This window comes from Virgibacillus oceani (genome assembly GCF_014638995.1).
GTDB lineage: Bacteria > Bacillota > Bacilli > Bacillales > Amphibacillaceae > Virgibacillus_E > Virgibacillus_E oceani.
Genome location: NZ_BMFR01000015.1, coordinates 1 through 57671, shown reverse-complemented (window position 1 = coordinate 57671; position 57671 = coordinate 1). Strand labels below are relative to the sequence as shown.

General features: G+C 39.6%; 51 protein-coding genes, 4 pseudogenes and 1 riboswitch (1 of these 56 running past the window's edge). Of the genes and pseudogenes, 10 read left to right on the top strand and 45 right to left on the bottom strand.

Translation table 11 applies throughout. The features are described 5' to 3' along the window. The 13 genes from IEV74_RS15370 to IEV74_RS15310 form a co-directional block, all read right to left on the bottom strand. Positions 1-127, bottom strand: partial view of a TRAP transporter small permease gene (locus IEV74_RS15370; RefSeq protein ID WP_188456259.1) — the start only. 365 nt of this gene lie to the left of the window's left edge; 127 of the gene's 492 nt are visible here — the first part of the coding sequence; it begins with the start codon at positions 125-127; its stop codon lies beyond the left edge, outside the window. A 67-nt stretch (positions 128-194) separates the two neighbouring features. After that, positions 195-1193, bottom strand: coding sequence for a TRAP transporter substrate-binding protein (locus IEV74_RS15365; RefSeq protein ID WP_188456258.1), 999 nt, complete (start codon positions 1191-1193; stop codon positions 195-197). Positions 1194-1296: 103 nt separating this feature from the next. Continuing rightward, positions 1297-2307: an ureidoglycolate dehydrogenase gene (gene allD / locus IEV74_RS15360; protein WP_188456257.1), complete on the bottom strand. Its 1011-nt coding sequence runs from the start codon at positions 2305-2307 to the stop codon at positions 1297-1299. Between the two features lie 14 nt (positions 2308-2321). Further along, positions 2322-2873 carry a 6-phospho-3-hexuloisomerase gene (hxlB, locus tag IEV74_RS15355; RefSeq protein WP_188456256.1) on the bottom strand — a complete coding sequence of 184 codons (552 nt, stop codon included), beginning with the start codon at positions 2871-2873 and terminating at the stop codon, positions 2322-2324. 4 nt (positions 2874-2877) lie between these two features. Next, positions 2878-3489 (bottom strand): 3-hexulose-6-phosphate synthase, encoded by a 612-nt coding sequence (gene hxlA, locus IEV74_RS15350; RefSeq protein WP_188456255.1) that lies wholly within the window; start codon positions 3487-3489, stop codon positions 2878-2880. A 9-nt stretch (positions 3490-3498) separates the two neighbouring features. Beyond that, positions 3499-4449, bottom strand: coding sequence for a sugar kinase (locus tag IEV74_RS15345; RefSeq protein ID WP_188456254.1), 951 nt, complete (start codon positions 4447-4449; stop codon positions 3499-3501). Then, positions 4442-5473, bottom strand: coding sequence for a LacI family DNA-binding transcriptional regulator (locus tag IEV74_RS15340; RefSeq protein WP_188456253.1), 1032 nt, complete (start codon positions 5471-5473; stop codon positions 4442-4444). The genes IEV74_RS15345 and IEV74_RS15340 overlap by 8 nt, the downstream gene beginning before the upstream one ends. Positions 5474-5620: 147 nt before the next feature. Beyond that, positions 5621-7381 (bottom strand): adenine deaminase, encoded by a 1761-nt coding sequence (ade, locus tag IEV74_RS15335; RefSeq protein WP_188456252.1) that lies wholly within the window; start codon positions 7379-7381, stop codon positions 5621-5623. A 27-nt stretch (positions 7382-7408) separates the two neighbouring features. Beyond that, on the bottom strand, positions 7409-8725 hold the full coding sequence (locus IEV74_RS15330) for an NCS2 family permease (RefSeq protein ID WP_188456251.1): 1317 nt from the start codon (positions 8723-8725) through the stop codon (positions 7409-7411). Between the two features lie 204 nt (positions 8726-8929). Beyond that, a riboswitch (purine riboswitch) is annotated at positions 8930-9033 on the bottom strand. A gap of 170 nt (positions 9034-9203) precedes the next feature. Beyond that, positions 9204-9851 carry an HAD family hydrolase gene (locus tag IEV74_RS15325; protein WP_188456275.1) on the bottom strand — a complete coding sequence of 216 codons (648 nt, stop codon included), beginning with the start codon at positions 9849-9851 and terminating at the stop codon, positions 9204-9206. Positions 9852-10031: 180 nt separating this feature from the next. Then, the gene (locus IEV74_RS15320; protein ID WP_229683214.1) at positions 10032-10847 is read right to left on the bottom strand and encodes an alpha/beta fold hydrolase; all 816 of its coding nucleotides are present in this window, start codon (positions 10845-10847) and stop codon (positions 10032-10034) included. A gap of 181 nt (positions 10848-11028) precedes the next feature. Further along, positions 11029-11490: a hypothetical protein gene (locus tag IEV74_RS15315; protein WP_188456250.1), complete on the bottom strand. Its 462-nt coding sequence runs from the start codon at positions 11488-11490 to the stop codon at positions 11029-11031. 249 nt (positions 11491-11739) lie between these two features. Beyond that, positions 11740-12303, bottom strand: coding sequence for a GNAT family N-acetyltransferase (locus IEV74_RS15310; RefSeq protein WP_188456249.1), 564 nt, complete (start codon positions 12301-12303; stop codon positions 11740-11742). A 235-nt stretch (positions 12304-12538) separates the two neighbouring features. Here IEV74_RS15310 and IEV74_RS15305 point away from each other — a divergent pair, with 235 nt between their 5' ends. Continuing rightward, entirely contained in the window at positions 12539-13159 is a 621-nt protein-coding gene (locus tag IEV74_RS15305; protein ID WP_188456248.1) for a CGNR zinc finger domain-containing protein, read from the top strand. A 331-nt stretch (positions 13160-13490) separates the two neighbouring features. Here the strand turns inward: IEV74_RS15305 and rraA are convergent, their stop codons facing one another. From rraA to IEV74_RS15270, 7 genes and pseudogenes are all read right to left on the bottom strand, one after another. Beyond that, positions 13491-13979, bottom strand: coding sequence for a ribonuclease E activity regulator RraA (gene rraA / locus IEV74_RS15300; RefSeq protein WP_188456247.1), 489 nt, complete (start codon positions 13977-13979; stop codon positions 13491-13493). A gap of 273 nt (positions 13980-14252) precedes the next feature. Then, positions 14253-14906: a carboxymuconolactone decarboxylase family protein gene (locus IEV74_RS15295; RefSeq protein WP_188456246.1), complete on the bottom strand. Its 654-nt coding sequence runs from the start codon at positions 14904-14906 to the stop codon at positions 14253-14255. A 94-nt stretch (positions 14907-15000) separates the two neighbouring features. Then, on the bottom strand, positions 15001-15774 hold the full coding sequence (locus IEV74_RS15290) for an RQC-minor-1 family DNA-binding protein (RefSeq protein WP_188456245.1): 774 nt from the start codon (positions 15772-15774) through the stop codon (positions 15001-15003). A 1-nt stretch (position 15775) separates the two neighbouring features. Continuing rightward, entirely contained in the window at positions 15776-16060 is a 285-nt protein-coding gene (locus IEV74_RS15285) for a hypothetical protein (protein ID WP_188456244.1), read from the bottom strand. 70 nt (positions 16061-16130) lie between these two features. Next, entirely contained in the window at positions 16131-16808 is a 678-nt protein-coding gene (locus IEV74_RS15280) for a serine/threonine protein kinase (protein ID WP_188456243.1), read from the bottom strand. A gap of 265 nt (positions 16809-17073) precedes the next feature. Beyond that, positions 17074-17829: pseudogene (locus IEV74_RS15275) on the bottom strand (SDR family NAD(P)-dependent oxidoreductase). 166 nt (positions 17830-17995) lie between these two features. Beyond that, positions 17996-19240: an MFS transporter gene (locus tag IEV74_RS15270; RefSeq protein ID WP_188456242.1), complete on the bottom strand. Its 1245-nt coding sequence runs from the start codon at positions 19238-19240 to the stop codon at positions 17996-17998. A 181-nt stretch (positions 19241-19421) separates the two neighbouring features. On the opposite strand from IEV74_RS15270, the gene IEV74_RS15265 reads away from it, so the two are divergent. Genes IEV74_RS15265 through IEV74_RS15235 form a run of 7 tightly spaced genes read left to right on the top strand, consistent with a single transcriptional unit; the run spans position 19422 to position 26022 of the window. Then, on the top strand, positions 19422-20060 hold the full coding sequence (locus IEV74_RS15265) for a GntR family transcriptional regulator (RefSeq protein ID WP_188456241.1): 639 nt from the start codon (positions 19422-19424) through the stop codon (positions 20058-20060). Then, the gene (locus IEV74_RS15260) at positions 20057-21253 is read left to right on the top strand and encodes a CaiB/BaiF CoA transferase family protein (RefSeq protein WP_188456240.1); all 1197 of its coding nucleotides are present in this window, start codon (positions 20057-20059) and stop codon (positions 21251-21253) included. The genes IEV74_RS15265 and IEV74_RS15260 overlap by 4 nt, the downstream gene beginning before the upstream one ends. A gap of 36 nt (positions 21254-21289) precedes the next feature. Next, complete coding sequence (locus IEV74_RS15255; protein WP_229683213.1) at positions 21290-22204, top strand: hydroxymethylglutaryl-CoA lyase; 915 nt, start codon at positions 21290-21292, stop codon at positions 22202-22204. Between the two features lie 14 nt (positions 22205-22218). Beyond that, complete coding sequence (gene leuC, locus IEV74_RS15250; RefSeq protein WP_188456238.1) at positions 22219-23655, top strand: 3-isopropylmalate dehydratase large subunit; 1437 nt, start codon at positions 22219-22221, stop codon at positions 23653-23655. Further along, positions 23639-24250: a 3-isopropylmalate dehydratase small subunit gene (gene leuD, locus IEV74_RS15245; RefSeq protein ID WP_188456237.1), complete on the top strand. Its 612-nt coding sequence runs from the start codon at positions 23639-23641 to the stop codon at positions 24248-24250. The genes leuC and leuD overlap by 17 nt, the downstream gene beginning before the upstream one ends. 32 nt (positions 24251-24282) lie before the next feature. Further along, on the top strand, positions 24283-24528 hold the full coding sequence (locus tag IEV74_RS15240) for a hypothetical protein (RefSeq protein ID WP_188456236.1): 246 nt from the start codon (positions 24283-24285) through the stop codon (positions 24526-24528). After that, the gene (locus tag IEV74_RS15235) at positions 24529-26022 is read left to right on the top strand and encodes a sodium:solute symporter family protein (protein ID WP_188456235.1); all 1494 of its coding nucleotides are present in this window, start codon (positions 24529-24531) and stop codon (positions 26020-26022) included. It begins immediately after the preceding gene. 74 nt (positions 26023-26096) lie between these two features. Here IEV74_RS15235 and IEV74_RS15230 read toward each other — a convergent pair whose 3' ends face one another. The 17 genes and pseudogenes from IEV74_RS15230 to IEV74_RS15150 all read right to left on the bottom strand — a co-directional run bounded on the left by IEV74_RS15230 (position 26097) and on the right by IEV74_RS15150 (position 47311). Continuing rightward, a complete protein-coding gene (locus tag IEV74_RS15230) occupies positions 26097-26888 on the bottom strand; it encodes an SDR family oxidoreductase (RefSeq protein WP_188456234.1) in 792 nt (263 codons plus the stop codon). 14 nt (positions 26889-26902) lie between these two features. Beyond that, positions 26903-27118, bottom strand: a pseudogene (locus IEV74_RS15225) (fumarylacetoacetate hydrolase family protein); the annotation flags it as partial. 1 nt (position 27119) lies between these two features. Continuing rightward, entirely contained in the window at positions 27120-28307 is a 1188-nt protein-coding gene (locus tag IEV74_RS15220) for a mandelate racemase/muconate lactonizing enzyme family protein (protein ID WP_188456233.1), read from the bottom strand. Between the two features lie 13 nt (positions 28308-28320). Continuing rightward, entirely contained in the window at positions 28321-29463 is a 1143-nt protein-coding gene (locus IEV74_RS15215; RefSeq protein ID WP_188456232.1) for a glycerate kinase, read from the bottom strand. A 134-nt stretch (positions 29464-29597) separates the two neighbouring features. Continuing rightward, the gene (locus IEV74_RS15210; protein WP_188456231.1) at positions 29598-30938 is read right to left on the bottom strand and encodes a 2-hydroxycarboxylate transporter family protein; all 1341 of its coding nucleotides are present in this window, start codon (positions 30936-30938) and stop codon (positions 29598-29600) included. Positions 30939-31058: 120 nt separating this feature from the next. Beyond that, on the bottom strand, positions 31059-32117 hold the full coding sequence (locus IEV74_RS15205; RefSeq protein WP_188456230.1) for a tartrate dehydrogenase: 1059 nt from the start codon (positions 32115-32117) through the stop codon (positions 31059-31061). Positions 32118-32322: 205 nt separating this feature from the next. After that, positions 32323-33015 carry a GntR family transcriptional regulator gene (locus IEV74_RS15200; RefSeq protein ID WP_188456229.1) on the bottom strand — a complete coding sequence of 231 codons (693 nt, stop codon included), beginning with the start codon at positions 33013-33015 and terminating at the stop codon, positions 32323-32325. A gap of 82 nt (positions 33016-33097) precedes the next feature. Then, positions 33098-33643, bottom strand: a complete 546-nt coding sequence (locus tag IEV74_RS15195) for a GNAT family N-acetyltransferase (protein WP_188456228.1) — start codon at positions 33641-33643, stop codon at positions 33098-33100. A gap of 44 nt (positions 33644-33687) precedes the next feature. After that, positions 33688-34680, bottom strand: a pseudogene (locus IEV74_RS15190) (serine hydrolase domain-containing protein). A gap of 260 nt (positions 34681-34940) precedes the next feature. Then, positions 34941-35693, bottom strand: coding sequence for a basic secretory protein-like protein (locus IEV74_RS15185; protein WP_188456227.1), 753 nt, complete (start codon positions 35691-35693; stop codon positions 34941-34943). A 56-nt stretch (positions 35694-35749) separates the two neighbouring features. After that, the gene (locus IEV74_RS15180; protein ID WP_188456226.1) at positions 35750-38890 is read right to left on the bottom strand and encodes an alpha-mannosidase; all 3141 of its coding nucleotides are present in this window, start codon (positions 38888-38890) and stop codon (positions 35750-35752) included. 80 nt (positions 38891-38970) lie between these two features. After that, positions 38971-39807, bottom strand: coding sequence for a carbohydrate ABC transporter permease (locus IEV74_RS15175; protein WP_188456225.1), 837 nt, complete (start codon positions 39805-39807; stop codon positions 38971-38973). A gap of 21 nt (positions 39808-39828) precedes the next feature. Further along, entirely contained in the window at positions 39829-40800 is a 972-nt protein-coding gene (locus IEV74_RS15170; protein WP_229683212.1) for a carbohydrate ABC transporter permease, read from the bottom strand. Between the two features lie 267 nt (positions 40801-41067). Beyond that, positions 41068-42366 carry an ABC transporter substrate-binding protein gene (locus IEV74_RS15165; RefSeq protein ID WP_229683211.1) on the bottom strand — a complete coding sequence of 433 codons (1299 nt, stop codon included), beginning with the start codon at positions 42364-42366 and terminating at the stop codon, positions 41068-41070. 483 nt (positions 42367-42849) lie between these two features. Continuing rightward, the gene (locus IEV74_RS15160) at positions 42850-44241 is read right to left on the bottom strand and encodes an amidohydrolase family protein (protein WP_188456223.1); all 1392 of its coding nucleotides are present in this window, start codon (positions 44239-44241) and stop codon (positions 42850-42852) included. Positions 44242-44274: 33 nt separating this feature from the next. Further along, entirely contained in the window at positions 44275-45732 is a 1458-nt protein-coding gene (locus IEV74_RS15155) for an FAD-binding oxidoreductase (protein ID WP_188456222.1), read from the bottom strand. A gap of 418 nt (positions 45733-46150) precedes the next feature. Next, positions 46151-47311: a GntR family transcriptional regulator gene (locus IEV74_RS15150; protein WP_188456221.1), complete on the bottom strand. Its 1161-nt coding sequence runs from the start codon at positions 47309-47311 to the stop codon at positions 46151-46153. Positions 47312-47652: 341 nt separating this feature from the next. On the opposite strand from IEV74_RS15150, the gene IEV74_RS15145 reads away from it, so the two are divergent. After that, a complete protein-coding gene (locus tag IEV74_RS15145) occupies positions 47653-48537 on the top strand; it encodes a fructose bisphosphate aldolase (RefSeq protein WP_188456220.1) in 885 nt (294 codons plus the stop codon). Between the two features lie 486 nt (positions 48538-49023). Beyond that, on the top strand, positions 49024-49851 hold the full coding sequence (locus IEV74_RS15140) for a C40 family peptidase (protein WP_188456219.1): 828 nt from the start codon (positions 49024-49026) through the stop codon (positions 49849-49851). 299 nt (positions 49852-50150) lie between these two features. Here the strand turns inward: IEV74_RS15140 and pdxA are convergent, their stop codons facing one another. The 8 genes and pseudogenes from pdxA to IEV74_RS15100 all read right to left on the bottom strand — a co-directional run. Continuing rightward, on the bottom strand, positions 50151-51146 hold the full coding sequence (gene pdxA / locus IEV74_RS15135; RefSeq protein ID WP_188456218.1) for a 4-hydroxythreonine-4-phosphate dehydrogenase PdxA: 996 nt from the start codon (positions 51144-51146) through the stop codon (positions 50151-50153). Continuing rightward, positions 51139-52434 (bottom strand): four-carbon acid sugar kinase family protein, encoded by a 1296-nt coding sequence (locus IEV74_RS15130; RefSeq protein WP_188456217.1) that lies wholly within the window; start codon positions 52432-52434, stop codon positions 51139-51141. Before IEV74_RS15130 ends, pdxA begins: the two co-directional genes overlap by 8 nt. 25 nt (positions 52435-52459) lie before the next feature. Continuing rightward, on the bottom strand, positions 52460-53443 hold the full coding sequence (locus IEV74_RS15125) for a 2-keto-3-deoxygluconate permease (protein ID WP_188456216.1): 984 nt from the start codon (positions 53441-53443) through the stop codon (positions 52460-52462). A gap of 275 nt (positions 53444-53718) precedes the next feature. Then, a complete protein-coding gene (locus IEV74_RS15120; RefSeq protein WP_188456215.1) occupies positions 53719-55449 on the bottom strand; it encodes a PrpR N-terminal domain-containing protein in 1731 nt (576 codons plus the stop codon). Between the two features lie 133 nt (positions 55450-55582). Beyond that, positions 55583-55780, bottom strand: a complete 198-nt coding sequence (locus IEV74_RS15115; protein WP_188456214.1) for a hypothetical protein — start codon at positions 55778-55780, stop codon at positions 55583-55585. Positions 55781-55805: 25 nt separating this feature from the next. After that, positions 55806-56429, bottom strand: coding sequence for a GyrI-like domain-containing protein (locus IEV74_RS15110; RefSeq protein ID WP_229683210.1), 624 nt, complete (start codon positions 56427-56429; stop codon positions 55806-55808). Positions 56430-56698: 269 nt separating this feature from the next. Next, positions 56699-57214 carry a GrpB family protein gene (locus IEV74_RS15105; RefSeq protein ID WP_188456212.1) on the bottom strand — a complete coding sequence of 172 codons (516 nt, stop codon included), beginning with the start codon at positions 57212-57214 and terminating at the stop codon, positions 56699-56701. 18 nt (positions 57215-57232) lie between these two features. Continuing rightward, positions 57233-57607 (bottom strand): annotated as a pseudogene (locus IEV74_RS15100) (GNAT family N-acetyltransferase); the annotation flags it as partial. Positions 57608-57671: the final 64 nt, after the last annotated feature.

The window sequence follows — 57671 nt, the reverse complement described above, 5'->3', positions numbered from 1 at the left end:
CAGTCCATACATAAGATAACGGTGTGTATCGTCCAATGATTTGAATAAGTACCACTATAATTAGCGCAGAAAACGTTAGAACCGTTAATATTTCTAGTATCCTAGTTAAAATTTTTATTGCTTTCATGATGTTTTCACCTCTTTTAAAAAAGATAAGGGAGCAACATCTTCATCAGAAGGTGCCCCCGTCATTACTATTCTGCTGCGTTTAGAATCTTTTTATATAATTCTAACTGTTCTTCTGAAAGACTATTTTCAACAGCTGGTTTCATCGCTTCTGCAAAGGCATCTTGATCAACTTCAACAAATTCCATGCCTTCATCTTTTAATTTTTGTTCATATCCTTCCGTTTCTTTTTCGTAAAGATCCATACCAAATTTTTGGGCTTCTTTGGCTGCTTCTTTAACTGCAGCTTGCATGTCCTTATCCAGGGAGTTTAATTGTTCATTACCTACTACAACATAAATCCAGCTGCGTACATGCTCCGTTTTATTTACATAATCTTGTACTTCAAATAAGCTCCCACTATGAATTAAATCAACCGGGTTCTCTTGACCGTCAATAACACTTTGTTGTAAGCCAGTAAACACTTCACTAAATGCCATTACCTGTGGACTTGCCCCGGCTTTTTCCCATGCGTCCATAAACAATGGCACATTAGGAACACGCATTTTAAATCCGTCTAAATCAGCAGGTGATTTGATAGGTTTATTGGATGTTAAATTACGTGGTGCACGTAAATGATAATAAAGAGGGGTTACCCCAACCTTCTCTTTGATTGCGCTTTCAATTTCCTTACCAATTTCACCTTCGATTACTGTTTTAACATGTTCTTCGTTTTTAAATGCATATGGTATCGCCATAAGTGCCGCTTCAGGTGCCCAGTTTTGCATTGTTTCACCAGAAATAGTCATGTCCACAGTTCCTGCCTCAATACTATTCAATACTTCCGTTTCACTACCCAATTGTTCATTAGGATAAATTTCAATTTCCAATTTACCATCTGTTTTTTCATTAACTAATTCAGCAAATTTCTCAGCGGTTTTGTGCCATTGATGGTCTTCATTTGATAAATGCCCCATTTTCCAAGTAATTGTGTCCCCGTCACTTCCACTCGCTGATTCATCATTCCCACACGCTGCAAGTACAAAAATAAGTGATAACCCTATAAGTAAACCAACTATCTTTTTCATAAAAGTTCTCCTCCTAATTGTAAAATTTAAACATGACCTTCACCTGATAAAATATACAATTACTAATGATACCCCCTTCTTCTTAGTAAATTAAATAAGGTACTTAAGAGATTAAATACTCGTATATGCTTTTTGGTACAGGTATTCCGCTATTTAAACGATCTTCTTCCTTGACCTGCTCCGGCTCGCCAGGCACCATTACTGAGCTAAACCCTGATGCAGGCTCTAATTCATGCAGTTCATCAATCATTTGATCAACATTATTTAGAAATTGCTCTTTTTCAATAAACAATCCTGGATCTACAGTTAAAATCATATGTCCTAGACGTCGATAATTTTTATAATCACCATACATGGTAGCAATATTTGTCCCAAATGCGGATCCAGTCAAGATACCTGAAAGAACATCCACCGTTAAAGCTAGTCCATACCCTTTTGGACCACCAATCGGCAAAAGGTTTTTAACTAAATTAGGATCTGTAACTGGATTACCATTAGCATCTACACCCCAATTATCCGGTATTGATTTTCCTGTTTCCCTTGCATGGAGAACTTTTCCTAGTGCTACATTACTCGTTGCCATATCCAATACAATTGGCTTGTGCGTTTTTGCTGGAAAACCATAAGCTATCGGATTTGTACCAAAGTATGGCTCTGATCCGCCGAATGGTACTACAGCACTGTCCGTGTGTGTCATGACCATGCTCACCACTTCTTCTTTAGCAGCCTGTTCAGCAAAATAGGACAATGCACCGCAATGACTGCTATTAACAATTCCTACCATACCAATTCCGTTTTCCTTTGCTAATCCAATTGCTTTATCCATTGCTTTTTTCGTAATGACATGGCCCATCCCATTATCACCGTCAAATAGTGCTGCAGTTTTTCCTCTATCCTCCACCTTGAACTTTGGATTTGGATTCATACCACCTTCATTCATGCGCTTAACATAATGCTCCGTTCTTAAAACACCGTGCGAATGTACACCTCTCAAATCCGCATGTACCAATACATCCGCTACTACCGCTGCGTGTTCCTCACTTACATTCGCTTCTGTTAACTTGTTGATAACAAGTGATTTTAGCTCGTCTTTTCGTACAATTACATCTGACATTAATATCTTCCTTTCTAGTCAAGATTTGCGTGCTGATCTTTCATATATTCGTTAATGTTATCTCGACCATGTGTTAATGAAATAACAATTGCATCCAGTAAAATATGGACGCTTTGATCAAATTGATTCCCCATCGGTTGCATAGTTGCTGGCTCTTCGGGTAGTCTGCTTTTTGTCGCAGCAGATACTCTGATAACTTCATCAGCTATTTCTCCAATGGCTGAGTTCTCATTCGTTGTAACTAGTAATACCTCTGCACCTGCTTTTGACGCTTGTTCTGCTGTTAGTAAAATTGATGTTGTATTTCCAGAGCCACTTATCGCTACAAGAACATCATCCTCTTGAATACTGGGAGTAATTGTCTCACCTTTCACAAAAACATGATAACCAGCATGCATTAATCGCATTGCAAACGCTTTCCCCATTAAGCCAGAGCGTCCTTCTCCAGCAATGAATATCCTGTTTGCTCTTCTAATGGTATCCATGAAAGATTTTATTTGAGAATCTTCTAGTTGTTCAGCTACTTCTTTTAATTCTTCGAGTATTTTCAAATGAACTTTCTTCATAGATTCAAATTACCTCCCGAATTTTCTTAGCAGCTTCTGCTGGAATTGACGAACCTGTAATATAGCTTCCAACAATATAGACATCCGGATGAACCTTCGAAAATTGTTTAACCCGCTCTGGATTAATCCCTCCAGCAACAAATATATTAAATTCCTTTAATGTATCCCGAAAATCGTCTAAATAATCTAATGAGGCAGCCGCTTGCATATCTTTACCAACATGCATAGATACCGATGTAACGCCTAAATTCCTAAGCTCTACTATCCGATCCTTTGAAGTAATACCCAATAAATCTACTACAACTTGTTTTTTAAGCTCTTCTGCGATTTTTAGTGAATCTCGAATGGTTTTGTTCGCCGAGAAAGACATTACTGTCATGGCATCAGCACCTGCTTCAAATGCCTGAAGCGCCTCATGTTTCCCAGCATCACATGTCTTCATATCTGCCAAAATCCTTTTTTCGGGATATCGTTCTTTCATCTCTTGAACGATGGACATGCCATACTGTTTAATCACACCTGTGCCAATTTCTATATAATCAATATAATGATAGACTTCAGATACAACATGGAAACATTCTTGTCTATTCAACCGATCAAGAGCGACTTGAATCATGTTAGAATCCTACCTTTCAACAACCTTTTTATCCTCTAATCTATTTATCGCATCTTTTAAGTAAGGTAATCCTTCGTTATCCCCAAACACTTCTACAACCATCGAACCTATAATATTGGCAAATTTTAATATACTCTCCGGATCCCAATTATTTAAAATTCCATATAGTGCACCTGCATCAAATCCGTCACCTGCACCAACAGTATCAACAGCATTAATGTTCTTTTCTGCGGGCTGTTGAAACAAGTTACCATCTTTCCACAATATTGCACCGTTTTCACCTTGTTTAATAAAAATATGGGAAACTGAATATTCCTTTATTTTTTCGATTAGTTTGTTTATATCGTTTGTTCCAAATAAGAGTTTTGCTTCTTCTATCCCAGCCAATAAATAATCAACATCTTCCATCCAGCGTAACAATGTTGCCCGGGCTTTATCTTCATTCCAAAGTTTCAAACGTATATTTGGATCCATTGCAATTTTTAAATTATTCTTTTTTGCTAACTGGATGGCCCTTTCTATCGTTTCAATGTTCTGATTATTAACCGCTGGATAGACTCCAGTAATATGTAATAGTTTTGCTTGTTCGAAAAAAGCTTCATTTAATGTATCCGCATTCAACGTTAACGTAGGTGATTGGTGACGATAATAAAATGTATTTGATGAACCATCACCATTTATCTGCTTAAAATTTATGGATGTTGGATAGCCTTGCATCAGTTTAACTTCACTTACATCGATACCTTCTCCACGCGCAAAATTATAAATATACCTGCCAAATTCATCGTCACCCAATCTGCTGATCCATCCTGTTTTCAAGCCTAAACGTGCACAGCCAATGGCTACATTAAATTCCGCTCCGCCTACTTTGCGCCTAAAAGAATTAACAAAACGCAATGGTCCATTTGTGTCGGGATCAAACGTTATCATGGCATCACCAATTGTTATAACATCATTCATTACCTGCACCCTCTTTCTTAGTTGATTTACGAACGATGAGTCGCGGTTCGTATCGATGCACTGCTGGGTCTTGTTTCGCATTTTTGTCTCTAATTTTGTTTAACAGAATAGTTGCCACTTCTTTTCCCATTTCAAATGTAGGCTGGGCAATAGTGGTTAACGGCGGCGAATGGATTGGACCAAATGAAACTTCATCAATTGTTATTAATCCAATTTCCTTACCAATTCTAATTTGGTGTTCAAATGAATACTTTAATATTTCCATTAACGTTAAGTCATTTCCCGAAACAATAGCGTCAGGTTTTTCATCTAATGAGAAGAGTTCATTTAGACCTTGTGGTATTTTAGAAAGCTCCATTCCCTTAATGTAATCAGTACGAACAGAAATATTATTTTCCTCTAAAGCTTTTATATATCCGTTTATACGTTCAACTCTAGGAGTAACATTATCAATTAAGGAAGTCGTAACAATGGCTATTTTTTCATAGCCATTTTCCAGTAAGTGATTAACCGCGAGCTCAGATGCCTTTCCATTATTCAAAAGAACCGTATCCGTATTCAGTCCATCTACTAAACGGTCTAAAAAGACAATTGGGAAATCCTGGTTTAACAATTTTTCATATGTATCGGAATTACCACTAATTGGGACGACTATTAACCCGTCTACTTGCTTCGCTAAAAGTGTTTCTATATATTTTTTCTCTTTTTCCGGGTTATCATCGGCGTTACAAATAATGGTCGAAAAGCCATTTTCATTACATACATTTTCAATAGATCTGATTACCTGGGTTGAAAATGCGTGTAATATATTTGCCACGATAACTCCAATTGTTGATGTGCTCTTTTTCTTTAAGCTTCTTGCAACTACATTGGGTTGATATTCTAAATCCGATATAGCTTTCTTAATTCTTGAACGAGTTTCTTCACCCATATACTCAAAACGATTATTCAAATATTGAGATATGGTACTTTTAGATACTCCAGCTTGATTTGCAACATCTGCAATCGTAATCTTCTTTGACATATAATCACCTTACTAAAACGGTTTACTAAATCGATTTAGTGAAAGTATACAATAAAAGAAAGCGTTTTACAATAGCTTATTTTATTTTTTAAAAAATAATATCGGGACACGGGGTCAGACCCCGTGTCCCGCTTCTCATCTCTTCAATTAAACATACAATGGGATCAGTTCCTGCGACTTTACATCCACTAATCCAAGATCACTTATGCGAATTTCCGGGATAACAGTTAGTGTCAAGGATGAGAGCGCCATAGATGGAGAACGTCTCCCAACCTTTACGCCCATCGACTTAGCCACCTTATTAAACTCCTCCACTTTTGGGGCAAGTTCCTCAATAGGCTCCGCTGCCATCAATCCAGCGATAGGTAAATCCACCTGTGCCATAACCTTCCCATCTTCCACTAAGCAGAGTCCGCCACCAGATTTCTGCAGCTGTTGTGCGGCTAGCAGCATATCATTTGCATTTTTTCCTGCGACTACCAAATTATGACTGTCATGAGCTACTGTTGTTGCATATGCGCCACTGCGTATCCCGGAATTTTTCAATACTCCTATAAATGGTTCTCGTTGTTGACCATGGCGTCCTGTCACCGAAACAAATACATAATCAGCAGGTAAATCACGTATCGTACCATCCGTAACCTGTACTTCTAAGACACCTTTTTGAGTTGTTCCGATCTCTGTCATTTCCATCGTATTTAGCCCTATCATTCCAGTTTCCACTGGTGGCTTTATCTTAAAATCATCCACTTGAAGTTTAGGTAGACGAACCGTATTTTTCCTAAGTGGTGTAGTACCGCTCGTAATATCCACGATAACATCCCCATCCCGCACCATTTGTTCGCCCTGTACAAATACATCGTTAGCCTGCATTGTTTCCAATGAATCTACTAATGAAAAATCCGCTACATACCCAGCAGCAATGGCACCGCGGTCATGAAGACCATAACGAATCGCGCCATTTAGTGTAGCATAGCGAATGGCAAGCGGTGCTGGTATTCCTTCCTCGATACAGCGACGAACCACGCGATTCATTTGTCCATTTTTCAGCATGTCATTCGGTTCCACATCATCTGTACACATCGCGATGTTAGAGGAATGGGGCAGGATCTCCCATGCCTTTGCTGCTATATCCGCAAACTGGCTTACACTCGACTCACGAATATAAATCAACATTCCTGCACGCAGCTTTTCCACAATTTCTTCTACTGTTCGGCTTTCATGATCAGAATTAACCCCGGCAGCTAAATAGGCTTGTAAATCACGACCACCAACACGCGGCAAATGACCTTCATTACGTACTCCAAAATCAAGACCCTTTTGTACAATACCGGCCATACGAGGATTTTGCTTAATGACACCTACATAATCCATTAATTCAGCAACCCCTACCACATCGGGATTATTCAGCAATGCCGCGATATCTTCTGGGCCAAACTCTGCCCCAGCCGTTTCCACACCAGGTACAGCAGGGACACACGACGGAATAGTTGTAAGTATTTGAACCGGAAGCCCTTTGCTAGCATTTATCATATAGGTTACCCCTTCAGCACCCATCACATTGCCAATTTCATGCGGATCAATCACCGCTGCGGTTGTCCCATGCCGAAGTACGGCCCTAGCAAACATATCTGGCGTAATCATCGTACTCTCAATATGTACATGGCAGTCGATAAAACCAGGCACTGCATACTTGCCTGTTGCATCAATCACATTATCACCTTCCATATAGAAGGCTGGCTCATCGTGTTCGTAGCGTGCAATCGCACTAAAACGATTTTCCTTAATGCCAATATCAGCCATATAAATTTCTGCAGTAAAAACATTGACTAGATTAACTTTCCGAATGATCGTATCCATCCGTTCATCTCCGCGTGCCGCTGCTACAATATGTTGACGTGAAAACATAGATAAAATCTCCCTTCGCATATATTATTATTCAGCTAAAGTAATAAAATAAATAATAAGTGGGATTAGCAAAATGTACAAACCGGGATGTATTTCCTTTTGCCGGCCAGACAAGCTTTTTACCAGTACATATATAATAATCCCAGCTGCAATTCCATTCCCAAAATTGAATGTAAAAATAGTAATAACGATTGTCATAAATGCTGGCAATGACTCTGTTACATCTTCAAAATTAATGTTTCGAACAGAGGAAAGCATTGTCAATCCGACTAAAATTAATGCTGGCGCAGTCGCTTCTGTTGGGATGATCATGATTAACGGTGTAACAAACAAGGTGAGCAAGAATAAAACCCCTGTTGAAACTGCCGTCAATCCTGTACGTCCACCTGCCTCTACACCAGTTGCCGATTCAACATAGGTCGTCATAACCGGTACAGAAAACAATGACCCCAGAACCGTTCCACCTGCATCCACAACAAACGGTTTATCAATCTGAGGCAGATCGCCATTTTTGTCTAGCATGTTCCCTTTGCCTGCTACTCCAAGCATCGTTCCAAGACTTGAAAAGAAGTCGGGGACAAAAAATGCCAGCAGAAACGGGAAATATGATATCTTCAATGCTTCCATAATGTCCAATTGAAATAGGACTGGCGCAACACTTTCCGGAAACGAAAATACAGAACTAGGCAATTGTGTTACCCCCATCGGAATTCCAATTAAAGTAACTGCAACGATCCCAATTAATAGATGACCCCGGACATTTCTTGCTAACAGAACACTCATTATAAAAAAACCGATAAGTGCCAAAATCGCATTAGGAGATCCGATGTCACCAAGCTGCAGGGAATTTGCACTTTCGCTTGCCGTTACTAATCCAGCATTACGAAAGCCGATAAGTGCGATAAATAATCCAACTCCCGCCCCAATCGATAATTTAATTGCCGGTGGAACAAGCCGAACAATCAGTTGTCTTAACCCAAAAATTGTAAATAAGACAAATAAAACACCAGAAACGAAAACCATTCCCATACCAACCTGCCATGGGATTCCTTCCGCCAACACAAGTGTTACGGAAAGAAAAGCAACTGAACCGAGACCAGGAGCAAGCGCAAAAGGTCTGTTACTGTATATTCCCATTATGATCGTTATAAGTCCTGTCATGAGAATAACAGCCACTGTAACTGGCCCTTTAGGTATACCAGCGCCTTCCAGCATCCCTGGTACAACAATTAATACATAAAGCATTGTCATGAAAACCGTTAGCCCTGCAGTAAATTCTGTTCTTGCAGTCGTTTTATTTGCGGATAGTTGAAATAGTTTCTCTGTTAATTTAGTTCTGTTCATCTAATGACTCTCCCCTCGCTGTACTAGATTGTAATCAGGATTTTTCCCTTTAAAAATCTACCAATTGCCGGTATACCCGAACTTTAGCCAAAATAATAAAAGCCCAGAAAATGTAGAATGATTTCTACCATCTGGACTTAATAAAGGTTAAAGAAAAGTTGATTCAGCGATATACATACAAATAAACTACTAGACGAAGCCGAACACGCTTATACTTTAACCCGTAGTCCGGTTCTTTCCGTGGGAACCTGGTAGAGACCCTCAGACCATATTACTGAGGATATACGAGTATACTATTTAAGTTTATTACTCTGATAATATAGCAAATACAATCAAGAGAATCAAGCAAAAGTGAACATTGATGACGAATTTATTCATAATGTTCGTTTATTGCAAGCGTTATTCTTTTGACATGTAAAATGGAAATTCAGCCATTTACAAATTGTAAAGTGATTCCTTCATTTTTTGAACCTATAAACTATATCGATTTTACAATTTCACCTAATCTCATTTCTTTCATTGATTGAAGCTTCAAATGATAATCTTTAAACGGAAGTGATTCTGTAACAGGATTCGGAATAATTATTGTTTTTACATTTGCTTTTTGAGCGGCGATCAATCCATTTAATGAATCTTCAAATACAATAGCTTCGGAAGGTTGGATATTAAGAACCTCAATCGCCTTTAAAAATAGGTCAGGTGCTGGTTTGATATGCTCCACATCATCTTGTGTGATAAGGTAATCAAAATACGTAATAAGTCCCAGATTCGTTAAATGGAAATCCACCCATTCTCTTGACGAACTGGTAGCTAAAGCAATTTTATAGCCTGCCTCCGCTGCATCAGCCAAATAATCCTCAACACCATCTCTTGCTTTGGCAGTTCTTACCTTTTCCGTATGCAGCACATTAGCTTTATCCTTTAATACATCTTCATTAAAAATGCTTCCCAATTCTTTTCTTAAATAACGGAACATTGATTCATCGCCCGACCCTACACATTTCACAAACTCCTCAAGCGGCAAATCAAATGCATGATCATTATTTAATACCTCTTTATATGAATCATACCAAGCGGTTTCCGTATCTAATATAAGACCATCAAAATCAAATATAACGGCTTTAATCATTTCCGCGCCCCCAAAATTCATTTTACTAAAGAGTAACACGAAACTGATATACGTCAAACAGAAAGTGCTTCTTTGATGATTACTTCCAGTGCAAATATCCATAAAGATTTGAAAGTGAAAAACCTAATCCCCTTGTTTTAGAGGAATTAGGCTTATACTTTAATCGCGCATTATTGTTTAGGTAATAAGAACTTCAGTATATGGGATACAAGTTCTGCAGGTTGATCTTCCTGTACCAAATATCCCGCATTGGGAACCGAAACAAATTAAGACGTTTTGATGTATTATGCAATATACTTCCTTTTCAATTGGAATCCAACTGTCTTGCTCCCCCCAAATTATGCATACAGGTGCTTTTATCTCGTTGTAAACTGATTCGATTTCCTCTGTAAACCTTTGATCCGCATGCGCAATTTGCCGATAAAATGCACGCTGACCCGTTGCACCAAGAAAGGGCGTAATGATTCCCTTTAATGTTTCTTCATCCATGGAATTATATTTTGCTCCCTGAACATAAGTCGAAATTATTGCCTCATGAATGTACTCGGGAATTCCCTGAAAGGCTGCTTCATTTTTTTTCACATGTGAGAAAAAAGAAGAACCCCATGGCGAAACAGCTACAGGGTCAATAAGTATTATTTTTTCAAATTCCCTTTTTTCCAAAAGATGTGTTCTTAAAACGGTTGTCCCGCCGAAATCATGTCCAATCACAATAGGATTATTCAGTTCCCAATAATTGAGAAGTTCCGAGAAAATTTTATTCTGGACTCCAAGTGATACATCCCCATCCGGCATTTCAGACTGGCCATAACCCAAAAGATCATAATAATGCACGGTAAACCATTGACTTAAAGCGGGAATGATATGCCGCCAGTTAAACGATGACCATGGGGTTCCATGTACAAGGATTAAGGGAGGGCCTTCTCCCATGATATCGTAACTGATTTGTCCGAAAGATGATGAAAAGCTTCTAGTTAGTTTAAATTGTTCCAACCTAATTCCCCTCCAATTACTTGGTCTGGAACCCTTTGATAGTAAGCAATAGTTAAACATTTTTAAACCGAAACTTAAATCTTCAAAAAAGAATCCAATTTGCCTTTTTCAAATGGAATCTTTTTAAATCATATAAAGCAGATTTAAGTGTCAAGTAGACCAAACTTTATTTTTAGTAAGGCTACATCTTGATCGCTTTTAGCATTTGGCGAATAGCTCCAAGATGATAAGCTGAATGTGCCAAAGAACCTAACACCTCTTTTGTAAGTGGTTCATTCCATTCCAATTCATCAAGAGATTCTAAAAGTGTTGCGTATTCATGTCGTAATTCTTCCCGAATTCGATGCCATCCTTCATCATCCACAGAACTAATTTTCCAGCTTTCTTCCCAATTCATGTCTGGCTGCTTACCGTCTTTCAGGATGGCATTTGTTCCCCATAAATAAAAGCGGGTATGATCAGCATGTGCCGCAACTGTCGCCCCATTAACCGAAACGGATGCCTCATTTGCGGTCAATTTATCCAAAGTCCCGAAAAGTCCGCTGTTTGGCCGTGCCTCTGTGAACATACCTCCTTCACTAGGCGGACCTCCAAATGTTTCTTTTACTAAGGTTTTAACAGAATTTCTCCATGTTTCATTCATCGTTATCCCTCCAAAAAATAATTAATTTACACATCAATCCATTGTTACTACCTGACCGGTGATTATGAGCTGCGTATCACCCCTTTCAAATCTGATAAGTCAAATCAGTTCCTGAGATGCCGCTGGTTACCTATAAGGTCTCTCCCAGGTAAAGAGCCGTTTTCCCAGTAGGTGAATTCATTAATTCATAGGGTCAGTATCCCTCTGTAAACTTCAAAAAATTTCGGTTGTTGTTAGCCCCGCGGAAATTTACATAACATCATACCTCATGATAGGTCTCTTTGGATGGCGACGACAAATTTCAATGAAGTTGAATGATTGAAACAGGCTCACCGGACCCGTATACACGTCTGCATCAGAGGCGTGGCCGGCAGTATCCTTTGGGAATGCCTCCAATGTTTTGGCGCCATGTGCACATGCGTATTCAATCGCTGCTTTCAATAACTGCTTGGCAATTCCCTGCTTTCGAAAGTCTTTATGTATGTAAAAGCAAAGGATGGACCACACCGGCTTATCATCGACCGGTTTAAAAACATGGGAATAGGTAATTCGTTCGTTAAACTCTCTACGTGGCGCAATTGAACACCAACCAACAGGCTCTCCTTCTACATATGCCAGTAACCCCGGCTGCCGATTTTCTTCAACAATATTTTTAAAATCGGATCGGTTTGTAGCGTTACTTCGCTTTTTAAAGTCCTTATTTCTTAAACGCCAATGCATACACCAACACCCATCACAAGCACCACATTTTCCAAACAAATGCTCTACATCATGCCACCGATCTGGTGTTAATGGACTGATTTCAACCTGCATTTATGCCACCCCCATCAAAAAACTTCTAAATTTAGCTGCCTTCGTTTTAGGCTAGTAAGACGGGCATCCATTGAGAACCGATTACAATTGATCGTTATTTGTACGGGTCAAAACACGAAAAAAGTTCTCGGCATCATACAACCCCCTATAATCATTTTGGTGGTTATATTATAAAACGATTGATTATAACTGTCAATACCCTTTATAATGGTTATAAGAAGGAAGGTTGCACAAAATGTCTAATTTAAACACAGATTCGGGAATTTTAATTGGTGAACGCCTATGTTTAGATTTCGCCAACACGGTTAGTTGGCATAATGGAGACAATCCAAATGAACGGTTACTAAATTACGAAAAATTGGTCGAGTGGAGTCGGCACGCGGAAATTTTAAGCATTCCTCAAGAAAAGCAATTACTTGAAAAGGCAAATCGTTATTCAGACCAAGCCGAAAAGACCTTAGGGGAAGCTATTGAATTGAGGGAAGCTATTTTTCGTTTATTCAGATCAATCGCTAATGGCCTAAAGACCGATACTTTAGACCTTGCTATTTTAAATAACTATTTGACAAAGGCGTATAGTTTGGCGGAAATTATTCCAAAAGACGGTAATTTTGCCTTAACATTTCAAAAGGGTGAAAATGAACTTGATTGCATGCTTTGGCCAATTGTGCAGTCTGCAATAGACCTCTTGCTTTCAGGAAATTTGAACCGGGTTAAGCAGTGTGAAGGAGAACCGTGCGGATGGCTGTTTTTCGATTCAAGCCGAAACAAAAGCCGCCGCTGGTGTTCGATGGCGGATTGCGGGAATCGGGAAAAGGCACGTCGTTATTATAAGAAGAAGAGCAGTCAAAAATAAGGTGCAGGGAGAAATTTTCTGTGGAACGTGAATTAAGTTGGCTTAAGAATTCCGGCATTATTTGATAGTGAACAGGCAGGATGGGAGACATATCTTTGATAAGAACCATGTGTACACTTCACTCACAAAAAATAATTTCGGTGTTTCTTATCTTCTGCTACCTCAAATCAATGGAAAAGCATTTTATTGTTACAACCTCAACCTTCCCTTCCATAATGCCATCTGACTAAGGCTAGCTATCCCTAGTAACTAGCCTTACTGCAGATTTATCATATACTGTTATTCCATATTAACGGTTATTGCCAGATCGTTTTCCCTTTTAGTTCTAAGACTAATCCGCTAAAAGAGGTTTTATAGAAATAATAACTCCGTCCTCATCCGCGTAAACATATTCTCCTGGTCTCCACTCTACTCCACCAAAATGAAGAATGCTATTACGATCGCCGGTGCCATATTTTTTACTTTTTAACGGATGTGTTCCTAATGCAAGAATTCCAACATCTATTTTAGCAAGGTCAACAGAGTCTCTCACATAACCATTTATAATAATGCCTGCTAACTTTCTTGATTGCGCAATGCCTGCTAAACGATCACCGAGAAGTGCGCATCGATTAGAACCACCACCGTTTACAACGATAACGGAGCCTTCTGGTACATTTTTAAGCGCTTCCACTATGAGCACGTTATCTTCATACACATTTACGGTTTCAATTTTTCCCGAAAAACGTGTCTTTTTTCCAAAAGAACGGAATGCAATATTGCTAATTTGCAGTGCATCTGAATAGTCATCACATAAATCAGTGGTTTTAAAGTCTAACATAGCTATCCCTCCCTACTTTAAATTCTAATACAATTCAACATTTATTCTTAGAATTCCTTTTAAAAATTAAATCCTAACTAAAGACTTTTACCTTAGAGAGGATTTAGTATGATGCAATATTGGCGGCGTGATCCCTGTTAAGGAAAAGCACTAGTTAAACGAGTTATCATATGCTTTTAATAACAAATCAACAATGTGAACTGCTTCCATCTTGTCACTCAGCCTTTCTCTTTCAATACCTTGTAACAGACAGCCTGGATTTGCTGGAAAACCCTAATCCCGATAACTCTCAATCATATTCCCCATATGAGCATATGCACCACCAGCACGCAATGCGGACGATACCATAATGGCCTCCGCTAATTGTTCACCTGTTGCACCTTGTTTTTCAGCATTTTTGGAGTGGACATCAATACAGTAAGGGCATTGTGTTGCAGTTCCTACCGCTACGGCAATAATTTCTTTAAATGCAGCACTAAGTTTTCCATCCTTTGTTGCCGCGGCACTAAATGCAGAATAGCCTTTAAAACCCTTCGCAGCATACTTGCCTAATTGGCCCAATTTTTTCAAATTCGAACGGGCATAAAGAACATCTGATGCATCGTTATCCATAGCGTTATGGACATGGGTACTGTGGGTGACCGCTCCACCCGCCTCCACCGCCGCTGTAACAAACACAGCTTCCGCTAATTCTTCCAATGAAGCACCAGCCTTTTTAGCACTTTTTGTATGGCTGTCAATGCAGTAGGGACATTCGGTTACATGGGCAATTGCAACAGCGATGATTTCCTTCTCTTTTCTGGATAAGGCACCATCCTGAAAAACGGCTGCATTAAAATCGTTAAAAGCCTGCAATTGCTCAGATGCTAGGTCGTTTAATTGTTTTAAATTTTTCATATTCTCTGTCGTATATAGGTTTCCTGACATTCTTAAAAACTCCTTTATAATTTTTGTTTTAGTATACCCTTTAGACGGATCAACAAAACAACTAGCGGGACGAGGGGTCAGACCCCTCGTCCCGCTACCATAGATAAAGTCTAGTAAATTCATCATCGTATCTTTTTTCCCGGCAATTTTTGCATCTTTTAGGGTGGACGAATCCCTTACTTTTATAAAATTGCTGTTCACCAATCGTAAATGTAAAACGATTCCCGCATTCCCAGCATTTTAGAATTATATCCTCTGGGGCAGAACCTTTTAGTGCTTCTTTGATGGATGCATTTCTCTCACTTATCAATTGATGATCTAGAGTTTCATTCGTTTCCAATGCGGTAATGGTTTGTTTAATGGCGGCTCTAAATTTCTTATACTCTACCTTTTCCCATTCTTTTAAAAATGGAATAAAATGCGCGTTCCCTGTTTCTTTTATCTTTTCGAGAAATAATAATATCATATGCCGGTTGCGATCCTTTAAATAATTCATATCAGGGGCATGCTTACCCTCCTTCAGCCATTGTCGCCATTCCCTTAAAAATTCGTCTGCAAATTGATTAGCCTCAATCTGCCAGCCACGTTCAGTAAAAACAACCATCGGTAATTTGCCACTGTATTGAATATCTAAAAAATCGTAATCAATCATCCAATCGACCTTAAGCATGATATCATCCACTTTCTCTGAACGGAAATACCCATATGTTGGGCATGTATCCAGTCCCAGCTGCAGAACTTTTTTCTCGCGTGAGCCTTTTAAAATTTTCGCTAGGAATGTTCGACCGCCCTGAGCGATGATTGTATCGGCAGCGCGCAAAATTGCAAGAATCTCTTCTTCTGATAACCGTTCTATTTTTGACGACATATTAAAAAGGCAGCTCCTCATCTGAAATAGCAGGTACATTTTTAGATCTGCTCTCTCTATTCTTTTCTGTTTTTGGATTATCTAGCGTCCTTCCAAACTTTTCTTCATATAAATCACGAATCCAAACCTTCACAGGCGCTTTCCACTTTTGATTTGACGACGGAATATTTTTAATCAGACTTTTAGGATTCATACTAAGTTCTTTAGCCATTTGAATATCGGCTTGATTTAAGCGGCAACGTTTTTTTGCCTCCGCCCACACATTACTCTTATTCTTTTTCCCCATTAGAATCATTCCTTTCTGAGTACACGGTGGCTTGGTGGCGGGACAAGGGGTCTGACCCCGTGTCCCGCTGCTATTTTTTAAATGTCGTATATTTTAAAACAAATTTCATAAAGTCTTCAAATGAAGGGAAGAATTTTTGCCGTTGGTTATACCATTTTCGAACTGTCTCCACTAGCCAGAACGGGACAGGTTTCGAATCTATTAGGTGGTAGTAATCCTCATACGCCTTTTTTAAATGCTCCCAGCGATAGTCATTCCCAGGTTGAACATATTCGGAGACATCAAGGATTTTTGCTCTTCCGTCTTGCAGCAATATATTTTTCAAATGAATATCACGCGGGTTCAGCCCTTTGTTACGTACATATTCCCTTGCATCCTCAACATCCGTTACAACCTGTTCCGGTATATGAATTCCTTGCAGAAGGCAGTCAAACAGCGTCGTTCCTTTCTCATAGCTTAAAACAAGTATTTGGTCAGTCGATGCATAACATGTTGAAAAATAAGGTGAACTCCCGAGAACGCGATACACTTCCTCTTCCGTTTTTATTTTGGAAACTTTATCCACAGCATAACACTTAAATGCATAATCCGGTGCATCGACAGATTGAAATACAGCTGCATCTGTCCCCACACCAATACATTTCAACCCATCTGCATCACCACGTATGGTGACAGGTTCATTGTTTGGATTTGATGAAACGGTGATTTTGGAAAGGGAATGAATAGCATTTTCCCAGTTATAATCCATATTCGTTCTCCCTTCACTTATCTAAACTTCAAAATACTGTTTCTAAATTAACTTTATGTAAACACCTTTCAAGGAAAAAGTTTGGAATATCTACTAATTCAACAAACCTAAACAAAATCCTGTTTACCAGACCGATAATTTAACCTTCTATTTAAATTACTGCCCTTTTTTTACTCAAAAACTACATTCTTGTTATATTTTTATAAAAAAATGAAAAAAAAAGACGGCTAAATCATAACGATTTTGGCCGTCTAAGATATCAAAGTTATAATGCTCCCATACCACCGTCAACTCGATACTGAACACCTGTAATGAATAAACTATCATCTGAAGCGAGGAATAAGACTAAATTGGCAATATCACTTGATTCACCATAACGTCCTAATGGGATACTTTGAGCTAATGTTTCTTGTTCTACATTCATTCCTTCTTCCAATGAGCGCATCATTCTTGTATTAACAGGTGACGGATGGATCGAATTCACTCGTACATTCGAGCTTGCTACTTCAACTGCTGAAGCTTTTGTCAATCCTACTACTGCATGTTTGGAAGCGATGTAAGGTGAAACACCAGGACTGCCGCTTAATCCAGCTACGGATGAAGTATTAATAACACTGCCATAACCTTGTTTAGTCATTACTGGTAAAACATACTTCAATCCTAAGAATATTCCACGTACATTTACACTAATTACTTTATCGAAGTCCTCCACTTTTTGATCCACAAGAGGAGCTACTTTTCCTTCGATTCCTGCATTGTTAAAGAACACATCAATTTAGCCAAAATGTTCAACTGCATTTTCAACATAATTTGCTACTTCCGATTCTTTTGAAACATCTGCTTGAACGATAAGTACTTCACCAAAAGAATCTAGTTCTTCCTTTGCTTTTTGGAGTGATTCTTCAACCAAATCTACCAAAACAACTTTGGCACCTTCCTTTAGAAATCTTTCCGCAGTTACTTTACCGATGCCACCTGCTCCTCCAGTAATGACGACAACTTTATCTAAAAATCTTTCCATTTTGTATTACCTCCATCTATTTATTTTTAATTAAGGAATCTTTAATTCAGAATAATTATATACCCATTATTAAAACGAATCAAAGAAAATGTTTTAAGCTATACCTAACTATTTTAACCATCGTCTATTTAGTTATTCCTTAGCTTAACTAACTATAAAAAGCCACTTATTTCATCCCTGCATTATTTACAATTCTCATTGTGTAAAACAATAGAACAAGCACAATAGCCATCACAACGGCAAGAAATAACCATCCAAATACAAATGAACCTACCCTGTCAACAGCAAACCCGAAAAGCGGTGGAGCAACAATTACCCCAAATGAACCCACAGTAATACTAAATCCGCTAGCAATTCCTGAATATTCTCTTTGAACAAGTTCTGTCGCCGTATTCATCCAAATACCGTTAAATCCTGACATACAAAATCCCAGGAACACTGTGATGATAGCCATCATCCAAAAAGATGTGCCGTGTGGCAAAAAGGCAACGAGCAGTGATAGAAATAACCCCATACAAGAAATAATGATTAGAACAATTATCCGTCTGCCATCAAATAAACGATCGCTAATGATCCCCCAAACAATTCGCCCAACGGAACCGCTTATCTCAGAAATAACTAACAATACACCGGATAATACCAGGCTTATTCCAAGTCCTTCATATGCAAATAACACGAGATATGTATTTAAGGCCATCTGACTGCCATTCAATCCCATCGCACAAATACTCACAAGCATCAGTGTTTTATTTTTAAACATCATATAAATAGAAGGAAGTAATTGATTTGGCTTTCCTATTTTCTTTGCACTCGTTACAGATGGAGCGTCTCTGTAAAATATAAAAGCAAGAATTCCAATGATAATGAGCAATAAACAAGCACCAAATTGTACTGGCCGCCACCCCCATTCATTGGCAAGAGGCAATAAAATCAGGGCTGATAGTGCAGATCCAAACGTAACGCCCATTTGTTTAATTCCCATTGCTGTTCCACGTTTTTTAGTGGTAAACCAATAAATAATTCCCCGATTTGAGGCAGGATGCATCGAACCATAGCCAAATCCACCCAGCGTTATCAAGAATAGAACCGCTAAAAACGCGGAGGTAAATGTCATCAAAAGAAAACTAATCCCTAAACAAAGAGACAGCATTAACAATACCCTTCTAGAACCGATTAAGTCAGTAAAATACCCTACTGGAATAGAGGCAAGTGATTGTCCCAAAAATAATGCGGCCGGAAGCATCCCAATTTGTGCCATTGATAGAGATAAGTCCGCACCGATTAAAACTCCAAGCGGCGCAAGACTCCTTCCAATAAAAGCAACAGATACTTGTGTAATAAACAACCACGATAGCATTCTCCAAGGACTAAAATTAACCGTTTGATTTTGCAGTACATTACTCCTATTCATTCTCTGATCAACTCTTTTTTAATAGTAATTTAACAGTAAACATTGGATGACCTTAAATCAGAAACTAATCAATTTTTAAATTGTTGACAAAATACTGATAACAATATACTATATCAGAAAACGCTTTCATGTAAAGGAGGTGAAACCAATCAGCCCTATTATTAAACCAGAACCCCTGCATGTGCAGGCCTATAAATACATTCAAAATTACTTATTAGATAATGAATTTTCACCTGGTGAACGCCTAACAGAATTAGGTTTAGCAGCTATGTTAGGTGTAAGCAGGGGTCCAGTCCGTGAAGCTGTAAGATTGTTGATCCATGACGGGTTGCTGGTTCAAAAAGGTGTCCATATCTATGTTTTTGACCCTACATTTGACGATGTAATAGATGTTTACCTTTGTAAAGAACGACTGGAACCCCTTGCAGCAAAACTATCAGCACAGCATATGTCACAGGCTAGTCATGATACCCTTCTAGACATAATAAACCGGACGAAACAAGCTTTGGAACAGGATGAAAAAAGAAATATTGTTAATTTTAATACAGAATTTCATGATTTAATCATTCAATCCTCAGGTAATAAGCAATTAATTCAGTTTATGAATTTAATACATGCGAAAAATTTGTACATGCGTAACAATATTTTAAGCAACTACGACAGAAGAGATCATTTTTTTGAGGAACATGTTCGAATTACGGATGCCATTATTAACGGAGACGGTGAACAAGCAGAACTTGAAATGAAGATGCATATTCAAAACGACATCAACATGCTAGGTACTATTTTTAAATCAAATCAAAAGGATGATTCTAAATGAGCCAAACATTAGAAGGATTGAAGGTCCTGGAATTAGGCAGTCTTATTGCAGGACCATTTGCTGGAAGATTAATGGCTGAGTTTGGGGCGGATGTAATTAAGGTAGAGCCGCCGGGAAAAGGTGATCCGCTCCGTGACTGGAGACATATATACAAGGATCAATCACTATGGTGGCGGCTTCAGGCTAGGAATAAAAAGTCACTCACCATAGATTTAAAGAAAAAGGAAGGTCAGGAGATCATTCAGTCACTTGTAAAAGAATGCGACATTATCATTGAGAATTTTCGACCTGGTACACTGGAAAAATGGAACATCGGCTATGACCAGCTATCTGCTATCAATCCTGGAATCATCATGGTCAGAGTGTCCGGATATGGTCAGACTGGTCCATACCGCGATAAAACGGGATTTGGCAGTGTTGGGGAATCAATGGGCGGTATACGGCATCTGACCGGATACCCTGACCGAGCACCAACAAGAGCGGGAATTAGCCTTGGTGATTCCCTTGCAGCAATGTACGCTGTTATCGGTGCTCTTATGGCTGTTTACCATCGGGACGTAAAAGGTACAGGAGAAGGGCAAATTGTGGATGTAGCACTTTACGAAGCCGTCTTTAGTTTAATGGAAAGTATGCTTCCTGAATACGATAAATTCGGTGTAGTCAGGCAGCGAACAGGTTCTTCCTTACCAGGTATTGCACCTTCCAATACGTATCAGTGTAAAGATGGGAAATACATCGTCATCGGCGGAAACGGTGATGCCATTTTTAGACGATTAATGTGCGCTATTGGTGATCGGGAATTAGCGGAAGATGAGCGATTCACAAGCAACAAAGGCCGGGCAGCGCATGCAGATTTCCTGGATTCAAGAATCGAGGACTGGACAAAAACAGTAAATCTTGAAACCGCGATACAAACACTTGATGATGCAAAAGTTCCAGCGGGTGCTATCTACAGCATTGAAGATATTGTAAAAGATCCGCAGTATTTAGCACGGGAGATGATACAGCAATTTGATCTGGGCAATGATGATGCACTAAAAATCCCTGGTGTTGTACCAAAAATGAGCAGGACCCCGGGTGGAACGAATTGGTTAGGCCCTGACCTGGGTGAACATACCGGTCAAATTTTAAAAGACTTGTTAGCCTTTGATGAGGAAAGGATTGCAAAGCTTAAAAATGAAGGGATTATCTAATGATAACCTGAAACCTTTTGAAAGCAGGTGATGAATGTGAAACGCATTTTTATTCACGATGTTGTTCCACGGGATGGATTGCAAAATGAGAATCAATTTATTCCTACCCATCAAAAGATTGAGCTTATTAACCAATTAAGTGAAGCTGGAATCGACAAAATCGAGGTGACCTCCTTTGTCTCACCGAAGGCAATCCCAAATTTGAAGGATGCCGAAGAGGTAATGAAAGGGATTAACAGAAAGCCTGGTGTTACGTATTCTGCCCTGGTGCCTAATCTTAAAGGTGCTGAACGCGCTCTTCGTTGTTCTGTCGATGAAATAAATCTAGTCGTTTCTGTTAGTGACTCGCATAATCTCAAAAATATACGCCGAACAACTGCTCAAACATTTGAAGGCTTTGAGGAAATCATGCGTTATTTATCCAATGAAAACATTCTTGTCAATGGATCGCTTGGCACCTCATTTGGTTGCCCTTTTGAAGGCGAAATTCCAGAAGAAAAAGTATTGCAGCTTATTGATCGATATCTTGAACTAGGTGTGAATGGAATTACCCTTGCAGACACTACTGGGATGGCAACACCATCACAAGTATACCAATTGGCCAAAACTGTTTTAGATCATTGGTCGGAGCTTCCGTTAACGCTTCATTTTCACAATACGAGAGGAATGGGTTTGGCAAATGTAAATGAAGGGATTCGTGCTGGCGTAACCCGCTTCGATGCATCTCTGGGCGGAATCGGCGGCTGCCCGTTCGCCCCCGGAGCAAGCGGCAATATTTGCACAGAAGACTTGGTTCACATGCTGCTTTTCATGGGATATAACGTCAGAGCAGACCTTGACCGGCTAATCAATACAGCTAATTATTTACAAGCAAACGTAGCACACGATTTGCCAGGACAAATTATAAAAGCTGGCAAAATAACCGACCTGCATTCCACATCTGAAATTTAGAAAGGAGAAAGAAAATGACGCCTAAAACACTTTTTGAAAAAGTTTGGGAAAAGCATGTAATTGATACGTCCCTTGATCTGCCATTACTGTTTATTGATTTGCACCTAATTCACGATGTTACATCACCGCAGGCATTTAATTTACTTAAAGAGCAAGGCAGAACAGTTAGACGGCCGGACCTAACGTTTGCTTCAGCTGATCACAACGTTCCCACCACTGACCGAAACCTGGAATTTAAAGACCTGCTGGCAAAGAAACAAGTAGACGCTTTAATCAAGAACTGTAAAGAATTTGGTGTAACTGTCTATGACTTAGACCACCCTGACAACGGTATTGTGCATATTATAGGACCTGAACTCGGATTAACCACCCCTGGAAAAACAATTGTTTGCGGAGATAGTCACACTTCCACACACGGCGCATTTGGTGCTTTTGCATTTGGCATTGGTTCCAGTGAAATCACGCACGTACTGGCAACACAAACTCTTCCGCAAGCAAAACCGAAAACAATGAACATTCAAATTGACGGTGAAATGCCAGATGGAGTAAGCAGCAAGGATATTATTTTGCGTATTATTGGCGAAATCGGCACTCATGGCGGGGTTGGTCATGTTGTTGAATTTACTGGAAGCACCGTTAAAAACATGTCCATGGATGAACGGATGACCATTTGCAATATGGTGCTTGAAGCTGGCGCACGATCAGGCATGATTGCTCCCGATGAAACAACTTTTGCCTATTTAAAGAATCGCAAATTTGTGCCTAAAGGAGAAAAATGGAACGAGGCAGTCGCTGAGTGGAGTGAACTTTATAGTGACCCTGGTGCTGTATACGATAAAACCGTAACGATAAACATAGACAATTTAGCACCGCAAGCCACATGGGGAACCAATCCAGGTCAAGTAACTTCAATCGACAAAACGATACCATCACCAAAAAGTTTTACAGGTTCCAACGAAAGAACTGCGGCGGAATCAGCTTTAGATTATATGGATTTGAATCCGGCAACAAATATGAATGAAATTGAAATTGACCGGATTTTTATCGGTTCCTGTACGAATGCTAGAATAGAAGATTTACGTCTAGCCGCCCAAGTTGCTTATGGTCACAAGGTTCATAACAATGTAACGGCATTAGTGGTCCCGGGATCCTATCATATAAAAAGACGTGCGGAACAGGAAGGATTGGACAAAGTATTTATCGATGCTGGATTTGAATGGAGAGAACCAGGCTGCAGTATGTGTCCTGGAATGAACCCGGACATTGCGAATCCAGGTGACAGGGTAGCTTCTACCTCTAACCGTAACTTTGAAGGCCGCCAAGGAAAGGGTGTAAGAACACACCTAGTTAGCCCCGCAATGGCAGCTGCGGCAGCCATAACTGGACATCTAACAGATATTAGGAAATGGAATTATAAAGGAGGGTTAAGAAAAAATGAAGCCTTTTCGTAAGTATACAGGTTCTGTTGTACCACTTAATAAATCCAATATTGATACCGATATCATTATACCAACCGAGTTTCTGAAGCGAACCGAGAGAACAGGCTATGGCCAGCATATGATGTACTATTGGAGGTTCCATGAAGACGGTGAACCTAACGATGACTTTGTATTAAACAATGAAACGTATAAACAAGCTACTATTCTGCTAAGCGGTGAAAATTTCGGTTGCGGTTCTTCAAGGGAGAATGCGGTTTGGGCACTGCATGATTATGGATTTCAAGTGATTATTGCACCTTCTTTCGCGGATATTTTTAAAGGAAACTGTTCGAAAAATGGACTGCTGTTAATTGAACTTGATGAAGCACAAATGAATGAATTATTTTCTAGGGAAAAAGAAAATCCTGCTTTTTCATTGCATGTAGATTTAGAAAATCAAATTATCCAAGATGATTCCGATTGGGCAGCATCCTTTACCGTCGAACCTAGCACACGGCATAAATTTTTACACGGTCTAGATGACATCGACCTGACGATGACAGCAGAAGAAGATATTTTGCAATTCGAGAAACAAAGGGCGTTTTATATGGATCCGTCCGTTAACTAAATTCTGAATTTAAAATAGTAGGAGGAGTTAGCATGCTGAAGCTTAAAAAAGAACCCATCAAAAACGTAAAGTTGTGGATCGTTTTAGGAGTTTTATTTTTACTTAGCGTACCGTGGTATTTACCTGTTGGAAGTTACAAACCAATAATTTTTGGTTTACCATACTGGGGCTGGATCATTATCCTTGATTCCATAGCAATATCCGCCACTATAACGTATGCATTTCTGTTTCTATGGAAAGTCGAAGGTGAAGATACGAACACAAAGGGGGATGAATAAATGGTACAAGACTTGGCATTTGGTGGCTGGTCTGGCATTTTAATAATGATTGTTTACGGCTTAATCATGCTCCTGATCGGGTTTCTTACTTTTTTAAAAAACAAAAATGTTCGGGAAAGTAACGATGAATACTATCTAGGTGGACGCGGCCTAAGCGTCATGGTGCTGTTTTTCACATTTTATGCTACACAATATAGTGGAAATACAATTATCGGTTACGCGCCAACCGGTTATCGAATGGGTTTTGAATGGCTTCAATCCGTTACATTCATGATTCTTGTTATTGGTGGATATCTGTTGTTCGCACCAAGATTGTATGTACTTGGCAAAAAGTTTAAATTTATAACTCCCACAGACTGGCTTGAAAAGCGATTTCGCTCAAAAGGAATAACTATCCTAGGGTCCATTCTTATGCTATATGGATTAGGAAATTATCTGCTGGAGCAATTTGTTGCAGTTGGACAAGGAGTTGCTGGTTTAACAGGTGGTACGATACCTTACCAGGTAGGTGTTGTCTTTTTCATCATAATCATGCTTATTTACAGCTGGTTAGGAGGCATGCGTTCCGTTGCCTACACGGACACAATGCAAGGAATTGCTCTATTGATTGGTGTATTCGTTCTTTTAGTCGGATCAATCGTTTATTTTGGAGGACTGCCTACAGCAACTGATTATATGCAGGCATACGCTCCAGAAAAATTAGGAGTACCTGAATCGAATGGAATCGTTGGCTGGTTTAGTATGTTACTGCTTGTTTTTATTGGGGCATCGATCTATCCCCATGCAATACAGCGAATTTTTGCAGCAAAGAGTGTGAAAACGTTAAAGAAATCATTTACTGCAATGGTTTGGATGCCATTTATTACAACAGGGGTTGTGTTTATCGTAGGAATTATCGGGATAAATGCATTTCCCGGATTAGATACATTCGAATCAGAAAAGTTAGTCGGAATGATGGCAAATGTCATCGCCTCCCAAAATGCACTTTTTTATTGGGCAATGGTCCTCTTGTTTGGCGGTATCATTGCAGCAATTATTTCAACGGCCGACTCAGTACTTCTTACATTCTCATCCATAATTTCAAAGGATTTGTATGGGAGATACATTAATCCTAATGCGACTGAGCCTAAACAAATTTTTGTTGGAAAAATAATCGGCATTATCTCCGTTGCCATTCTATTAGTTATTGCCTGGTACCCGCCGGCAACATTGTATCAGATATTTGTATTAAAATTTGAATTACTTGTCCAGATTGCACCAGCATTTATTTTGGGGCTGTATTGGAAACGACTTCATACCAAATCCGTTTTTGTTGGGATGATTGTTGGTACAATTCTTTCTGCAGCGATGACTTTTGCAAATTATACACCGTTTGGTATATTTAGCGGGCTTTGGGGATTATTTATTAATTTAGTTATATGCGTCGTTGGCAGTCTTTTATTTACCGTTTCCAGGTCTGAAGAAGAAGCGGTTGATAAGGTTATTGGTTTGTAGAGGAATTATAATGAAAAACTGTCTTTCTTGCTGCACGTGAGAAAGACAGTTTTTCTCATTAATCAACTCTCTACTTACAACGCCTTTACTAGTCCGCCATCGACAACAAACGATTGTCCTGTAATATAAGTGTTTGCACCTGATGAAAGGAAAACAACCATTTTAGCAAATTCATCTGGGCGGCCATATCTGCCGATTGGAATTGACTGCTCTGTTTGTTCACGCAATTGCTCATAAGAAACACCTGTTTTATCAGCTCTTATTTGATCTAGTTCAGCGACTCTATCTGTTGCAATTCGGCCCGGACCAACTGTATTGATCATAATATTATCCGTTGCCAGTTCTTGTGATAAACTTTTTGATAAACCTACAATTCCAGCGCGAAATGTATTTGATAAAATTAAATTATCCAGGGTTTGCTTAATCGATGATGATGCAAAATTAACAATCTTCCCTTCGCCAGCCTTACGCATATGCGGCAGTGCCTCACGAATGAGACGAATGAAACTGAGTAAATTCAGTTCAAAGGCCTTTTGCCAATCCTCATCAGAAAACTTGCCGAATCCCCCTGCTGGTGGTCCACCGGCATTATTAATTAAAATATCTACCTTGCCATTCCACTCTACTGCTGCAGCAATTAATTGTTTAATGGAGTCCGGATTCGTGATATCACATACCGAATAACGAACCTGTTCATTTCCGCTTATTTCCTTAATTTCTTCTACAGCTTTCTTTAACGTTTCTTCATTACGGCTGGAAATTAGGACATGTGCACCTTCGTTTGCAAACTGCAGTGCTGTTCCTTTCCCTAAACCTTTACTTCCCGCTGTTACAACAACTGATTTCCCTCGTAATTGCAGGTCCAAAACATCTACCTCCTTTAATTTTCAACCTTTAAATCTTGTACCGAATTAACAAGTGGTGTAAATCCATCAATTTCACAAGAAACAACATCCCCGTTCCTAATAACTACTGCACCAGGTGTACCAGTGGAGATGATATCACCAGGCAGCAGTGTCATTACTTTTGAGTGAAAGGATATGAGATTCCACGGCAAAAAAGTCATATTGGAAGTGACAGCACATTTTATTCTCCTTTTACTGATCAACAACAGACCCATCTACATTCAATCTCGTATTAATATCCCGTCTCCGATAGGGATACTTTTCCTCAACACCCTCGACTAAATCAATCCCAATTCCCACCCTTTCCGGAACATCAATAAAACCTCCCGAAGCAGCAGGAACCCATGTCACCATATCACTTTGTTTAAATCCTTCACTTCTCACCTTACTTGTGCTGGTAAATCTCTCCGTCGCCGAAACTGTATCATGATTCGGAAGCTCTAAAATTGCCAGGTTTTCCGTCGCTGCAGCAATTTGAATACAGGCAGCTGTACTAACTGGGCTTAACGGGTTATGTGGAACAATCTGAACCCCATGTGCCTCTGCAATGGCAGCTATTTTTTTGGTACCTGTAATTCCCCCGCATAAGCATACACTTGTCCTTGCATATGCCATTGCATTTCTCGAAAGCAGCATTTCAAATTCCTGTATCGTATGGATTCTCTCTCCCGTTGCGATAGGGACATTGGACTTGCTTGCAACAAGCGCCATCGAATCAAAGTTATCAGGTATTATGGGATCCTCTAAAAAGAATGGTTGATACTTTTCAACAGACTGCGCAAATGCATTCGCCTCGCCTGGTTTCATTCTCCTGTGTAATTCAAGGCATAAATCTACTTCATCCCCAACAGCTTCCCTAATCATCCTCACCCTATCCGCTGCCTCGTTTATCATTTTCGCATATGGCTGAAAGTAAGGCTTACTTCTTGGTTCATCCAAAAATGGGGACAAATGGCCGACTGCATTATAGCCCAGTTCCTTTGCATTTACACAGCTTTCCACCAGTTCCTCCGTAGTCTCCCCCGAAACATGGTAATACGTTCTTATCCTACCTCTGCATTTTCCTCCTAATAACATATAGGTTGGAACATGAAACCATTTCCCGGCAATATCCCACAACGCTATATCGATTGCACTAATCGCCCCCATTATGGCAGCACCTCTAAAATGGAAAGAACGATACATGTACTGCCAATGATGTTCCATTTGCAATGGATCTTTTCCAATTAAGTACGTTTTGAATGAATGAACAACCTCGGCGGAAGCATCGAGAAATCCCCATGCCCCAGATTCACCTATTCCGGTAATTCCTTCATCCGTAAAAACCTTGACATATAAAAAGCGATTTACTGGAACAACTTTAATATCCGTAATTTTCATATGATTTCCCCCATCATGCTTTAGAAGCTTTGATTAGTCGAAATAGCTGGCTGGCTGTAAAGGTTAAATTAGCAAACGTTACATCCGAGTCCATGGCATCATCTAGTGACATCGGGGTATTTATAATGGAAAAGCAGGATGTAAACACTGTTTCATTCAGGTTAAAATTATCCCTTTTGACACTGCCAGCAAGTGCAATTACTGGTATACCATGTTTGTTAGCCAATGCCGCAACACCAATTGGCGCTTTCCCCATGGAAGTCTGGCTATCCAGCATCCCTTCTCCAGTAATGATAAAATCCGCCCCTTGCATGTGTTCCTCCAAATCAATGACTTCCAAGACAAGTTCAATGCCCGACTGTAAATCTGCCTGTAAAAATCCTGAAAAAGCAGCCCCCAATCCGCCAGCAGCACCAGCGCCTGCTATGTTTTGAACATTTATTCCCAGTTCATTGGATACGATTTCCGCAAAATGCTTAAGCCCATGATCCAATTCCTGGACCATCGTTTCTGTCGCACCCTTTTGCGGTCCAAAAATATAGGCAGCACCTTCCACGCCATAGAGTGGATTGTTTACATCACAAGCTACCTGAAATGTACAATCCCTTAAAATTGGATTTACATCATCCGAGTTCATTTTATAAATACCCGCAAGTGCCGTTCCACCTAGACCAACATCTTTATTTTGCATATCAAGAAAACGATAGCCTAAAGCCTGAAGCATTCCGACACCGGCATCATTTGTTGCACTGCCACCCAAACCAATAATAAAGTGTCGGCATCCTTTCTCCATAGCGTCTGCAATCAGCTCACCGACACCATATGAGGTTGCTTCCATCGGATTTAGGAGATGCTGCGGAATTAAAGGAAGCCCGCAAGCAGCCGCAACCTCTATCATAGCTGTTTTCCCGTCACCTGAAATGCCATAGGATGCCGTCACTTTTTCATGCAATGGTCCTGTAACTGCTTTCTCTATCCACCGTCCTGACAATGCATGAACCAATGCATCAACAGTACCCTCACCACCGTCAGCTAACGGTAAAGTAATAATTTCTGCACCTGGATAGGCTTCCCGAATTCCTATAGCGATTGCTTCACTTCCTTTACTAGAGGTAATACTGCCTTTAAATGAGTCTATGGAAATAAGAACCTTCATTCCTAGCGCTCCTTTTGACTTTTTTAATAAACACAATTTACACATTCTACAGAAACTGCGCCGGTTTATAAAATAAACCCTTATAGCCTATAAATAATCTTTTCCTCCATTATAACCATGCCATTTTTATAGAGTTACATCAGAAATGGAGCTAGGAACGAGAGAATGACCAGCATAATTGCTCCACCAATTCGTGATGAAATCTGCAGGAATGGCATTAAACCCATTCTTTCTGCTGCACTAAGTACTGCGACATCTCCAGAACCGCCCATATCTGCCATACCAAGTCCTGCACCGATAGCAGATTCAACGAAATAGAATCCAACCACTAACCCTAAGAATCCTGCAGCTAAAACGGCGATAATAACCGTCATAATTGTTAAGCTGATATAACTTGGATCTGTAACAATTTCGATAACACTTTCAAAATCAATCATCCCTGCACTAATAGCAACTAATATGGCAGGAACCCATGCTTTCGTAATTAATGTATACCAATCTTCCGCACCTTTTTCAATATACGCTGGTAAAACATTAAACATTTTCAGCGCAGCAGCACCTAATATGATCCATACATAGGAATGGAACATCGGAATTAAATCAGCCACGATCTTACCAAAAACAAAAATAGTTGTCGCAATAATAATTCCAATGATAAGGTTGTTCATTGAAAATGGGAAAGCTGATTCTTTTTTATCCTTTGCATCAGCATTTTCATTCCCATTTTTCACTCGCAGCATTTCCCCGTCGCCGGAAAAATTCTTAGACCTGTTTTTTCGTTTTCCTAAACCGTTTAATGCACCTGCAGCAAGAATACAAATCATATTCCCGACCATTACCGCCGGGGCAATTTTTGCTAATACCTCACCAGGGGTTCCTCCACCGCTTTCTGCAAAAATTTCCGACATCGGCACAGCTCCTGCTGCCATTCCACCGCCCATAATTGGTCCGACTACGTAAAAAATAGTATCCTTAAAACCAAAACCTACTAGCTGTCCAACTAAGCCACCAATTACTAGTGCTGATACCACAGCACCTAAAAGCGGAACAAAAAATCGTATACCAATTTTCATCAGCATTTTACGATCCATACTCAAAATACTCCCAACTATAATCCCTGTAACAGCAAAATCAGAAAACCCAATTTCATTATAAAAACTGTCGGTAAGTGTTCCCATGCTTTCAGGTAATATTCCCCAATAAAGGAAAAGCGCAGGAATGAGGATACATAGGATTGGGCCGCCGCCAAACGTATTAAAAACCGGGATTTGATCACCAATCCACATAAGCAAAATACCTAACACCATTGATACAATAAGTCCACTAGCCAAGTTCTGTGGTAGAATTTCCATGTAGATACCAATCAACAAAACAACTACTACCCCGAAAAAGATAGGAGCATCCATACCAGCAATTTTCATTTTCTGTTTGGAATTCATTTCAACTACTTCTACTGCACTACTAGTTTTACTCAATTTATTCACTCCTCTTAAATTTAATCACCTATTGTACCTTTACAAGTAAGCGCTTGCATTTAATAGAGAACAAATCTATTCATTTCGAAAAGAATTGTCCTTGTTAATGGAAACCTTACATTACTTTGCCTTTAACCGTTTGATAATCTCGTCAGTTACTTCCCTTGTTGTATGTTTTCCGCCAATATCAGGAGTTAAAATGCGATCATGTGTCGTACTTTCAATGACATCCAATAATACGGTACCCAATTCCTCTTCCCCAAAATGGTCAAGCATCATCTTAGCCGTCCAAATCTGTCCAATCGGGTTTGCAATTCCTTTTCCAATAATATCGGGAGCTGATCCATGAACAGGTTCAAACATCGAAGGATATTTTCCATTCACATTAATGTTGGCAGCTGGCGCAATTCCTACACTCCCCATAATTCCCGCTCCTAAATCGGTTAGTATATCCCCGAATAAATTGCTGGCAACGATTACATCGAATTTTTCAGGATGTGTGACAAAGAAAGCTGCCAAGGCATCAATATGCTGCGAATCGGTAGTTATATCCGGATAATCCTTTGACACATCTTTAAAAACTTCATCCCAGAATGGCATGGAATGATAGATTCCATTAGACTTCGTGGCACTTGTAACGTGTTTTTTACGATTAGATGCCAGCTCAAATGCAAAACGCATCGCTCGTTCAGTTCCTTTTCTTGAGAAAATACCATTTTGAATAGCAATTTCATCCTCGCCACGATAGATTCTTCCCCCAACCGAGCTGTACTCCCCTTCACTATTTTCACGTACCACAATCAAATCAAAATCATTTGGATTGACCAATGGAGATTGAACCCCACTCATAACCTTAGCCGGCCGAATATTAATTACTTGCTCAAATTCTCGGCGTATTTTAATAAGGAGTCCCCATAAAGAAATGTGATCCGGAACTAAATTAACGTTACCAACTGCCCCAAGAAAAATAGAATCGAAATCTTTCAATCTCTCAAGCCCGTCCTCTGGCATCATATCACCATGTTCCAGATAGTACTCGCAGCTATATGGAAAGTCTGTGAAATCAAAGGCTAACCCACCATGAACCTCTGAAACTGCTTTCAAAACTTCAGTTGCTGCGGGTACAACCTCTTTTCCAATTCCGTCTCCTGGTATAGTCGCAATTTTTATGTTTTTCACCGCTATAACCTCCTGTAATCAATAGATTTTTCAATCAGTCGTCAGTCGACTGATAGAATTTATACTACATACTATACATAAAAAACAATTCATTAGCAAGTATATTTTTTATTTTTATAACTGTTGGTAATTTACAGATTATTGGTCCAGCTGCTTTTAGTTGATAAAAATAAAAAGCCATATCCGCATTGGACTGGCTTCTCAATTAAACGCTTTCTTTATATTCAGGATTTTTTTCTGAATCTGTCAAAACCTCAACTAAATGTTCAACATCAAGTTCAAGATGCTTTATCATTTCTTTAGCTGCCTGTTCATCGTCACCTTCTTTAATAAATTTAAATATCTGACGATGTTGTTCTAAAATTATCTCTGCTCTATTTTCCCCATTAAAATTAAGAATTCTAAAAAAATACATTAAGCCTTTTAAATCATTCACCTGTTTTTGCAAACGGCTATTTTGCGTGTATGCAAGGATTAAATTATGAAATTGCTCATTTAGTGAAATAATCGTGTTTGCATCCTTCTTTGCCTTTATAGCTTTTTCCGTTTCTGACAACGTGTTTTCTATTTCCTTTAGTTCAGCATCATTAATGATTCTGGTAGTCAGCCCCACAGCAAATGATTCCAGTGCCTTTCGACAAAAATAAATGTCTTTAACATCCTTCAAGGTAGGCTCATATACAATTACCTTTGAATTTTTGACCAATAGCAATCCCTCGTTTTCGAGGATCCTTACTGCTTCTCTAATTGGGCTCTTACTTACATTAAATTCCTTTGCAAGCTGCGTCTCATTGATTCGTTCCCCTGGTTTATATTTTCCATCAAATATCATTTGTTTAATCGCATGATAAAATTGTTCATAATATGGTACTTGTTTTTCAACTGAAAAATTACTCACTTTACCACCTAATTCCTTTATAATGATATATTACTATCATTCTACCTTATTTTTACTGTTAAAGGAATTGTATGTGGGACAATTATTCATTGAATCTTGCCATTAAAACGGTATTATAGTAATTCCCATCGGAAAGAATTTTGTCATTCTTTAAAATACCTTCGACTTCAAAACCATATTTTTCATAAAGTTTTATGGCTTTATCATTCGTTTCAAGAACATTTAAAGTCATTTTCTTAATTCCGCTCAAATCTGCCCAATGAATTGATTCTTTTAATAGGTTTTTTCCTATGCCATGCCCCCAAAATTCCCTTAATACACAGACTCCAAATTCTGCTGTATGGGACATTCTTTTCAATTTTCTCCCTTCACATCTTGAAAATCCAACAATTTGTTTATTAACTACAGCTACTAGGAATAGGTTGCTAATACTATTTGTATCATCATTTATTATCTTTTTGAAGGCTGTTTCATCTAAGTATGCTTCACCTTTTTCCCGATCTAGGTTTTCTGTTTCGCCATCTATTTGTAACCTTACTTGTGACAGTTTATGTGCATCCTTTTCAGTGGCAGTCCTTAGAATATAACTTAATTTATGTAGATTAAATTCTTTTTGATTAACCATCATTTACAAAGGCCCCTTTTCAGTTAAAATTAAGCTTCTGATTTATCTCAATTCTTCTCCATACACCCCATAACCGTATCCCCAAACGATCTTACATCAGCCAAATAATCAAATCCATCTGGTGAGCCAAAACTATTAAACATACGAACAGCTACCAGATCTTTTTCAGGAATGACTAATAAAGTTGCACCTGTATAACCAAGTATCTGATAGGAACCTTTTGGTACAATTTCACCAATTTCTGTTTTCAAGGACGGCAGATCTTTTACAAACCATAAGAATCCATTCTGAGGCACATTTTCATCTAAATGTGCGGGACTTTGTACTGCTGTTGTTAAACGTATGATCTCTCTAGGAACAATTTGTTTTCCATTAACTATTCCATCATTTAGAAAGAGGTAGCCCCAATAAGCTAATTCTCTTGTAGAAACATACATGTTCATTTTATCGCCTTTGGTACTATCGCTTGTTTGCCAATCCCTATCACCTTCATATCGCAGGATAACATCTGCAAGCTTAGCATTTTTTTTTGAATACCAACCGGATTCCGTAAAATTTAGTGGATTAAATACTTGTTCATGTAAAAGTTCCGAAACCGCCTTTCCAGTAGTTCTTTCCACAATTTCTGTTAGAACTTTTATTCCGATTTGTCTATAGGTCCAGCATTCTCCAGGTGGGTATTCGCGATAAACTACACCCTCTTTTTCATTTAATCCGTGCGTATGCGTTAATAGGTGTCTAATAGATGTATCCTTCCAAATAGCAGCATCTATTTCTGGAACTTACGTAAAAACGGAATCATCAATGCTATTGATATACCCATAATAAACAGCAGAAGCCACTGCAAATCCAATATAGCTTTTCCTTACAGATGCAACATGAAATTGGGTATCTTCCTGAACTGGTCTAGCATTACCATGAGTGGATTGAGATCCCAGGTATTCCTCTAAAACAATTTTATCATTATGTATGACAATAATTGCCGCACCGCTGCAAATTACTTGATTATAGGTGTTTGTTACGGAATCTAATACAGGCATAAAATTTTTGTTTATGTTCTTAGTAATCTTCAAACTTCATACTACCTTTCTTGTTTTGTACTTACTCCTTTCGATAAAAAATACAAATCTCCTTTTTTAATCGATAAAAAGGAAACCTGCGATCATGAACTGGTTTGAATAAAGAGGGGGATCATATAATTTTTGATTTTTTCGTTAAGGTTCTGTTCACTCCTTCATACCATTACAAAAATGCCAAGCAGCCTCCACCATCAGAATGCTACTTGGCACTTACCCTCTAACTAGTTATATTTAGTCCTCACGTCCGGATTCTCAAGATATTCTTCCCATAAAGCATCAATTGATTTACCAGTTATTTCTTCAAACACGTGCAGATCAAACGTATCATGCTGCATCTCTCGATTAATTATGTCCACTGCAAAATGGTTCTTTTGCTGCGTGATCCATAATAAGAAGCGTGCAGTTACGCGATATCCGCTGTCATAGTTATCCGTTTCTTTTACTTCCTCTGGCAGCCTCCAGCTCCCGTTATGAGGTCCATACACATACCTTGTATAATCTGCAACCCCTTCCGTAATCCACCATGTATCATCATTATAGGTGGGGTAGGCTTGGGCTAAATGCGTCAATTCATGGGTGAAAAGGGCAACATCATCTGGATTTGTGAGGATCCAGTCAGTGCTGACAACTATTTTTCCGTTATCTGCATATGCGACGCCATCATAGGCTGGGTCAAATTCAAGAATTACCTCTCTGCTTGCCTCTTTTGGATGAAGTGCATACTTTTTAACCAATTTCGGGTAAACCTTAAAATATAGATTTACAAATTCCTCAATAATAGGTTCCATAGACGGGTCATCTAAGCCATTAATCACTTCAAGCTTATACCCTCTTTTTTCATATTCCTGAGTGGCTTGCGTGAAGTTATTCGTTTCGTACGAAGTCTCTTCTGCTTGAACTTGAACACTATGGAATCCGCCCATTCCGCTTACTAATACGCCTGCACAGATCAGGCTGCTTACTAATTTTTTCATGAAACTTCCTCCCCTTATTTCGTAGATTGCGAATAGATTTGGATTGATGCTTCACTTTATTCTTGCTTGTCTATTTCCACTAAAAATGTCTTGATCTCATACGGTTTAATATCAAATTCGATCGTATCATCATGTGAACGTTCACCCACTGGTTCTTCCATTAAGTTACATTCCTGCCAACTCTTAATGGATAATTCTGAAGTTACGCTGACAGGACCTCTTCCTCCAGTGAATTCATGCAATCGAATAACAACTTTATCACTGTCTTCCGCTTTCTTGACAGCGTCAACCACGGTATAGTCAGCCGATACGGAAAATAGACTGAAACTACTATCACTAGATTTACCTTGAATATACGATAATGGCTGATTTAGATCTGCTGCTTCCTGAACAGTTTCTCCTTCAACCCAAGATCCTTTATGGGGCAACAAGGAATAAGTAAACGTTTGTTCCCCTTGATCCTGCGTATAGTCCGGGTATGTTGCACCCTTCAGCAGTGTAAGTCTCATTGTAGCATCCTTGATATCATAGCCGTATTTGCAATCGTTTAATAAACTGACACCATAGCCTCTCTCCGATAAATCTGCCCACTGATGACCAACCGTTTCAAATTTCGCAAGATCCCAGCTTGTATTCCAATGAGTTGGCCGCTTGACGTTTCCAAATTGAATATCGAACGTAGCTTCCGTGGAACGAACGTTTACCGGAAAAGCAACTTTAAGCAATTGATTTACTTCATGCCACTTAACGCTTGTTTCGAAATCAATCCGCGGCTTACCAGCATAAACAATCATTTTCTGCTCGATGACAGATTGGTTGTATTGCCAGGTAAACTGGATTACAGCACGATGCGCATTGACTTCGATTACCTCAATAGATTTCACATTACGAATTTCCTTCATTTTCTCTTGATAGGAGATGTCAATTTCCCATGCGTCCCATCTGGTAGGCTTGTCTTCAAAAATCTGCAGTACATTCCCCGCTTGGTTCTCTCCCAATACATCCCGGTTGTTTCGACGATCAAAAATCCTGGTAAGGTGACCGGATTCGTTCCATTTCATTTCATAATAAGGTGTGGTTAATCGATTATCTTCAACTGCAAAAGGACATTGCCTTTCTTCCAATTCATCTTGTTGATTCGGGACAAAATCAATAGTCGTAAATCCCAAACTAGGTACAGATACATCAACTAACCAATGGTCCCCAACCTTTTCCGCATGCAGCAGGTTCTTAGAATGATCAAACCAAGAACCCGATTCCATACCCGAATGAACCGGAATCTCTATCAACGAATTGCGTTGCCAGGAAGATTGATTGAGTATGGTATATGATTGTGTTTTATCCTTAGATACCACCCCCTTACCTGCCTGACCGCGGATAGATAATGCTATTTCTTCTGCTTCTCTGTATTCCAGCTTGCTGTCTTCATAAACTTCTTTAATAGAAGACCCAGGCAGAATATCATGAAACTGGTTTCGTAAAATGATTTTCCAGCCTTTATTCAATAATTCCTGAGGATATTGCTTCCAAGTATTTGTTAATACACCTTCTAGCACACTTAAAAGCTCCACTTCTTTATACAATAACTCCAATTTGCGATTTGATTTCTTATTGTAAGCCTGTGATGTATATGTCCCGCGATGGAACTCTAAATAAAGCTCCCCGTCCCACAAATGTACATATCCATCTGTTTCTTTAACGTCTTTATGGAGCTTTTCTAGGTAATCGCCTGCTTTACCAGTGACAACATTCGGCGCACCTGGCATGGCATCAAGCCGACGCCGCATTTCCAGCATGTCTCTTGTTACACCACCACCGCCATCACCGTGACCATACGTGACCATAACATCTTTGGTCACGCCTTTGTCCCTGAATGCTTCCCATGCACCAATCATGGTTTCAGCACTTATATCCGCATTGTAATCCGCTCCCCAGCCTTTGCGACCAGGATAAGGTGTCGTGATAAAGTAGGTTAATATTTCCGTCCCATCGATCCCGCGCCATGTAAAGACATCATGCGGCATCCTGTTGTACTGATTCCAGCTAATTTTTGTCGTTACAAATGATGTAATTCCTGATTTCATTAAAATCTGCGGTAATGCCCAACTGTACCCAAATACATCTGGCAGCCATAGATAGGTACACTCCACACCGAATTCTTTCCGAAAAAAACGCGTGCCGTGCAGCAATTGACGAATAAATGATTCTCCAGAAGGCAGGTTACAATCCGGCTCCACCCACATGCCGCCCTCTGGCTCCCAGCGTCCTTCCTCTACACGCTTGTGAATTTGCTCGTATAGGACCGGATAATCTTGTTTTATATATTCATAGAGCTGCGGCTGTGCTTGTTGGAAAAGGTATTCAGGATATTTTTCCATTAATCGGAGCACCGTTGAAAAGGAACGTGCCTCTTTTTCCCGCGTATGTTCAAGACGCCACAGCCAAGCGAGATCAATATGCGTATGGCCGATAGCATGGACTGTTACTGGGTGGTGTTTTTCCATCTGATCCAAACCATTTTTCAAACTTTCCCTGGCAGCTTTGATTGATTGATAGAATTCATCTGATCCTGGTGACATCCAATCTATTTGGTTAAAAGCACGATTTAAAACTAGCAGCAAATCTTCCCGTACAGGATTGGTTTTGTCCAGCATTTCGACCGTTTGAAGGGCAGCCTTCCCCGTGTAATACAAGTCATCAACATTTTCATCAAGCCAGGCTAAAAAGGCTTGCTTAAACGTATGAACCTGTTCGACAGGGCGTCCACCACCCTCTAAGCCCGACCATAATCGGAAATCTAACTGCACAGCGTCACCTGTAAGTTCATTTGAGAAAAATACTTCTTTATGGTTGCCATCCACTCCCTGATAAGGAACATGATTCACATACAATAGGGATTCAAACCCGGAATTGGTTCCACCATCTGTGATACCAAAATCAAAGACCCCGACCACCTCTTTCGAATCCCACTCCACAGGAATCTTTACCTCAGCAGCAAGCCAAGCATAAAGGTCCCTTCCAGTCCACGTTTCTCCTTTTTTTAGTGTGGTCCATTCGCCATCTATTGGTGGTTTTGTCCCTACTTCACCTTTTGCATCCAGCTGGAATTGAAAGGAGGATATTTCTACATTCCCTCTATATCGATGTGAATCTAATTCTGTCAATCTTGCTGCAAGTTTCTTTTCTGTTTGAAACAAAAATACCCCTCTTTTCTTTCTACTCATAGTTTCATCGTATTATCGTATACGTTATTAGATTTAGATAGATTAAACAAGCTTTATCCTTTTATTCCGCTAAAGGTGATCCCTTTAATAAACGTTTTTTGCAGGAAGAAAAATAACACGATAATTGGTAATGTCATCAGCGTGGATACTGCCATCATCAAGCTCCACTCGGATCCCTGTTTATTTTGGAACTGCTGAAGTGCAAGAGATAATGTGTAAGAATCTTCATTCGTAAGATATAGTAAAGGACCAAGGAAATCAGTCCAGCTGGCCATTAGCTGGAACAACCCAACCGCTAGTATAGCGGGTTTTGCTAAAGGAAGCATGATCTGCCAGTAAACCCGTAGTTCACTGGCACCATCCATTTTCGCCGCTTCTCTGAGCGAATCAGGAAGCCCCATAAAAAATTGCCGCAACAAGAAAATGTAAAATGGAACACCAAAAAACTGCGGTATAATTAGAGGCAATGGTGTACCAACCCAGCCTAGTTTATTAAACAACAGAAATAATGGAATCATCGTTACCTGAGCGGGAATCATCATGACAGCTAAGGTAACGGCAAAAAATACATTTCTGCCTTTCCATTTCAGTTTAGCAAAGCTATACGCAACAAGTGGACATGTCAGAACAACGCCCATGGTGCTTAAGATCGTTATCACAGATGTATTAATTAAATACTTCCAAAACGGCACATATTCGATAGCTTTACTATAATTCTCCCATTCAAAAGGCTTGGGTATCCATTCTGGTGGAAAGGTAAATACCTGTTCAATCGGTTTCAGCGATGTCGACACCATCCAGATAAAAGGTACTAAGAAAAACAGTGAGGCAATAATCAAAAAAACGTGGGCTAAAGTAAATTTAAACTTTTTCACATGAGTCGGATTCATTATTTTACCCTCCTTATCTCCTTATTTACCTTGATAATGGACCCAGCGCTTGGAGGACCAGAATATAAGTACGGTTAAGATCATAATCACAACAAATAAAATCCATGCCATCGCGGATGCGTAACCCATCTTGAAGTACTTAAATCCGTTATCATATAAATACATGACATAGAACGTTAAGGAATTTGCAGGCTTCCCCTGTCCCTGTGTAAGGGTGTAAGGCAGCGTAAACTGTTGAAATGCTCCTATTACCCCCATGACAAGGTTGAAGAAAATAACTGGCGTGAGCAATGGCAGCGTAATATGAAACGTTTTTTGAAACCAATTTGCCCCATCCACCTCTGCCGCTTCATAATATTCATCTGAAATATCACCTAAACCTGCCAGGTAAATGACCACAGCCTGCCCAATCCCCCAAAGGGACATAAAAATAAGGGAAGGCTTCGACCAATCCTCACTGCCTAGCCAAGCTGGACCCTTAATGCCAATCATATCCAGAAACCCGTTAACAAGACCGAAGCCTGGATTTAACAGCCACATCCAGAGTACTGCAATTGCCACATGAGGTACCAAAGTAGGCAGAAAGAAAATAGTTCGGTAAACCGCCATTCCTTTAATTTTCATATTCAGCAGCATGGCTAAAGCTACACCTGAAATAATACTTAAAGGTACAAATAATACGGCAAAATAAACGGTATTGTAGATCGATTTTAAAAATAGTTCATCATGAATTAATTCTTTATAATTCTGGAATCCAATAAATTCACCTGGCTGCAGGATCGAATAAGAGGTAAAACTAAAATAGATCGATGCAACCAATGGCAATATGTAAAACAGTAGAAGACCAATAATCCATGGTGTCGCAAAATACCATCCGGTCCTTCCATTGTTTAACGTAATCGCTTTCGTTTTTTTGCGCTTGATCTGTTTTGGTTTTTTGTGTTTACCAATTGTCTGATGTTCCGTGCTAACCTTGTTTGCTGCTTGTCCCAATTTACCCTCCCCTTTATTATGAAGAAGAGCCTGAGACAAAAGTGTTTTAACCAAAATAAACTCCGAACATAGTTGGTGCATACATACCGCTGCGGAAATACACTACGCTTTCCGCGGGCTGCCCCTGAGCCTAATCCGAGCTGTCGCTCTACGTAGTCTCACCTAGGCTTTTCATCCCGCAGGAGTCTTCGTGTATTTCCTTCGCTAGTATAATGAAATGTTCGGCTTTGGGTTAAACAATTTAGTTACGTCCCAGCCTCTATTTGATTATTCAATTGCAGCGTTAACCTTTTCATTCACACCTTCCAAAAGCTCTTGTGGTGTTCCGTTTCCATGGATAGAATTATCTACTGCATTGGAAAGTTCGTTCCATAATAGTTCACCCTCTGGAATTACGGGACGATTATGTGAGTTTGGAAGTATATTGATAAATTCGCTAAAAATAGGATCGTCCTTATACCCTAGTTTCTCGTTAACGGAATCAATGACAGATAATGTTTTATATATTCCGTTATAGATCTCCTGCCCTTCCTCTGAACCAAAGAATTTAACAAATTCCCATGCCTCATCAGGATGTGGCGCACCTTTCGGAATAACAACAGCCATGCCGCCTGACCAGGAAGTGAAGTTATCTCCTGTTGGTGTTGGGATTGGTGTAACACCGTAGTTTAAATCTGGTTTATACTTTAAGTAACCAGAAATGCTCCAATTCCCACCAATATGCATAGCAAGCTGTCCCGTAAGAAATGGGTCCATTTCACCTGAACCACTCGAATCTGTAAAGCCGGTTATATCCTCCACATTATATTTCTTTGCATATTCAGTCATCCATTCAAGGGATTCTACTATTTTAGGATCATCAGCCGTTACTTTACCAGATTCCTTATCAAAGAATTCTCCGCCAAATGACCAGCCCCAGGAATAAAGCCAACCTTGGTTATACCATGGAATAAAACCAATTTGCTTAAATCGGTTCCCATCCTTAATCGTCAGCTTCTCAGCGGCATCTTCCAGCTCAGCAATCGTTTTTGGCGGATTTTCTGGATCTAACCCTGCTTCTTTAAATGCATCTTTGTTGTAAAATAACATGCGCGCATCTGTATCAACTGGCATAGCATACAGTTTATCCTGATATGTTGCCTCTTCCCATGCAAATGGATAATACGCATCTTTTGTAACCCCATCCTGCTTCGCGTATTCGGTTAGATCTGTTAATGCCCCCTGATCTGCCCATGAACCAACTTTAAATCGGTCAAACCAGGACACATCTGGCGGATTTCCTCCAGCTACTGCTGCTAATAACTTTTCATTTTGTGATTCATCAGCAGCGGTGTATACTGCATCTACCTTAATATCTTCGTGCTTTTCGTTAAATGCATCCACAACAGCATTAATCGCTTCCTCGCCAACTCCGGTATTTTCATGCCAAAACGTAATGGTCGTGACACCATCCTCCGACTTAGCCTCTCCCGATTGCCCATCATTTGAACATGCCCCTAGTGCAAGCGCTAACATAAGAGGTATAGCTAAAGAGGCTTTTTTCACCTTATCACTGTTAATTAACACCATTTTTCCCCCTTTATTTTAAGTATTAAAGCTAGCCTGTCCCTCCTTCCTCCCACCTTTATTAACCACAACTATAAAAAGTTATGAATAATAGCATTGTCAAAACACATAACAACTGAAATATAAAACCATTTTGATATATCAACATATTAACAATACAAATTATTGATGTCAATATATTTTTATTTTAGATTATTTTCAGAAACCTAAACAGTAGGTCCCTGTTTATGACGTGCAGGTGACGCAGCAGTAGAAAAAAATTAAAATTACAACCCAATAACATACGATTCTCGCAGCATTAGTAACAAGCGAAGTAACAATCTAAATAGCACACCAAAAAAGCTTGAGAAAGATGGTTACCCCCAAAAGTTAGATTTTTGACTCTAATTTTCGTGGTTACCCATCCCAAGCTTTTTGCTATACTATATTTATTTTTGCACGTATCTAGGACATACACTATTAGGCGTTTACATCTCGATTTAATTAAATATCAATATCGGCACGTTCCAAAAGTATTTTAATAGATTGATTTGATTTCTTCAAAACTTCCGCGATATCCATTGTCCGTAAACGACGATCCAACATCAGCACACGTCCGTCAACCATCGTCATCACAGCATCAGATGCATTAGCTGAGTATACAATTCGTGTATAGATGTTTTCCCTATCATTTACTTCAAACTCATTCGGCCAGGAATGAGGTTCTCTCAGGTCGAACATTGCAATATCTGCCCTTTTGCCGACCTCAATACTTCCAATCTCATCCTCAAGACCGAGTGCACGGGCTCCGTGAATCGTACCCATTTCGAATGCTTGTTCAGCACTTGGCGGAATAACCGGATCTTGATGAAGACCTTTTTGGAGCAATGCGGCCAATCGCATTTCCAGGATGGTATCAAGGTTGTTGTTATCAGATCCATCTGGGCCAACACCAATGTTAACACCCCGTTCCAGCATTCTAGGTATAGGGGCGATACCCGATGCTAGATATAAGTTAGCAGAGGGACAATGGGCTAAATGACAGCCGTTTCTGGCCATGATATCGATTTCCTTGTTATCCAAATGGACACCATGAGCCAAAATAGTCCTTGGATTAACCAATCCGACGGAATCATAGTATTCTACTTCCCTCATACCAGTACGATCAATAATAATCTGTTCTTCTTCTTCGGTTTCCGAAACATGTGTGTGGACATGTGCGCCATGTCTAGCAGAAAAATCTCCAATCATCTCCAAAAGCTCAGTTGTACAAGTGGGGGCATAACGCGGCGCGAAGCAATACCGAAGTCTTCCATCGTCCACGCCATCCCATTTTTCAAAAAGTTCAACACTCTCACCGAAAGCAACATCTGTCGGTTGGACCATGATAGATGGTACGTCTACACCGGGTTGTTCCCGGTCGATCATAGCCTTCCCTGCAAAGCCGCGGATACCTGTCTGGGACATTGCCTCAAAGCAGCTATCTGTATGAAAAGTGGTCTCCATATCGTAGAAAGCTGTTGTCCCATTCAGCAATAACTCGGAAATACCTAACATACTGGACCAAAAATTTGTTTCAGCATCGTGCGCAGCCTCAAGAGCCAACGTAACATCCAACCATTGTTCCAGTGTCCGGTCAGACACGAGGTTCCGTTGCAGCGTCTGAGTAAGATGAAGATGGGTCTGGATTAACCCAGGAGTTATATGCCGGCCATTTGCATTAATAACTTGATCAACTCTCCTTCTATTAATATGACTAAGGTCCCCAATTTCTTCAATCCGTTTCCCAACGACAAGAATGTCTTGATTATATAAAATGTCTCGATCCCTGTTCATAGTCACGATGGTTCCACCGCGAATCAATATACGCTTATCTCTTCTTCGTCTCTCGGCCATGAAAAATCCCTCTTTCTTTTAAATATGAAAATGTCATTTATCCAATAACTCATTGTTATACCACGGTCCATTATGTTTTACGGACCAATCGTAATCCCAGCTTGCAGGTGCGGGCGGAATGCTTTGCGGAAAGTGAAAAACGTTATTTGGGTCATACTTCCGCTTCACACGCATAAGTCTATCTGCATTACCACCAAAATACGCTGTTAAATAATCCTTGATCCTAGAATCAGGATTTCCAACATAGTCCCCCCCTGTATACGGAAGCAGGCGCCCCCGTAAGGCCTCCACTTCTCTTATTCGTTTTGACGCATTTTCATCCTCGATCCATTGGACGGTATACTGAAGAAAAAATTTGTCTTTACGGTAGTAGAACGCTGTGTCGGTCGGTGCTATATCTGAATAAGCCCCACCAAGAGAAAAGATCAGCACATTAAAATAGGGTGAGGTCGTATTTCGGAGCGTTTTTGTAATTGTTTTGATTGCTGCTGGCGGCAAAGTGTCCACTGCAAAAGCGCCGGGAGATTTGTATTCCGGCTTTTCGGAAATAAAAATAGCAGTTGACTCATCAAAAAGCTGAATCGCTTCATTCCAATTTACTAACTCGATCTCTTGATTACTTGGCCTTCCAATATTCAAAAATGGTGATAGTTCTTTACGGGCTTCTTCCGGAGGACCATAATACACCCCTAGAACTTTGATTGGCAGTTTATCAAATTGATCAGTCGGAAATGCCTTTGACCATAAATCCAGATGTGAAAACCACCTTCGATCTGCCTTTGAAAAGAATTCCTGCCAAGTATCGATCACTTCTTCAATAGGCTGGTTCCAATCCCACCCAATATTGAACCAGGTCACCGGTTTCGCCGGAAAAACCTTGATTGTTATGGACACAACAACACCAAAGTTTCCCCCGCCACCGCCGCGCAATGCCCAGAAAAGATCCTTGTACTTATTGTTTTCCGTAGCACGGATCAAGCGTCCATCTGCATCTACAATTTGTGCAGAGAGCAGCGTATCACAGGTAAGCCCATGTCTGCGGAGCAATGGTCCCATACCCCCGCTTAACACAAGTCCAGATATGCCAACATCCGGGCATGTGCCCCCAACCTGGGTAAACCCTTCCTTGTACAACGTTTCATATAGTTCCTGACCGGTTACTCCAGGTTCCACTATGGCGGTACCTTTTGATTTATCGAGGGAAACACGCTTCATTTCACTGACATCAATCACGATGACTCCAGTTCCGGTTGAAAAGGATTCATGATTATGTCCGCCGCTTCGTATACGTATCGGAACGTTATGACAACGTGCCCACCCGATGGCATTTGAAACATCTTTCGTATTTTGGCAATATACGATTATAGAGGGAAACTTATCCTGAGAAGTAAAAAAGTTATAATCTAAACGGGCTTCATTGTATTCGGGCGCTCCTGGAATAACAATACGCCCGGTAAGGTCCGGGCAAGGATTTCTTTTGCGCTGATCCATGATAACTGTCCTCCTTCACAACATCCTGGTTGTAATTATATGCGACATTATCCTATTGGTGTACGATATCACTTTATTAAAAATGGAGATAATAAAGACTTAAGTTTAGGACATCAGGATAGCCCATTTTTTGTTTGATTTTTGTTATGTGGGTAATTTCGTTTTTATTTCGTTCATTTGGATATATGCCTCCTTCACTATTCTGCGTTAGTTATAAAATACCCTGGATTTTTTGAACTAAAGTTGGCATACCAATAACACAAAAAAACACCTAAACACACGTTGACAATAGCTGTCAAAATGTTATTTCAGGTGCTATCTGCTTTACTATTTTGGATTTATTTTCTTTAAAAACTCAATAAAAGTATGCAAATTCAAAAGCTATTTACACTGTTTCCCTACACGGAACAGCTTAAGTTTATTCATGGGTCCCATGTAACCTATCCATTCTTGTAGATTGACCTTCCACTAATTCAAAATCAACTTTGCAATCAACCGGTTCTTTATCTCCATGCAACTGTTTAATTAACAGATCTACCGCGTTATATCCCATTGCCGATTGATTTTGCCGTATATGGGTAAAAAAAGGTTTATCTATATAGGTATTTGGGGAATCAAAGCACACTATCGAAATATCCTCTCGATTCTTTATTTCAAGTGTTTCAAGTATGTTGGATAGGAAAACGGCAATTTCGTATTCACTGCAGATATACGCTGTGATTGTGGGATTACCTTGAATAAAGCGAAGCATCCTGTCATGATCCCTTTCTTCATAAGCCTTAGGGTCTTCGCCATGCAAATTAACTGGCATGGTACTATGAATATCTGTCAGAATATACTCTTGATTTAAAGGGACACCTCTTTCGGAAAAAGCTGCTTGAAATCCTCTAAATCGTTCTTCAACGGAAGAGGTACCTTCTACTGACGGGGATATGAATGCAATATCCTGGTGTCCACCATCCAATGCTAATTTGGTTAGCTGCTGCATTGCTTTTTTATTATCAATAGAAACCGAACTTGCTGGTATACCTTTTAAATAACGGTCAATTAGAACTAACGGATATTCCTCAACAACCAATCGCAGCAATTCATTATTATAATGTGTCCCCTGCACAGGCAGTACAATAATTCCTTTTACTCCCATTTTAACAAAGGAATGGATTGCCTTTTTTTCTTCCTCTTTCAAGCCAAACGTTCTTTTGATGATAAGGTTATAGTGATGTTCTGAACACCTTTTCTCGATTGCCTTCACTATATCGAGACCATATGTATCTGTGAAATCGGGTATAATTAATCCAATTAACTTATGATCGTGCTGCTTTTCGGGCTTCGATGTATCTTCTTTGGAAGGGATGTTAAAATTCGGAAGGTTCTGTGATACATAGGACCCTTTTCCCTGGAAGCGGTCAATAACATTTTTCTGAGAAAGTAAATCCAGCGCCTTTTTAGATGTAATTCTGCTTACATTAAACTGTTTAGCCAATTCTTCCTCTGTAGGGATTTTATCGCCTTGCTTCATATCCCCTGCTTTTATTTTATCAAGTATATAATTGTATATTTGTTCGTAAAGACTACTCATTCAATCCATCCTTAATAATTTGTTATATTCATTATAACAACTATAATAAGTTAGTTCAATTTCAATATAGGGTAACTGTATTTATAGCTGTATAGACACCAACCTTCATTAACGAGGTTACATGATGTTTACTAACATGTCATTTTTCCTACTATTTTAACATATTTTGGCGGAGCATGGAGTCCATTCAGTCTGTCACGATGTTTCCACAATCACTTCCCTACCTTCCTGCCTGTCACAAATGCTACAATTAATACAGGATGCTTGCTTCAGCATTTAATACGTATATTTATTTTCCAAGCTGAAAAAGCTAGCACTATTATGGTAGAGGAGTGGAAAAAATGCGACAAGATCAATTGGAAAAAATGAAGAATGGAAAAGGGTTTATCGCTGCACTGGATCAAAGTGGCGGCAGTACACCAAAAGCACTTGCTGCTTACGGTGTTTCAGAGGACAAGTATTCCAATGAGGATGAAATGTTCGATTTAGTCCACGAAATGCGGACACGGATTATTACGTCCCCTGCATTTGATTCCGACTATATTCTAGGAGCCATTTTGTTCGAACAAACGATGGATCGTGAAATCGAAGGCAAATACACTGCAGACTACCTTGCTGAAAATAAAGGCATTGTACCTTTTCTAAAAGTTGATAAAGGTCTAGCCGAAGAGTCTAACGGTGTGCAAATGATGAAGCCGATTACCGACCTTGACGAAACACTAAGAAGAGCCAATGAGCGCCACATCTTCGGTACAAAAATGCGCTCCGTAATTAAAGAAGCCAACCCAGATGCTATCAAGGCAGTTGTCGATCAGCAATTTGAGATCGGCAAACAGATTATCGCGGCGGGCCTTGTACCAATTATTGAGCCAGAAGTGGATATCAACAGCCCAGAAAAAGAGAAGTGTGAGGAACTCCTAAAAACTGAAATCCTTAGCCATCTTGAAAGCCTCCGCGATGATGAGCCCGTCATGTTAAAATTAACGATTCCGACAAAGGCAAATTTATACAAAGACCTGATCGATCATTCGAAAGTTGTTCGTGCAGTAGCACTATCTGGAGGCTATTCCGCGGATGCTGCTAACGAAAAACTTAAAGCAAACGACGGTCTTATTGCCAGTTTCTCCAGAGCATTGAGCCAGGATTTGAATGTCAATCAGACCGATGAGGAATTTAATGCTGTACTAAAGGATGCTGTAAAGGCTATTTATGAGGCATCTGTTTAGAAAGTAATCCCAGATTTACGATTTAACTGATTGATTGTCATAGCATTAAAATAATCCCTCTCTCGCATTAGCAGGCAAGTGAGGGATAAGCATATTGGAATGACGAATCAAGCTATGATAATCAGTTTAATGCAACAGTAGAAACCCTATTATATAGGGGTACAATCGTGAACTATTAATTTCTTAAAAAGCGGGCGAAGAAATGATTGTGGAAATACTGGCTGAAAAATATCGAGGTAGTTCAATTGGTGAAGTTGATCAGGTAATTTAGTGTTGAAATAAAGAAAGTAATATTGGTTAGAAATAAATTAAGGTGCTATCACTTGTTAAATTTCGGCAAGTAACTGGCACCTTTTTAACCTTTACACGTTGTCATAATTTGCAATGAACTATTAACGAAAATGTATTCTCCTCCTAACCTCTTAATCTAGTTTATTTGCTAGAATAGTATCTGTAAAATTAAAAATTCAACGAGGAGGATACATAATGGAAAACAAGAAACGTTCGATTAAAAAGTATATTATAACAACGGGTTTTGCAGTGTCACTCACATTTACACCAGTTGTCGCAGGTAGTGTTTTTGCACAGGCTGCAGTACCGGATGACAGTACTAGCCAAAATAATACAACTGGAAATAAGTTAACTGATAATAAGCAATCCCCGACTATTACCATTGGTTCAGGTTTTATTTCAGAAGGCGACAGAGGGAAAGCTGTTATTAGTCTGCAATCTGCTCTAAATGAACACAGCTACAATTTGGCTGTTGACGGAAGTTTTGGTCCCATAACGGATAATGCGGTAAGAGATTTTCAACAAGATAATGCACTTGCAGTCGACGGAATTGTTGGACCGGAAACAAAGAAGGCACTCCGTTCAGCTTCTAATACAGAAGAAGAGGAGTTGACCATTGTAGAAGCACCAACCCCAACAGAATCTACAACAGCAGAGGCTTCTAACATTGTTTCGATCGCCGAAAGTCTGGTTGGTAGCCCTTATACGTTTGGAGGAACAACACCTGAAGAAGGGTTTGACAGCAGTGGTTTCATCAACTACGTATTCGATCAGGCAGGCATATCGTTGGAAAGAACACACGCTCAAATGTGGAAAAATAATGGAACACATGTAGATGAACCAAGCCCTGGCGATGTTGTATTTTTCGAAAATACGTATAAAGATGGTGTATCTCACAGTGGTATTTATATTGGCAACAACCAAATGATTCATGCAGGTACAGAAGAAACCGGTGTTGAAGTAACCGATCTGGGCTACAGCTATTGGGAAAGCCGCTACATTGGTGCAAAATCATTTCAGTAGATAGCCTCCTATTATCAATAGAACTTCTTCCAGTTGAAATTTCGTTGTAATTTTCAACTGGAAGTTTTTTAAATTGTACCAAATATTAGGTTGAATATTAGGTTGTGAGATTAACCCTAAATACCGTAACGAAGCATTTAACATGGAAGAAAAACACGGTATGTACAGGTCCAGTCCTTTAATTATAGCACCATAAAAAACCTTGCAGAGATGAACGCTACAAGGTATCTGAAATAGACTATTTAACTCATTTGGCACTAATACCGAAGCTCTATTTGAAAACAAAAAATCAAAACAACCTACTCTTTTGGCGCTAATTCAATCGCCTGTCTTAACGCCTCAAGCATACTTCTTTCATCAACAACACCCGTTCCCGCTATATCAAATGCTGTGCCATGGTCGACACTTGTTCGTATGATTGGCAGTCCGACTGTTATATTCACTCCAGCTTCCAGTCCTAGTACTTTGATTGGCCCATGTCCCTGATCATGATACATAGCAACTACAATATCAAAGTCACCGCGTTGCGCCCGGAAAAATAACGTATCAGCCGGAAGTGGTCCTTCTACATGAATACCTTCTTCTGTTGCTTGATCAATGGCAGGCATAATTTTTTCTTCCTCTTCTCCATAACCAAATAACCCATTTTCACCAGCGTGTGGATTAATTCCGCAAACGCCGATTTTCGGCTCAGTAATACCAGAATTAGTAAGCGTCTCATGGGCTAATCGAATCACATTATATACACGTTTAGGTTGGATCATGTTAATGGCATCGATTAGACCGACATGGGTCGTTACATGTATTACCTTTAATTTGGGTGAAGACAGCATCATAGAAAAGTCCTTTGTATTTGTTAATTCAGCTAAAATTTCTGTATGCCCAGGATAGATATGCCCACCCTTGTGCAAGGCTTCTTTATTCAATGGTGCTGTACAAATGGCATCAATACGTCCAGCATTCGCAAGTTCAATTGCAGTACGCAAATACTCGAATGCCGCATGCCCCGCTTCCGGTGATACTTCTCCAAAGGGAAGATTTTCTGGAAGGATATCTAAATCGAAACATGCAATTTCTCCATATTCGGCAGAAAAGTCGGATTCTGCGTCTATTTCCTTGATTGTCAAATTCATTTGTAAAACTTCTGCTGCTCGTCTTAACATTTTCGCATCACCAATCACAATTGGATGCGAATTCTCATATACTTTTTCGCTTTGCAGGCTTTTCACAATAACTTCTGGGCCAACTCCTGCAGCATCCCCCATCGTAATTCCTATAATCGGTTTCTTACTCATAATTTTGACCTTCCTTCAATTCAAGCATGGCATGATAAATAGAATTTTCTCCTCCAAATGCACCAGCTTTTGTTACTATAGTATATTCCCTATTGGTACCAATCAATGTACCGAGCGGAATCCCCGCTTCCAGCTGCTTAATCAGCTGGAAGCCTATTCCACCAAGGTTTCGTGAAGTATCTTTGGCGGTATCTCCACCTGTAAGAACCAATCCTTTCAATTCCTTGTTCCTTTCCATCACACTTGCTGCAACTTCACCAATAGCCCCGGAAATTCGCTCGCCTATTTCGTTACTGGATAATTTCATATCGCTTCCAATTTGCTTTATCTTTTCTCTTACCTCTTGATTCGACGGAACATACAGTACAATGTCATCGCCCTTATCCAGACCTTCCAGTATTTCTTGAACATAGCCATTGCCTGCATGATTCCATTCTTTTGTGAAGATTTTTGATGTATCTATCTCTACACCTGTTACGTTTGGTTGTTTTAACGCATATTCTACTTGACTTTTGTTTATTTGTGAGAGGCTGCCGCAAACTGTCATGACCTTGTTAGATTTAGCAAAAGAACGGCTAGCTGTGTCTTGGCTTAATCCTAATACATCCGGAAGCACTTCAGCTAATCCGGCCGAACCAGCCCAGATTACGTTCTCTGAAATTGCTGCCATATTCCGCGCAGCAACCTTCAAATCATTCTGCGTCTCTGCATCACAAATAATATACGAAACATCGTCTTTTCTAAATGAGCTAATTTTTTCTTGAAAATTCTCCATATCAAAATCTTTTAAAGTAACTAATCCAATTTTTTGGCCAATTTCCTTTTCAAATATAGCCGGTATAAAGGCTTCAGTTACAGGATGCTTAGGGTCATTTGATATTTCAGTTTCGGATATTCTTACGCCGTTTACATAGTGAATACCGCCTTTTGTTGTTCTCCCTAATGCAGGAAATGCCGGGGCAATAAAGACAAACTCCGGCTTGAATACTTCGTAAAGTGCTTGCAATTCGGTACCTATATGCCCCCGCAAAGTTGAATCCATTTTTTTATAAATAGTTGGATAACCAGCTTCTTTTAGAAACCTACCTGCTTGCATTGTGACTGAGGCAGCTTGTTCCTTGGACAGTGCACGTGAATTTGTATCAATTACAACCCCACTATCAAGGTTATTCAGATTTCCGGGAACATCAAATAGAACAGAGGTATTCACACCTTTTTCTGTAAGCTGTACCCCACTATCATTTGCACCTGTTAAATCGTCTGCAATTATTCCTATACGTTGTTTCATGTTGATTCCTCATTTATGACCAAATTTATTTAATTACGTAATCATCTGGTATCTTAGTACCTTTTTTCTCCAATCGTTTAACAAGATAACCGATATAGATTGGGAGCAGAATTGCCGTCGTTACCGTTGATGCTGCAACTTGCACTGTAGCCAGATCCACATGTGATGCAAAACCTGCACTAGCGGCCGCAATAGCTGCTGGTGTTGCAACCGCGTTACCTGCTGTCGATCCTTCCGCAGCACCAGCAATTGGATTCCATTTAAAGGCTTTAAATACGAAATAACCAGCTGTACCTGTTAAAAATACAGTTGCCAATCCAAGGATAACTCCTGACAATCCACCTTCAATAATTGCTACAAAATCAATACCCATACCTAAAGAAAATGCGAAAAAGGGAATTAACATCGAGCTTCCTTTGTCTAAGAAAGCCCTCATTTCCTCATCTAAGTTCCCCAATACCATACCGACGATTATAGGTAGTAATACAGCTATAAATGAAACGAACGAAAATAATCCGTCTACAAATCCCATGGCACCAAAAATAGACAACGCTACCATAGTAAAAAATGGGCCATCATTTAATGCAAGTAATGAATATGCCGCACGGTCCGTTTTATCACCATATTGACCTACAAGTGCCACATATAAGCCCCCGTTACTGTTTGTCATGGCGGCAATGATTGCAATAGGTGCCAGTCCTAACCAAAGACCATTCTCTCCCGCAAATATATAAGCTATTAAACCAATTAGTGCACCTACTAACCATTTCGTTGTTAACAATGTTGCCCCTTTTCCAAGACTAACCCCTACATTACGGAAATTAATTTGTGCGCCGGTACATAATAGAAATAGCGCAATAAGTGTACTTGAACCATCTACAAATAATGCCTGCGTGAAATTCCCAATCCTTAGTAATTCAGGTGCAACAGTATTAAGTATTGCAGCTAGCAACAGCGGCACCACCATCATACCACCCGGAATTCGTTCTAATGTTGCTTTAATTTTCATTTTCATCCCCCTTATCCATAATATAGTATGTTCAATTTTTAAACACTCATTAAAAATAAAAGCGTTTTCATCTATTATAATAAAATAATATGATATAAATTGCAACAATAATTTTGGGTTTTCAACATTTTTCCATGAAAAAATCACCTAATTGTTGCATTTTTAAACATAAAAAAAGAAACCTCCATCGGCCCCCTCATTTGCATTATTTGTGTAATGTCATTGTACATGTAACAATTTTATTTGTAATTAAACGACTTAATTGTCACACAACATTATTGCCGTAACCTTCGCCATAACGTTGATCGATTGATACCTAATCGGTCCGCTGCCTTCGATTGATTGTTACCTTCCTCCTGCAACACCTGTTTAATAATCCGTTGCTCCATTTCCTCTAATGTTCCATTAATTCGCAGGGTATCATCGTGGGGCATTGGTTCAACATTATCCATCAGTTCCTTCACATGTGAAAGCTCTATATAGTTTGCTGCAGTCATCATACTTAATTCCCTTGTCACACTTTTCAATTGTGTAAGGTTACCCGGCCATTCCCATTGCTTTAAATATTCTACAGCTTCTGCTTTCATCCCGACTGTTTCATTACCACTTTCAGCATGAAATTCTGTCAGAAAATAGTCGACAAATTCACCAATATCTTCTTTCCTAGCTCGTAATGGGGACAAGTGCAGCGAATTCACCGAAAGTAATTGATAAAGTTCATCTTCTATTAATCCGTCATGCATAAGTTTATCAAGGAAATGGGTAACTATTACAATAACATTTAGTGTCTCAGGTAGATTCACTATTAGATTATTAATCATTTCCTGTGTTTCGATCGATGCTGACTCCACTCCTTTTAACAAAACCGTACCCCGTTTAATGGCGAATAACTTCGATTGTATTTTTTCTATCTCCGCAATTTTTTCTGCTTCGATTTCAATAACAGGTGCCTTCTGGCCAAAACGTTCAAAGTGTATTTCTTGAGCTACCGTGTGTTTACCTGCTCCTTTTTCCCCAATAATGCAAACAACCTCGTTTAATTTAGCATACTGTGCTATTTTACTCCTTAAACGCTTAGCGTGATCACTTTCTCCAATTATTGGTTTGTGCACCGCATGGTTAATTACCCGTATAGCTCGTTCCCTTGTCTTGGGTATTCCGGGGAAAATGGTTAAACCAACAATAGCATCCGGCTTATTAACCAAAAAGCCTTGTACCTCATATACAGTACTGCCATCTTCTATTTCTCCCCATTGAACCGATTCAAATTCCAATACCCGTTTACAGATATCGGTAACAGTAGGTAAGGCTATTATTTCAGCAAGGTTATTTTCTTGTTCATAAAGTAAATTTTTTTCTATTATTTCTCCGGTTTCATCCAGTAAAACTGTTGGATAAGGCAGGGAACGAAAAGTCTCTTGAAAATGATAGAAGTGATTATTCACTCTTCGGAAAAAGTTATAAACCCTTTTTCCTTCCTCCAATGCATCCGTTACTGCTTCTTTCCCTGATGTAATCAATACACCTCGTAAACCAACCTGTTCGGCAAATTGAACTGTAATAACATCCCCAATCACAACAGTGAAACCTTCTTTTTTTAATCTTTCTAAATGACCTTTTACCTCATCTCGGGATTTAATTGTAATCATCTTCACATCGAACTCTAATATGTTGCATATCGTAGCCGCCCCTTGAGAAATGTTAGCAAATCCAACAAGTGCAACACCGTTTTTAATACCGCGTATCAACGTAAAAACACGCAGCATGTCATACCCGGTTATATCTATATGTACTACTGGGATAGAAACTGCATCTTGAATCATCGTAGCCGTCCCACCACGACTGATAATTAAATCATACCCCTGTGTTTCTGCTAATAGTGCTGCCTTTACGCCTTCTTCCAGGTTGGCTATTGTAACATCCAGATGTATATTCCCTGGTGTATCAACTTTCTTAGCCGTTTCCGCTAATCCAGGATATGGAGCAATCAAAAGTGCTTTTATCATTATTTATCCCTCATTTGTTGCATATTTCAACAACTTTATTATTACATATTAAGGGAGTCATGTCATGTGAATCGCTACGTATACAGTGTCGGCATTAATGCTAGCACTCTTTTTATTAGGCTGTTTAACACGTTTATAACCTTCTCCATATGTACACTTTCTGTAATAATCGTTTCTTATTCTTTACGCGCTTTATGAATTTCAAAATCATCAAACTAAAATAAGACACTATGAGATTTTGCGCTGTAACCTTGAAGACATCTTCTTTCCATTTATCAACTTGATCATCATGATAAAAGAAAAATGGACAGATTCCTAAAAATCTATCCATAGAAAACTACCATTAATTTAAACATTTACCGCTTACTCACAGGGGACCTCAACACCGTTTTCAGCTTCGCAGGTTCAGTCCTCCGCGGATCCGACAAATAGATCTCCCGATGAATTTTGCTTGTTCGGGTAAAGCCATGCTCTGTACAATACGTTTCCATTCGCTCAAAACTCTCCGGCTCATCATCAAAGCTTCCGAGGTGCATCATTTGACAGCTCAATCCATCTGCCGCCTGTTCAAATCGTACTTTCTCAAGGTATGGATTCGTCTTTTTTCTTTTTGTCTGTTCCAAAAATCGTTCGAATCCTTTTTCTGTCAAAAAGTCAGGCTGGCGGATCATAATTGTGTATTTCAGATTGCTTTTATCCGTTGGAGGCTTTGAGCGATCGAGCAGATCCCACACGCCCTCAAGTGGAAAAACTGTATATTCATAATATCCAGCGGGCACTTCATCACTTTTATACGACATTCTTACTGCATAACTCAGACTGTACAAGGCCACTACCGCATTTGCAAATTCTTCGTCATTGGGGTCCCCTGAACCACTGATCTTGAAAAAAGGCATTTTGGGAACTTCCACAATTTCGGGTAGTGACTTTGGCATATAAAGATGCTTAAAATCTTTTTTATAATCTACTTTTTTGCCCAAAACCAATCTCTCCTTTGTATTATTTGCGACCAGTTTAACATGATTAATATGACAACTGTATGTCATATTAAAAAAATAATTTTCTCCTTTATTACACTTGAGTAGCATTCTTTCTAGTTGTCCACAACACGTTTCTTCTTTTGGCGCGCTCGGCAGCAGCAATCTATTAGTTTTACAAAATTCACGTTACTCAATAGAACAAGTTGGCCAATTTAACCGGACGCAAACAGTGTTTTGTGTCCGGTTAATGAATCAAGCGTAATAGGTTCCTATGTTCCTCGTTTTTCATACCACTCCAATGCCAGTTGTTCCATTTCCTTTATAAAAGGTTTTTTCGCCTTACTGTATAGAGCTGTATCATCATATCGCTGGGACAATTCTTCCTTCAAACCCCTATATCGCTCAACCTCGTCAGGGTGCGCTCTTAAATAATCACGGAATACCAGATGCCGTTTAATTTGAGGATTGTCGTATTGGTAAACATGAATATGATGCGTTCTATTTTCTCCGCCTTTGCGAAATAATCTTCTGCCATGTATCCCCCATTCACCAGCAACATCATATCCCAGCAAACGCATCTGGTCATTGAACCTATCAATTTTCCCGATGTCTTTAACAAGGCACATCATGTCAATAACAGGCTTTGCCGTCATCCCCGGAACAGAGGTACTCCCAAAATGTTCGAATTCAATTATCTCATCTTCAAAAATTCCACTTAAAAACGCTGCCTCATCCTCGAACATGTTAATCCAATTTTCATCGTACCTCGATAGCCGTACTTTCAAATAGATATCCCCCTAGTATTATTTACTTAAATATTTCTCATAACAAACACATTCGTGAACGCGCTTAAATTTACGCTTCATCAGCTCCCTATCTTCACCAACATAGTGCGCGAACCCTTGAACTGGATACAACTTTGGAACATCACTTTTTAGAGCTTCCTTTAATTCTTCTTTGCCATCCATATATACATGAAGATACGAATCTGCCATTTCAAACTGATTCGCCTCATACCACCTTCTTACCCATTCGTCATCCCTTGTCCAAGCTTCAAGTCGGTTAAGCCCAATTTTCCTGGACATCTCCTCAGCCTTCAGAAGTAGCCTTTTACCTATTCCTCTTCTGCGAAAATCTGGATGGACCGCTACATGCCATATCATTCCACCTAAGCCTGTAAAGCATCACTTTATTCCCTCCAAAAAAGGCTTACTTTATTCACATTTCTCCGGTGTGATCGCT

What these genes read in the sequence shown, in the direction of transcription:
- IEV74_RS15365 (WP_188456258.1), bottom strand. Translation starts at nt 1,193, where the DNA reads ATGAAAAAGATAGTTGGTTTACTTATAGGGTTATCACTTATTTTTGTA.
- allD (WP_188456257.1), bottom strand. Translation starts at nt 2,307, where the DNA reads ATGTCAGATGTAATTGTACGAAAAGACGAGCTAAAATCACTTGTTATC.
- hxlB (WP_188456256.1), bottom strand. Translation starts at nt 2,873, where the DNA reads ATGAAGAAAGTTCATTTGAAAATACTCGAAGAATTAAAAGAAGTAGCT.
- hxlA (WP_188456255.1), bottom strand. Translation starts at nt 3,489, where the DNA reads ATGATTCAAGTCGCTCTTGATCGGTTGAATAGACAAGAATGTTTCCAT.
- IEV74_RS15345 (WP_188456254.1), bottom strand. Translation starts at nt 4,449, where the DNA reads ATGAATGATGTTATAACAATTGGTGATGCCATGATAACGTTTGATCCC.
- IEV74_RS15340 (WP_188456253.1), bottom strand. Translation starts at nt 5,473, where the DNA reads ATGTCAAAGAAGATTACGATTGCAGATGTTGCAAATCAAGCTGGAGTA.
- ade (WP_188456252.1), bottom strand. Translation starts at nt 7,381, where the DNA reads ATGTTTTCACGTCAACATATTGTAGCAGCGGCACGCGGAGATGAACGG.
- IEV74_RS15330 (WP_188456251.1), bottom strand. Translation starts at nt 8,725, where the DNA reads ATGAACAGAACTAAATTAACAGAGAAACTATTTCAACTATCCGCAAAT.
- IEV74_RS15315 (WP_188456250.1), bottom strand. Translation starts at nt 11,490, where the DNA reads ATGAATGAAACATGGAGAAATTCTGTTAAAACCTTAGTAAAAGAAACA.
- IEV74_RS15310 (WP_188456249.1), bottom strand. Translation starts at nt 12,303, where the DNA reads ATGCAGGTTGAAATCAGTCCATTAACACCAGATCGGTGGCATGATGTA.
- IEV74_RS15305 (WP_188456248.1), top strand. Translation starts at nt 12,539, where the DNA reads ATGTCTAATTTAAACACAGATTCGGGAATTTTAATTGGTGAACGCCTA.
- rraA (WP_188456247.1), bottom strand. Translation starts at nt 13,979, where the DNA reads ATGTTAGACTTTAAAACCACTGATTTATGTGATGACTATTCAGATGCA.
- IEV74_RS15295 (WP_188456246.1), bottom strand. Translation starts at nt 14,906, where the DNA reads ATGTCAGGAAACCTATATACGACAGAGAATATGAAAAATTTAAAACAA.
- IEV74_RS15290 (WP_188456245.1), bottom strand. Translation starts at nt 15,774, where the DNA reads ATGTCGTCAAAAATAGAACGGTTATCAGAAGAAGAGATTCTTGCAATT.
- IEV74_RS15285 (WP_188456244.1), bottom strand. Translation starts at nt 16,060, where the DNA reads ATGGGGAAAAAGAATAAGAGTAATGTGTGGGCGGAGGCAAAAAAACGT.
- IEV74_RS15280 (WP_188456243.1), bottom strand. Translation starts at nt 16,808, where the DNA reads ATGGATTATAACTGGGAAAATGCTATTCATTCCCTTTCCAAAATCACC.
- IEV74_RS15270 (WP_188456242.1), bottom strand. Translation starts at nt 19,240, where the DNA reads ATGAATAGGAGTAATGTACTGCAAAATCAAACGGTTAATTTTAGTCCT.
- IEV74_RS15260 (WP_188456240.1), top strand. Translation starts at nt 20,057, where the DNA reads ATGAGCCAAACATTAGAAGGATTGAAGGTCCTGGAATTAGGCAGTCTT.
- leuC (WP_188456238.1), top strand. Translation starts at nt 22,219, where the DNA reads ATGACGCCTAAAACACTTTTTGAAAAAGTTTGGGAAAAGCATGTAATT.
- leuD (WP_188456237.1), top strand. Translation starts at nt 23,639, where the DNA reads ATGAAGCCTTTTCGTAAGTATACAGGTTCTGTTGTACCACTTAATAAA.
- IEV74_RS15240 (WP_188456236.1), top strand. Translation starts at nt 24,283, where the DNA reads ATGCTGAAGCTTAAAAAAGAACCCATCAAAAACGTAAAGTTGTGGATC.
- IEV74_RS15235 (WP_188456235.1), top strand. Translation starts at nt 24,529, where the DNA reads ATGGTACAAGACTTGGCATTTGGTGGCTGGTCTGGCATTTTAATAATG.
- IEV74_RS15220 (WP_188456233.1), bottom strand. Translation starts at nt 28,307, where the DNA reads ATGAAAATTACGGATATTAAAGTTGTTCCAGTAAATCGCTTTTTATAT.
- IEV74_RS15215 (WP_188456232.1), bottom strand. Translation starts at nt 29,463, where the DNA reads ATGAAGGTTCTTATTTCCATAGACTCATTTAAAGGCAGTATTACCTCT.
- IEV74_RS15195 (WP_188456228.1), bottom strand. Translation starts at nt 33,643, where the DNA reads ATGATGGTTAATCAAAAAGAATTTAATCTACATAAATTAAGTTATATT.
- IEV74_RS15185 (WP_188456227.1), bottom strand. Translation starts at nt 35,693, where the DNA reads ATGAAAAAATTAGTAAGCAGCCTGATCTGTGCAGGCGTATTAGTAAGC.
- IEV74_RS15175 (WP_188456225.1), bottom strand. Translation starts at nt 39,807, where the DNA reads ATGAATCCGACTCATGTGAAAAAGTTTAAATTTACTTTAGCCCACGTT.
- IEV74_RS15160 (WP_188456223.1), bottom strand. Translation starts at nt 44,241, where the DNA reads ATGGCCGAGAGACGAAGAAGAGATAAGCGTATATTGATTCGCGGTGGA.
- IEV74_RS15155 (WP_188456222.1), bottom strand. Translation starts at nt 45,732, where the DNA reads ATGGATCAGCGCAAAAGAAATCCTTGCCCGGACCTTACCGGGCGTATT.
- IEV74_RS15150 (WP_188456221.1), bottom strand. Translation starts at nt 47,311, where the DNA reads ATGAGTAGTCTTTACGAACAAATATACAATTATATACTTGATAAAATA.
- IEV74_RS15145 (WP_188456220.1), top strand. Translation starts at nt 47,653, where the DNA reads ATGCGACAAGATCAATTGGAAAAAATGAAGAATGGAAAAGGGTTTATC.
- IEV74_RS15140 (WP_188456219.1), top strand. Translation starts at nt 49,024, where the DNA reads ATGGAAAACAAGAAACGTTCGATTAAAAAGTATATTATAACAACGGGT.
- pdxA (WP_188456218.1), bottom strand. Translation starts at nt 51,146, where the DNA reads ATGAGTAAGAAACCGATTATAGGAATTACGATGGGGGATGCTGCAGGA.
- IEV74_RS15130 (WP_188456217.1), bottom strand. Translation starts at nt 52,434, where the DNA reads ATGAAACAACGTATAGGAATAATTGCAGACGATTTAACAGGTGCAAAT.
- IEV74_RS15125 (WP_188456216.1), bottom strand. Translation starts at nt 53,443, where the DNA reads ATGAAAATTAAAGCAACATTAGAACGAATTCCGGGTGGTATGATGGTG.
- IEV74_RS15120 (WP_188456215.1), bottom strand. Translation starts at nt 55,449, where the DNA reads ATGATAAAAGCACTTTTGATTGCTCCATATCCTGGATTAGCGGAAACG.
- IEV74_RS15115 (WP_188456214.1), bottom strand. Translation starts at nt 55,780, where the DNA reads ATGGATAGATTTTTAGGAATCTGTCCATTTTTCTTTTATCATGATGAT.